Raw genomic sequence first — 54,496 nt, forward strand, 5'->3', positions numbered from 1 at the left:
AGTCGGACCGGCGTGGGTGGAATGCGTTGTTGTCATCATGGTTGTGTGCGGTGTGGTGCCATGGTTGGTTGGGGTCCGACCGTTGGTATTTGCGCTATTCCGCCTGCTCTGCTGTTGAGCTATCGAAGCTGGATATGAATAATGGTCCAACCGTTTCCGGCTGAACCATTCTACGAACATACGACAGTATAGCATTTCAACGGTGACAGTCAAGTAGTGCGGCCAGCTCGCCTAGGTTGAACATGTACTGCCGCTTGTGTTCCGTCGGCGTGGCGTGGAGTTTGCCGCGTTTGAGCCATTGGCTGATGAGGTTGCGTGATATGGTCAGGCCGTATCGTTTCAACTCCTTGGCTGCATCGCTGGGTGTGCCGGTGATTTGCACTTGCCATAGTCTTTCGTCTCGGGCTGCTTTGATTGCTGGTGCCGCCCATTCGCTGTGGCAGTCTGGGCATGTGGCTGATTCGGCTTCTGGCGTGCCGGTGAGCATGCTGTGGCAGTTTGGGCAGGTGCCGAGGATTATGAGCTCGTCTTCCGGTGTCAGGGCTTGTTCGTTGCGTCTGGTGATGTGTTCCAGGGCGGCGTAGTCGTCTGCTGCGGTGTTCATCGTCAATATGGTGTGTTTGTTGCTGATGATGGCGAACCATGCTTTCCGCCAGTCGTATCCAGCGTATGCCGCTCTGATTTTGCCTGCTTGTTCGGCGAGCCATGCTTCCGATTCTTCGATGAGGTCTTGTGCGCGGGTGTCGATCGGGAGTGGCGCGTTTCCTCGGTTTGGCGTGTGTTCCGGGGTTCCGATGTGGGCTTGTCGGAGCATGATGCTTCGCAGGGTTGGTAGTTGGGTGTGTCCGAGTTGGTGGATGAGCTGCCAGTAGTCTTCGCGGCAGTGCTGGCAGAGTGGATTGTCCGCCTGCTTCGTGGGCTTGTGGCAGTGCTGGCAGTCGGTCAAAGTCTGGTCTCCTTGTCGTGCTGGTGGATGATGGCCGCGATTGCGGCTTTGGGCACTTGCGGCACGAGTGGCGCGATCTCGTCGAGCGTGTATCCGGCTCGATGCCATTTGATGATCATGTTTTCGAGTATTTTCTTCATTTGCTTTTCCTTGGTTTGAAGGTCTTGATGATTCGCTGCGAAGTATCGCAGGTTACGCGCACCTCGTATGGCCTGTGGCGGGAGTCGGCGCGCTCCTGCGCCACATCCGATGCCTCTTGGAGCGTTTCGTACACTCGGCATGTATACAGTCTCATATCACCCTTCGGGCGGACGATGTAGCCGGACCAGATGCTTGTGTCCAACGTGCCAATGCCGTCCATCATTCACCGTCCTTTTCGATGACAGCGCCCATGGCTTCCCGATATTTCTTCGTTCGTTGGAACCGGTCGGCGAGCATGTTCGCGGCCTTGTCGATGATCTCGTCCTTGCGTTCTTCGAGGAAGCTTTGCAAAGCGGCCCCCAGCAATCCATTCCACATGTTTTCCCGCGAATACGCGTTGGTGTGCGCGAAAACACTGTCCACGGCGTTTTTGGTGAGCTTGTCGAGCACGTCACTGTAGGCGTGTTCCTCGATGCGGTTCTGAATGGCCTTGTCGTCGATGCCGATGGCGAACTGCACGATGTGTTCCATGATTACTTTCCTTCCTTTTCGATTTTGACGGTCTCCTTGTATGGGTTTTCGCTTGTATATTGCGGGAAGTCGCATTCCTGGTCTTTCCAACCGGCGGCATAGCCTTCGCTCCATGCCTTGCGGCGCTCGTGTTCCAATCGTTCATGGCTGTACATGGTTTTCGGTTCGTCGTTTCTCATTTCGTGTCCTTGCTTTGGTTCGGTGTCTCGTCCGGCATGGTGTCGGGATGGTCGAGCATGTGCTGGCAATGGCGTATGACCATCGCCAGTGTGTCTGCCTTTATGAGGTTGGCGTTGATGTTGGCGTAGAAGTCGCCGTCCGGTGCGTCGCAAAGCTCGTTGGCGAGGTCGGTGCACCAGTCGATGATTTCGTGCAGGGTTTTGTTTTTCTGGGTTATGTTCGTGGGCATGGTTTTTCCTTCCGGTTGAGTTCGGCGGCGAGCGTGCATGCTGTTTCGTCTGGTTGGGCGGTTTCCTTGTCGCGTCCGAGCGCTTGCAGGACGTGTTCGCATTGCCACGTGTGTATGTGGCGTTTCGAGGGTGGGATGCCGCTCATGTTGGCGCGGCGTTGGCACCAGCCTTTCCATTGGCGTGTCCAGTCGTTAATGGTGCGTGTTTCGTGTTGGTGGCGGCCTGCGAATGCGAGCCATGCGGATTCGAGGTCGAGGTTCGGATATTCCACGGCCAGTGTCTTGTCGGTTTCGACGCACTCCCGCGATTCGCCGAAATCCTTCACGCCGGTTTCTTTGGAGAAAGAAGAAGAATATTCTTCTTTCTCTTTCTTTGGTGTTCTGGTGTTCTGGTGTTCTGGTGTTTGTCCCGATTCTGTTTCGATTCTGCCGGCAGTCTGCGCACTTTCTGCCGGCAGACTTTCGGCAGAATACCGTTCGCGCTCACGCTTGCGTTTGGCCATGACCTGCTGACGGCTCCGGTTGTGCTCAAGATAATCGTGGATGACATAGCCGCCATCCACGCTCTCGATCAATCCGACCTGCTGCAATGCGTCAAGCTCCTGCACGGTGATGTCGAGCACGAACTCGGCGGTGTCCTCGTCCACATAACCGTCCGTGAGATTGTCACCGCAGTAGGAAAGCATGACGACGAATGCGCTGATGGCAGAGGGCATGGTGCGGCGTAGACGGCGCACCTTCCGGTTCAGGTAGAAGCCGTTCGACAATTGCACGTACCCGCGCCTAGCCATTTATCTCTCTCCTTCCTTCATCTTTCTCCGGTGCGCATTACGACGATCATGCTGGGGAATGGCGCCGGGCCGCCCGGTATGCCGTTCGTCTCGAACCGGAGTCGGCCTTTGAGGAACCTGACCTCCGCACGGTTGAGAATGAATTGTTGGAACCAGCGTGTGTCGGTGCGAGCGGGCAGGAGCATGACGACGAGGGTGTCTTTGCGGCTGGCTTCTGCGCTGCATTTGCGCACCCATTCCGCGATTGCCTTGCCGTATGGAGGATTGCAGAATACCGTCTCCCCCCCCCACTCATGATCAAATGCGCTGTCTTCGGCTGTATAGTATTTCTGGCACTTGTGGTTCGTTGCGCTGCTAGCCGCGTCTAACGTGAAGTGAAACTCCGCGTCGAGCTGGTCAAACAATTCCTGTGGAGTCTCCCAATTCATGCGGTTTGACATGTAAGCTGCGCCACCGGCACCAGTGAAATCGCTCATTTTTAGTCTCGTTTCCTTCCTTGTTCGGCCATCACATGCTCCCGAGCCCTCGGTAGAATTCGTCGTCGGTCATGCCATACAGCGGGTCCATGCCAGTTGTCGGCCTGCGCATGGCCAGCTTGTACCCGCAGTAGGGGCATGTCACGTAATATGTGCCGACGGTCTCGCCGCAGTGGGCGCATTCCACATACTTGATCGTCTTGCTCATTCGTTTACCGCCTTCCGTGCGGTTTCGAGCAGGTCTCGTGCCTTGTCAAGCCATTCGTCTTGCGCGTCGCACATGCCCATGTTCCGCCATAGGTTCTTCTCTTGTTCGGCTGGCGGCTCGGTCGGGAACCAGAGTGGCGGTTGTGAGAGGTAGCACAGTCTTTTCGCCACGGCCTCTATCTCGGCATTCGTGGGTGGCGCGTTGCGACCGCGCAGGTATGCTTCCTGCAAATCGTCCGTGTCGCAGCAAAACTGTTCCTTGACATGCGTTCCATCCCAGTGGCGGGTCGGATACGCCTTCTCAGCTTCATCATCCGCGATACTCATTCCCACATCTCCGTTTCGTCGTTCCTGTAGTTCTTGCATTGGAATATGCGTGCTAACGTGTCAGCATCATCCAACGTTTGTTGCGGTATCGGTTCGAGCATTCCGGTCGGATAGTCGCGTGCCGCTACAGCTATCCGGGCTTTTTCCTGCATTTCCCAGAGGATCAGCTTGTACCCCTTGAGCATGTCGGTATGCGCGTCGTAGATTCTCCTGATGCTGACTGCATAGTGCGTATCAGTCATAGGCAGTGTTTTTTCATCGGTTTCCGCTGCGCTCATTTCGTGTCCTTCCAATGTTTTTCACGCCAGTCGGCGATTCTCTGACGGTCTTCGTCTGTTAATCCCTCATGGCACTTGAACATGACAAGGCTGAGCGCGAACTCGTAGCCTTCGCTCCACTTGTCAGGCACGCCATGCACATGGTTCTCGTCGAAGAGGTAACGGCAGTAATCATGCAGTTCGTCAATCGTCATTTCGCGTCCTCGCTTTGCTTGGTGGTTTCGGTTTCATGTTCATCGAATGGGACTGCCAGCTTCACGTGGCTGTTCATGATCGCGATGCGAGCCGGATCTTTAAACCACGTAATGCCTTCGGCATAATGCACGTATCCGCAAGCAAGCCCATAAATCCCGTCACAGCGTTCCGCCCACCCGCTTTTCAGGTAGTATGTTTCGTTCGTATCAAGTTCCACGCGCAGACCCATGTCATGCGGGAGGAGTTCTGACACACTGCTCTTTTTCGTGTCCTCGCTTTGATTCGGCACCTCGGACGGCATGGAGCCGGAATAGCCAAGCAGGTGACGGCAGTAATTGATTACATGCTCGTAAGCCGTCGTCATTCCGTCGTAAAAGTTGTACTTCAGCACTCCTTTGTCTGGATTATCAGAAGCGTTATTAGCTGCGTCCCACTCTTTTTCCAGAAAGTCGATGACTTCCTGCAGGGCCTTGTCTTTCTCGGTGACGTTCGTGGCCATGGCTAGTGTTCCTTTTCTTCGATTCTTATGGTGATGTGGTAGACGCCCTTCTGCGTGCTGGGCTGGCCGAGCCGGTAGTCGGGGCCTGTCACGTATATGGCGTTGTCGTCGGGCCAGTAGCCTGACTGGGTGATGCCGTCGAGTATCGCCTTGACCATGGGGGCCGCGTTCTCGGGGTCGAACCGTCCGTGTGTCAATGGGTGGATGATGGCTGTCACGTGCACCGGCCAGTATGTCGGGCGCGTGAGTCTGCCGGCGTTGATGAGACTGCGGAAGGTGATGTGGGCGGCGTCCTTGACCCGCTTCTTCTTGGCGTATGGCACCGCCCAGCTGCGGCTTCGAAGGTTCTGCGTCCACCACAGTTGCCTGCTGATCGCGATGTCAATCTCGCTCATAATGGTCGGCCTCCTCTTCCTCGGCTTCGATCTCGCATTCGGGGCATGGGATGGGGCGCGCCGGATACAACGCGCACCCATGCCTCGGACAGACCGGTTCCACGTCAGGTGGTTCGATCCATTCGCGCATCAGAATTCACCGTCCGCGTCCGCCCACGGGTCAGTCGCTGTCGCGCCACCACCGGCGGCGCGGTCGGCGGCCCACGGGTCGGTCGCTGGCGAGTCGGCCCGTTGTCCCGTGGGTTGGGGGCGCGTGGCCCGTTGGCTGTCGGCGCGCGTGACCTGCGCGGTCGCGTACCGCAGGGACGGGCCGATCTCGTCCACCTGCATCTCGATCACGATGCGGTTGGAGCCATCCTGAGCTTGATAGGAGTGTTGCCGCAACCGTCCCTGCGCGATCACGCGCATGCCCTTCGACAGGCTCTGCGCGCAATGCGCGGCGAGGTCACGCCAAGCGGCGCAGCGGAGGAACAACGCTGGACCGTCCTCCCACTGGCCGGACTGGCTGTTGTATTGGCGTGGCGTGCTGGCGATGGTGAAATTGCAGACCGTGCCACCATTCTGAGTCGTGCGGGTTTCCGGGTCGGCGGTCAGATTGCCGACGATCGTGATAACGGTCTCTCCGGCCATCACTCACCATCCTTCACGTCGAAGATGTGTATGAATTCACCTTTTGCCCTGCCGTAAGCGTCCCCACGCCCATCGTCGTAAGAGAAGTCCAGGCACAATTCCTTAGCTCTTTCAGCTTCGGCGCACTTACTGTCCAGCCATTGCAGGTACTTGCGAATCTTCTCGTCCATCACTCACCGTCCTTTGCTTCCGTCTCAGGCTCGGCGCCGGTGTCCGACATGTCCGGCTCCAGGACTTCGGCGGTCACGTCGTCGGCTTCATCGGTGCCGTCATCCTCAAGCACCGGCTGGAACACATCGCCGTAATCGGGCGTGGTGTCGTCATTGGCGGCGGCGGTCTGCGCCTGCACGGTCAAAGGCAGGTACGGTGCCGCGCGACGGATGGCGGTCTTCTTCGCCATGGCCTCGTAATCGGTCTTCCACGGGCCGAAATTACCGCTCTTGCTGCGCGCCCTCGCCTGCTCGATCTCCTGACGGTTCAGAACGAGGAAGTAGTGGCCACCGTCCTTGAAATGCGCGACCATGTACACGTGGGTCAGTTCGCCGGGGTTGGCGCATGGCACGTGGCGCAAATCCTCGTTGAGACCATAACTGTAGGAGAATTCGTCTCCCTGGTGTACGGCTCGGGCGCTGATGTCCACGAGCTGGCCGCTGCGGCGCGCCAGGTCGATCATGCCGCGATAGCCCATGATGAACGTGGCCTCCATGCCTCCGGTCTTCTTGTTGCGGAAGGGCAGCACGTAGGCGCGGCCCAGTCCGTCCACGTTGGACGGTTCCAATCCGAGCGCGCTGCAGGTCATGAAGCAGGAGAGCACGCTTTGCGGCGAGCATTCCGCGAGTTTTGGCGTTTTGTTGATCGCGGACACGCACATCTGGTAGAGGCGGTCGGGGCTGATGTTGTTGCCGACGACGCTGGCGATGCGCGGCCAGCTTTTCTTCATCATCATTTTCAGATTTTGTTTCGGCGTCATTTCGACCATCTGCTGTCCCTGCGCCTGCTGTGCGATTGCTCCCATGATTATTGCTCCTTTTCTTCGGTGGATTTGAATGCGAATTTGCGGTATGTGGTGGCTTTGACGACGTATTCCTTGCGGGTCGTCGGCTTGTAGGTGGCTTGGAGGTTGCCGCAACGCACGCCCGTATGCGAGCCGATGCGCACGATGATCTGCTCCTGCAATGCCTTCTGCTCGTTTTTCAGTTCCTTCGCGCGGTTGGACGTGCTCTCGTATCTTGCGAGCAGGTCGTAGAGGTCATCGTCGTCGCTTTCGTCCACGATGTCCGGAGCGGGTTCCGGGAACGCCTTCTGCACGTCGCCGCCGGTCAATTGCGGTGGCGTGCCGGTGGTGACGAAACGCCAGAAGTCGGCTGCGGCCTTGTCGATCGCGCCCATATCCTCCACGTCGGCCTTGAACGGAATCTCTACCGGCTCGTCGTCTCCGATGGCCGCGTACACGACTCCCCACGTCCATCCCGTTACAAGCGCGTAGAACTCGACTTGGGCGAGATAATAAGGTGGGATTCGGAGGCTGCCGTCCTCGTCATGCCAGTCCCCCGCTCGACGGTTGCTCGCCGTTTTGATTTCAAGGATTCCAAAACTTCCGTCCTCACCTTGCAGGATGCCGTCAAGGGAAGCGCGCAGGTATGGCTTCCCGCGCATGATGAACTGCTTGTCGGTGCCGTCCGTGACGAGCATTTCCGGATGATTGGCGCGGAAACGCTTCCTGAGCTCGTTCTCCAAGGCATTGCCCTTGACGATCGCCCACTTGTCCGAGATGTCCTCCGGTTCCACGCGGCCGGTCTTCTCAAGCCACAATTCGTACGGTGTCTTGAAGGAATTCAGGCCGAGGATCGTGCTCATGTCGGAACCGCCCACACCCGCCTTACGGCTTTTCAACCACGCGAGATGACGTTCCGTCTTCTTGCACTGCCGGAACCGTTCAATCGTGTAGCGTTCCGTGTCCTTGAGTGGGATACGTTTCATTCCTTCGTCGCCTTCATTTCTTGGACTTCAGCGTCGAAAAAATCGATGATGAGATTGCAGATGGCGGGTGCCGACGTTTTGAGTTGGGCTTTTTCCTCTTCGCTTTCGGCTTTGATGGCGAAAACGCCATCCTTGCTATTGAAATTGAGTCTCATTTCGCCACGTCCTTCGAGTAGTTGGCTTTCAGGTCCATGAGTTCGCCGTTGAGGAGTTTCGTGGCGAATCCGTAGACGACCTTGTCGTTGGCTTGGAATGCGGTTCGTTGCAATGCGCTTACTGCGTCGAAAATGCCGGTCAATGCGTTGGAGATGATGGCGCGTGGATCGGCTGTGGCTTGTGGCCTGACGCTGATGGTTCCGGTGGTGATGCCGGTCGGTGTGAGTTTCTCTGCGGTGATGCTGGTCGCTGTGAGTTTCTGTGTGGTGGTCATGGTTTCTTTCTTCTTTCCGGTTGTGGTGGTTTCCCGTGCTTTGCTGCGTGGTGAATGCTTGTCGAAGGCCGGCAATAGTCCTTCCTTGCGGAGTTGGCCGAGAATGTTGCCGACCGTTTTCTGGCTTAGGTTGAGCGCTTCGGCGGTTTCCTTGCCGTCGAACGGTTGGCCTTGGTCAATGCGTTTCTTGCAGTGCGCGAGGATGAGGTCTCGTTTCGACGGCGCTTCCGGTTTCGCCGGAAGGCCATTCGTGAGTAGTCCGGACTTGCGTAACGCCCGCATTTCCGTGATGTCGAGACCGGCCTCGCCCAACTCGTCGTAGATTTTCTTCAGTTCGGCGAGTTCGCCGTCCGTGTATTCGTGTTTCAACGTGTTCCTTTTCTTAAGTTTTCGATGAGCGCGTGGTTTTCGCGGATGAACCCGTCCACGTCGATTCCCTGCTGCGTGAGGGTCGGCTTGCCGGTGTCGACGCGTGCTTTCCCGTCGTTTTGACGTCTGGACTGCTTTTAATCCGTGTCACCGGAACGAACACTCCGTTTTTCATCTCGCCACCGTCCTCTGGTACTTGTGTGCCAAAGCCCACTTTTCCGCGATTTGACGCTGGTAGCGGACCTTACGCCTGTCCTGATGGCCTTCCGGCGGTTCCACGCCGATTTTCAAGTACGGCGGGCCCTTGCCGGTACTCCGCCAGTTGGCGAGGGTGCGTGGGCTCATGCCGAGCATGGCGGCAAGGTCGGCTGGCGTGAGCAGATCGTCACTCATGGTCGGCGCGTGGGCAGTAGCGGCTGATGAAGTACGTCTGGCCTTTGCCGGTGACCTTCGCGGTGCGGTTGATGGTCACGTGACCGTCCGAATGGGTGATGGCGGTTTCCTTGATTCGGAACAGTCCCAAGTCCATGGCCTTCTGTGTTGGCACGTTGCGGTTCGAGCCGGTCTTGCCGAGATACCCGTCCTGTCGAAGAATCTCGAAAAGTCGGTTCTGGCCGATGTCCAAACCGTTCTGACGCAGCATCTTCGCCAGTTCCCCGATCAGGCACGTGCCGTCCGACGCGGCCACGGCGTCCGCGAACCGTGCCTTGGGTTCCAGTTCTTTGATGTGTGATTCCTGCGCGGCGATGCGTCGCTTCTGTTCCTCCATGGTGCGTTGGCCGATCATCACGGCCTTCGCGAGGATGGTCATGTCATCATCCGCGTCTGTGGTTGGAATGTAGCCGCCGGTCTTGCGAATCTGGGGCAGTACCTCATGCGTCACCCAACGCTTAAACTCCTTGGCTTCCGGCTTCCGCGACTTCATCACAAGACAGTAAAGGCCAGGCTCGCTGATGATCGTCTTATTCGGATTACCAGCAATACCGTCACTAATAGTTACGGTATTCTTTTCGTCCGAATCAAGTTCCGCAGTTGCCTTGCGGCTATTCTCAAGACCGAGCACGTCGCATACGTCCTTGGCGATGAACCATGGTTCGCCATTCTCGTCGGTCAGCGCGCGCAGTGCCGCGCCTTTGAAATCGAATCGCTGGATTTCAGTGTTCATCGGGTTTCCTTCTTGAAAAGTTCCTTGTTGTCTTCGACGAGTTGAATTCCTTCGCCGATCCATCTCATGACCGGAACGGCCATTGAATTCCCCAACGCCTTGTAGCGTGGACTGTCCGGCGAATGCTTTTTGCCTTTCCACGAGATATCCGTCCACCCGTCCGGGAATCCCTGGAGCCGTTCGCATTCCAGTGGAGTTAACCTGCGAACCGTCATGCGTTCATCGTTTGTCGGAAAGACGATTGGCGTATCTTTGGCGGCATGGGCCGTCAATGTTGATGACATGTCCACCTCTCTGGCGCTGTTCGCCTGCGTCCCGTCATAGCAGTAGATGGCTGGATTATGTTCGGTGCTGAGAGTGGGACTCACTTCACTAATCGCCAAGCTTCGGCTTTCCACACCTTGATTCCATTTGAACGCTTTTATCACCGGCGTACTGCATCCGTCGTTTGCATCTGCGTTTTCAGCAACTCCAGCAATTCCGCCGGCAATGCTTTTCCTCTTTTCTCGGCTCGACGGATGATCCCAGCACAGGCTTTCGCGCTCAAAAAGAACCGGGGCGGCACGTCGCCAGTCTCTAGTGTTGACGACAAGGAACACACGCTCGCGTCGTTGGGCCACACCGAAGAACTGAGCGTCCAGCACTCTCCATGCCGCCCCCCCCATCAGGCCAGAGTTCGGCCACGGCTTCAAGGAGCGACTGGAAAGCCCGTCCGTGTTCAGCCGACAGTACTCCGGGCACGTTCTCCCAGACGATCCATTCCGGATCAATCTCTGCGCAAGCTCGGAAATATTCGAGCATGAGCTGGCCGCGTGGATCGTCCAAAGCCTTCCTGAGTCCGGCGATCGAGAAGGCTTGGCAGGGGCTTCCTCCCACAACGACATCTGCTGCATGGTGGTATTCCTTCCAGTTGACTTTGGTCATGTCTCTCAGGTCGGGGACGTTTGGGTAATGGTGTTTGAGCACGGCTTTTGGGAATGGTTCGACCTCCGCGTATGCGATTGGCTCCCATCCGAGTGGCTGCCAGGCGACCGATGCCGCTTCGATGCCACTGAACAGGCTGATGTAACGTATCGTGCTCATTGGCTTTTCCTTTGCTTGTTGACGTTGTGCGCCCGTCCTGACGAGTGGATGGGGCTGAGTGTCTGGCATCGGAGTCGGACCGATGCCGTCCTTGGAATCCGTGGACGGGCGAACCGTCGCCCAGCCAATGCGCCGACTAGTGAACGCGGATGTCCGCGAAACGTCCCTAACTGGTTTGTTTTGTTGGACTGCCGGCTGGCGTGGAGTCTTAGTCGCGTGGGGCGAACCGTATGGTCAGCCACAGGCCGGTCAGCAGGTAGATGATGCCGGCGAGGATGGTGGCGGTCTGCGAGTCCGCCGTCCGCCACGTGACCAGCAGGGTCGCCGACACGGTGAAGGCGATGATGGCGATCAGGGTCTTGATGCGGCGGAGCGTGTAGTTCGGTTTCGTGTTGCTAAAATCAGATTCTTCGGTCATTGCGTCTCCTTCATGAAAACAATCCAATGTGTTCCGGTGCGGTTCGGCTGTTTGTTGCCGAAAAGCGGCTTGCACGTGGCGAGCTTGAGAATCTGAGAGACGGGTATCTGGGTCTCATTCCATTTGAAGATCAACACGCCATGCTCTTTCAGGACGCGGAAACACTCGCCGAACATGGTCTTGATGTCTGTTTGCCATGTCTCTTGATCGAGGCATCCGTATTTCTGCGCCATGTAGCTCTTCTCTCCCGCATTGCGCAAGTGCGGTGGGTCGAGCACGACCATGCGGAACGTCTCGTCAGGGAACTGCAGATCGCGGTAGTCCATCAGCATGTCCGGCTTGACATCGAATCTGCGTCCGTCACATAGTTCCCAACTTTCGTCGCGCACGTCACCGAAGAGCACACGGCTGTCTGACTTGTCGAACCAGAACATTCGCCCGCCGCAAGCAGGGTCAAGAACTGGCTGATATGCGTTCATTTGTCTGCCTCCAGTTCCTTTCATCTGGTGGCTCCTATGGCGTCTTGGAGGTGGTATGCGAAGGTTTCCGACTGCGATGGTTTGAGTGTGGCGAGCGTGGTGTGGCCGGTGGCGTTGAGTTGTATGAGTTCGGTTCCTCCGTCCGGTGTGAGTCGCAGGGCGTATGGGGTGTCGCCGTAGGGGATGATGATCGGTGGTCTGGGTGGGTTCGGTGTCGTGTTCATTGGTTGTTTTCCGTGTTTGTTGGCGTGTATGGCGACGAGGAGGAGAACCGGGCCATGTTGTTCGCGGTGATGAGGCCGGTTTCGTCCGTTTTGGTGTCAGACGTGGAATTTGGTGATGCTGTCGATCGGCTGGATGAGGAGCATTAGGAGTTGCGTTGAGTCCATATCGAGCACCGGAGCGGCTTCTTCGATTTCCTTGATTGTCAGCGGAATGCTGCCGTCAAGCCGCTTATCGACGGTGTTGAGCGCGCAACCCCACGCCTTCGCCAAGTCTCCGCGCGTCTTGCGGTGTCTGACCAGCTCCGCTTTGAGGTTCCTGCTTGACGTGTCTATCAGACCGGCCATTCATCCTCCTCGATGCCTTGGTGGGTGAGACAGGCGCGCCAGTCGTGCCAGCCGGGGTCGCGCATGCGGCCGCACGGGTAGTGGTCGTGGGTCTTGGTCTTCTTGGTACTCAACATCTCGGTTTTCCTTTCGACACTTCAAAGTGTATTTAATTAACTACACTCATGTCTTCAATTGTATACATCTTCACAGTTCGCGCACAAGTTGGTATTTAATTGGCTATACTGGAGGCATGGGAAGCAAAGCAAACGAAATGACACCACTCGCAACACAGATCATGCGCGAGTGCATCAGACTCCAAAAAGCCAGCGGTATGACTGTCGCCGATTTCGCCAAGGCCTGCGGCTTCAGCCGCGACTACTGGTACAAGCACGCGAACCTCAGCCGACCGCTGAATATCGGAGATCTGGAACGCATCAGCCAAGTGACAGGAATCTCTCCTGGCGATATCGTGATGAACTCTCAGCGCCATGCGGTCGAAGCCACCGAGAGGAAAGCGCAGGCAGGCGGTTATGGTCTTGCCGCGTACAGGGAAGACGGCAAGCAGGAGGCTATTAATGGAGAGGCTGGGCCGGATTACGACGAGCCTGCCTGACCTGCCGATAGACCGCCGTATGACCTATGGCGCGATGCGCCGCGCGATCGTCGGCCTGCCCGTCACCATTTCAAGCGCCCTGCTGCCGAATGGATTGTGGGGCTGCTACGACAATGAAAACCGCGTCATACTGATTGATCGACGGCTCACGTACACGGCCAAAAGGTGCGTGCTCACGCATGAGCTGTTGCACTGGCGGCATGGCGACGCCGGTTGTTCGAACGATCGTTCGAAGCGGGAACGACGGACGAGATGGCAGACCGCGCGCCTGCTCATCGACCCGGCAGAACTAGCATTGGCGGAACGCATGTACGACGATGACCTATGGTCGATAGCCGATGAACTCAACGTGACCACGCAGGTGCTCACGGACTACCGAGCCACGCTCAACACATCGCCAAACAGAATCAAAGAAAGGTTTTTCAATGCGTAAGAAAATCATTGCCATCACAGCGGCGACGCTTCTCCTGGCGACGGCCTGTGGCTGCGGAAGCCAGCAGGAGCCGGCCCCCACGACGGCCAAGACGCCGGACGTCAGCGCACAGCAGGAGAAGCCACAACAACAGGCAGCCGAGAAGACGGCGCAGAGCTTTGTGGATGAGTTCAACGCGAACTCCTCGACACCGATAACCGACGTCGAGAAATTCACGCCGAGTGATGCGAACGGCCCCTATTATCGGACGGAGTATCGCACCGGCGCTTTCTCCGACGCGGACGCGCTCCACGGAAAGCTAGGTCAATTGTCGGTGGACGTATTGGTCTATGGCGCAGTGCTTGGATACGGGGAGAACGATATGATCCGCGTCTACGTCGATGGGCCGCATGATGAGATCGACGGCGTATTCCCCATCATGGCGAAGACGCTTGATCCGTCGCTCTCCGATCAGGACATCCAAAGTCAGCTGGCGAAGGAGTATCCGTCCAATGATCTTGTTTACGCCGAGACGCATAAGTTGATCGAGAGCGCTTATATCGATGGCGATCATGCGTTTCTTGATGCGAAAATCAACTAGCGGCACCTTATAAGAAGAATGTTAAAACTTGTAGAGTCTTATATATGTGTAATTGAGATTACATCATTCTTAGGGATTCTATTACTTCAAATTCTCTCCGTTGTGTAATTTGACTTCCCCGCTGGAATGTGCTTATAATTCCGGCAACAAAAGAAAAGGCCCTTGGGACTGTTCCAGAGTCCCAAGGGCAGACGGAAAACCAGCTAGATTCTCCATGCACCAGCATACTGCAAGGCGTGGAGGGAAAGACGTTGGAAGAGATGGGATACCAGAACGCGCAAGCCGTATACGACATCAGCCGCACCGGAAGACTGGCGAAAAAACGCGGAGAAAACCTCACCGTGTACGCCATGGCGCAACTTGTGCTCGGCTACATGGCGATCAACACCTACGACTGGGACCGCGAACACAACCAGCCACCGGAGAAACTGCGCAAGGTCAACGCGCCGTGCCGCTACTACACGCTCGGCTGGCGCGCAATAGCCGACGCATACGGCATGATTCTGCTCACCCCGGAACAAGCCATGAGTGATAATGCCGACGGGGAAATGGAGAAACGCGAGAACACCATCCGAAAGAACATCAGCAACGCATGGGTGTTCCTTCAGGAGCGTGGCGTGATCAAGAAGCTGGAACCCGCTTCGCTCGGCAAGAACGCGGGCTTCCTCCTGCTGCTTGGCGACGACGAGGAGAACCGGGCGGTGGAACGGTGGGCACGCCAATGCCTCGGACTACCAATGATCTGGTGAGCAGTGCCCATCCGTGCCCACATTTTGCCCACGTCCTTGCGGTAATTGCAGTGATTTGGAGTGAATTGCAGTGAATTGGGAAGTGGCGGGAACCGTTGGAAATAAAGGAAAAGCCGCCATTTCCGGCGGCTTTTGAATCGTGGAGTCGCGGGGAATCGAACCCCGGTCCGATGACCGAGCCCACAGTCTTCTACGTGCGTAGTCTGCTGGCCAAGTTGGCGGTTTTTCTGCCCCCATCGCTGTCGCAGACAACTGATGGCGAGCATATCCGCAGTAAAAGTCCTGATGGAGCCCTGAGGCTCAACTCCATCAGCAAGTCTTCTTAACGACGCTCAGCATCCTCCCAAAGACGAAGAGGAGTGAACGGAGCGGCTGCTCACTGGTTAATCCTGACTAAAAATCAGGCAGCGAGAGCGAACTCAGTGCGGTTAGATTTAGCACTTATTCTTTTGCCGGGGTCATCCACGAGCGGACCCGGCGTTCTCGGCACGCTTCCCTGCAGCGAACAGGTCACCGTCGAAACCGATCGACCCCAATCTTGAATTATCAAGCTTCCAGCCTTTCGGCCGGACGTTTCACCATACACCTGTATCTATGCATTTGCAAATCAGCTCACAGCAGACCACGAACAAGCCCGCTCACGTCAGTCAGCCCAAACGACCAGGAACATCACTTCATGATAGGTTTCAACGGCGCGGATACATCGACCTGATGACGGTCGCCAATCACATTGGAGTCATTGATAATCTTATCGACAACTGCCATTTTCAGCTTGAGCTGAGAGGAATTGCCCCACACAATCACACGGTCGCCGTCATTGAGTGTGGTGGTCACGGAATCCTGCGTTTCCGCAGTGACCTGGGTGATTGCCGAACGCATTGATTCCGGTAGCGCACCCAGAATGGTCAGGGCTTCCTTGATCGAACGATTCTTCAGGCTCTTATCGACATCCTTGACTTCAATAACGGGAATGCCGTCCACATTCGCGTCCGTCACCGAATTCAATACGCGAGCCTGTGAATCGACCGCAGTCAACGTATCCCCGTTTTTCAGCATGGCGGCGGGCCGTTGCGCTTTGACCTCAACGCTCATCGATTTCGGGAATTGCTTGGAGACGTTGGCCTCACTCACGCCGGGAATATCCCCGAGCTGTTTGGACACGTCGTTCGTGGATACCAAAAACAGCGATTTACCCGCCTGCTTATCGGCAATAGAGCGAATGGTCTGCTCACTGACCCATTCGTTGGCTCCAGATACGCTGATCGCACCCACTTCCAGGCGGAACACCGAAGAGAAGAACAGCAACCATACCAGCCCAATCAGCACCGCCACACTGGTTACCATGGCTACCACTCGCAGCGCGATGACGCGCATGCCCGCACGCTTGCGCTCCTTGGCTCGTTCGGTGAAATCCACCACTTTCGGACGGGAAATCACTCCCAGCGTACCGGTGGTCTGATGCAGCGTCTCAGCAACATAATCCTCACTATGCAGCTCGCGCGCGTCTACAAACGCACCTTCCCGCCCGATGGCACGCGTCACTTCCCGAGGCCGAGACTCGTCCACGATTTCCGGACGGGAGGCCACGGAACGGGCTTTACGCGACTTTCCAGCCTTGCCCGGACCTCGCTGGTGCGATTCCACCGAACGGGGTTTGCGACGCTCTCCTTTCGCGCCGCCAGAACTGACGGTACGACCTGCCATTACTCACAACTTTCGCGATGGGCCTCGAGCGCGGTGAGCAGCACCTGATCCATATCAGTGATGTCGCCGGCGCCCACGGTAAAGATCACATCCCCATGGTGGGCTCGCATGGCCATCATCCTGGCGGCAAGACCCATGTCTTCAACCGGTTGAATCCACTCGCCGGCAGCCGCATCCTTGATGCCAGCAGCAGCATCCACGATGGTGGCCGCGGTAATCTCCGGGAAGTCCTCCTGCTTTTCACGGGCAGGGAAAATGCCGGTGACGATGACATCATCGGCCTTGGCCAGCGCCTCGGCGAATTCGTGCGCAAAAAACTTGGTACGAGAGAACAGATGAGGCTGGAAAATCACGCGAACGGTCGACTGCGGATAACGGCGCCGTGCTGCATCCAGCAGAGCCGCGATCTCCGTAGGGTGGTGCGCGTAATCGTCCACCACCGTGACCTGCTTAACGGTTCCGTGCACCTGAAAACGGCGTGCAGCTCCCAGGAACGTACCGACAGCCTGTGCGGCGTCGGCGGGAGAGACTCCCAACAGCACAGCGGCGGTGATTGCCGCGGCGGCATTACGCGCATTATGGATGCCGGGAACCTTGAGTTCCACACGCTGGGCCACAGCATCTGCAGAGGTCACCGCGGCGGGAAGGTGCAAGGTAAGCCGTTCAACGCCGGTGCCGGCGGTCTCCTGTTCAGAGGAAATCCACACATGCGCGGCACCCCCTAAATCAGGCAGCTGCTCAATGGGCGTGGTGCCATAGACGACGGTATGGGCCTTGACGTCGGCAGGCAGCGCCTGGAACACGGCCAGCGCGTCCGGATCATCAGCGCAGATCACCACATGGCCGGTTGCATGGCCGGCATGATTCACGAATGCGGCACGGTAATGCGCTTCATCGCCGTAATGGTCAAGATGGTCGGCCTCGGCATTGGTAATGATGGCGATGGTGGGGTGGTATTTGGCGAAGCTGCCGTCGGACTCATCGGCCTCAGCCACCAACACGTCACCTTGACCGGCATGGCCACCGTCCAAGGTGGTACCGTCCGGCCCTTGGATGGAACCGCCGATGGCATAGCTGGGATCAGCTCCGGTATGCACCAAAATGTGCGCAAGCATAGAACTGGTAGTGGTTTTGCCGTGCGCACCGGCCACGGTCACGGCTCGCTTGCCGTTCATCAGTAAAGCGAGAATATCGCTGCGATGCACGATGTACAGGCCAGCCTCGTTCGCGGCAACGATTTCCGGATTGCTGGGCTTGATGGCACTGGAATAAACAACGGTCGAAGCCGAAGCCACATTTTCCGCCCGTTGCCCGAATTCAACGGTGATACCCAATGATTCCAGTCGGTCAGTTTTTGCACTGCGCTCACGGTCGGAGCCGTCCACCGACACGCCCTCGGCGTTCAGCATCTCGGCCAGGACGCTCATACCGGCACCCCCGATACCGATGAAATGCGTAGGGCCAAGATCTGCGGGACGGGCCGCAGCATCGAACGAAGCATGGGTAGGGTCAAGCACAATGGGCTGATTCTGGGACAATTGACGCTCCTTGAGGGATTTCCAGCACCTCTATTATGGCTGTACCCCGTGCCAACGCAACGAGGTATGGCCGATTCTGATCAAACGTGAATTTACCGGTTCCTATTGAGCAAGCTGCAGGACACGGCGCGCCATGATGCGCGCGGCATCACGTATGCCGTATTCCCATGCTTTGCGTCCAAATTCAGCAAGCATTTCGTGGTCGGCAAGCATGCCCGGCACATGATCATGCACCCATGCCGGCGTCAGGTCCTTATCCGCTACCAGCAGACCGCCACCAGCGTTCACCACCGGCTCCGCATTAAAGCGCTGTTCGCCGTTGCCAATGGGCAGAGGCACATAAATGGCCGGCAATCCCAGCGCCGCCAGCTCCGATACCGAACCGGCTCCAGCACGGCATATCACCAGATCGGCGCAGGCAAAGGCCAAGTCAATCCGCTCCAGATATTCAGCCACGTGATAATCGCCTTGACCTGCCGAATCGGGGCCGATTCCAGTAAGCACATCAGCCTTCACCGACTTGCTGACCATACTGCGCACCTCATCGCTTTTGCCACGTCCGGTCAGATGAATGATCTGAGCATGGGCCAGCAAATCAGCGGCGGACGAGGCAATGGCTCGATTCAGGCTCTGCGCGCCCAGGGAACCTCCGGTGACCACAACCACAGGACGGTTTGGATCGATGCCGAGCTCAGCGGCCGATTCCTTTCTCACACCCTCGCGGTCGACTTCCAGTCGCTGGGAAAGCGCGGCAATGGCCGGACGCAACGGCAGACCGACACGCTCGAGTGCAGCGCCTTTTCTGGGTTTCAGACCGGTTTCGTCATACACCGTACCGATGAAGTCGGCCCATCGCGCTCCCAACTTGTTGGCCATGCCGGCACGCGCATTTTGCTCGTGTATGGCGATGGGGATGTCCATCTTATGCGCCGTGGCATACACGGGGGCCGATGCATAACCGCCAAAGCCAGCGACCACGTCGGCATGCCTGCTCTCCAAAATGGTGCGCACTTTGGCCGTTTCGCGCTTCCACTTGGCCGGGAATTGCAGCAAATACGCATTGGGGCGGCGTGGGAACGGCACTTTCTCAATGGTGTCGAGTTCGTATCCCGCTTGAGGCACCAAATCTTTTTCCAGGCCGACCGCAGTGCCGATAACAGTGACCTGCGCCGCGGGTTCAAGTTCGCGAATCGCCCCGGCGACGGCGAGTAATGGATTGACGTGTCCAGCGGTTCCGCCGCCGGCAAGAACGATATGAGGTGCTCCTTGGGTCATGACTACCGAGTGTACTCTACACGCTCTGGCGAGACTGCTTAATCTGCGGTTGACATCGCATAAGTCCCACAACTAGTCCTGCGGCCGCCAAACACATCACCATTGAGGAGCCGCCTGCCGACACGAATGGCATAGGCACGCCAAGCACCGGGAACACTCCTACGACCACGCCGATATTGACCATGGCCTGTCCCACAATCCAGATGGTCACACACATCAGCACCATTGATACGTACCGATCAGCGACCTGCAGCGCAACGACGATCATGCACCATCCCAGAATCGCGAAGAACAGGAGCACTATGGCACATCCCACGAAGCCGGTTTCCTCTCCGATGATAGCGAAGATGAAATCGTTATGCGCCGCTGGAAGATAATTCCACTTCTCACGCGAATTGCCAATGCCCACACCAAGGAAGCCACCCGAAGCAATGGCGTACTTCGCATGCATGGACTGATAGCACACCGTCTGTGCGTCGGCCGCAGAACAATCCCCGTACGTGGCGAGAATACGCCGCATACGGTTCGGGCTGGAAATCGCCAGCACCGCCACCATCGCCGCCATCACCAGCACGCCTATGCCCATCCATTTGCCCGGAAAACCCGCAATCAGGAAAGCCACAATGCCGATGAAAATCAGAATCATGGCAGTGCCAAGATCCTTACCGCCAATAACGGTCAACAATCCGACCGCAGAAACGCCAAGAGGAACTGTATAGGCTTTCATGCCTTGTTTGCGATAGAGCTTTTTGGCGGCCCTCAGCGCGGTGGGAAGCCACACGCACAGCGCGAATTTCATGAACTCGGCCGGCTGTATGGTGGTGAATCCCAGATTCAACCATCCTCGGTTGCCGTACACGTCAATACCCAACGGTGTGAAGGTCAACGCCTGTACGAGTATCGAGCAGAGCATCAGCGGCAAACCGATGCGTTTCCAGAACCCGACCGGCATCACCATGGCAAAAAAACCCACAATCAGGCCAAGGATGCAGAACACTCCCTGATTGAGCAATTGAACAAATGGCGATTTGCCTTGCGCCGCCATGGTGACCGTGGAACTGGAGAACACCATAATCAGGCCAAAGCAGGTCAGTCCCACCACCGCCATGCGGAAACCGTTATAGCACCACAGCGGATTGAGCAGGCTTCGCCAGCCGGTGTAATCGGTAATGACCAGAGCCGGCTTATTTGCATTCCCGTGCGCTTTGCGAACCGAAGAATTATCGGAGACCATGCACCTCGCTCCATGCCTTGGCTGCGGCTGCAAAACGATTGCCTCGATCGGCATAAGACACGAATTGATCCATGGACGCGCACGCAGGCGCCATCAGCACCACGTCTCCGGCTGCCGCATAGTCTCCGCAGGCAGCCACCGCACGATCCATCACCGTATCGTTGTCCTGCGGATCGATGACGGTCACCGGAATGTCCGGTGCTTGGCTGCGGAAGGCTTCAATCATCGGCTGCTGATCTTTGCCGATAATGACGGCGGCCTTAATGGTATGAGCCTGATTGCTGACCAAATCCTCAAAACGGCTGCCCTTGGCCAAGCCTCCGGCAATCCAGACCACGGACTTGGCCGAGAAGCTGGACAACGAAGCGTTGGCGGCATGGCCATTGGTGGCCTTGGAATCGTCCACGAATCGAATAACGCCGCCGTTCACACGTGCTTCGGCCACGGTTTCGATACGATGCCCGCCCGGTTTGAATGTCTGCAACGCCTCAAGAGCGGTTTCCCGGTCGGCGCCAAGGCCCAAAACCAACACCAGCGCGGTCAGGGCGTCGGCAACCAGGTGTGGGTACAACGAGCCATCCGGCTCCATCAAATGGGTGAAATCGGCGATGGCGGCGAGCTTGATAGGCTCCCCCACTTTGCCGCCGGCAACGCCGCTGCGATCCACAATCCAGCCGTCCGCGATGCCAATCTGGCCGGCTTCAGGCTCGTTCAACGTAAATCCTACTTTGCGGCATCCTGCGGCAACGGGTGCGGCTTGAGCCAGTTCGCTAACTTTGGCGTCCTGCGCGTTATAGGCGATGACGCGCCGGGCGGCGCGGAATACCTTGGATTTATCGGCCGCGTAGTTCTCGCGCCCGCCATGCCAGTCAAGATGATCGTCGGCGATATTGGTGATGGCTGCACAGTCAAGTTCCAAGGAATCGGTGAAATGCAGCTGGAAGGAGCTCAACTCCACGCAGAGCACATCATGCTTGGGGTTGGTGGCGCAGCGGGACAGGCTCATGCTCATGTCTCCAGAGGCAATGTTGCCGGCGGTGGGTGCATCCAGACCACACGCGGTAAGCATCTCCGAGGTCATTTCGGTGGTGGAGGTCTTGCCGTTGGTTCCAGTGATGCCGATCCAAGGCGCAGGCTTGCCGGTCCTCGCATTATCCGCGCGCAGACACCACGCAAATTCCACCTCGCTCATCACGGGAATACCACGACGCTGCGCTTCGAGAATGAACGGAGTACGCGGATTGAACACCGGCGAGGCCATCACATAATCGACCTGATCCCAATCCACCTCGTCGAAGGAATGCAAATCAGCATCGCTTTTTCGTTCGTCTACACCAATGACATGGGCGCCGCGCTCCCGCAGCACCTCGGCCAACGAAGTGCCGGACACTCCCAGTCCGGCAATCACCACTGTCTTATCCGCTACTTGCATGATTCCTCCCAAATTTAGGAATACCGTGGGCGAGCTTAGGCCCTTCAGATTTCCGCTAGCTGAACAGCAGTCCGGATCGGGTGACCCAGTCACAGTAGAAAATGGTCAGGGCGAGCAGCACGAAGATGAGTTCAATCATCCAGAAACGCACTACCACCTTGGTCTCCGTCCAGCCTTCAAGTTCAAAATGATGGTGAATCGGCGCCATCTTGAATACACGCTTATGCGTCATTTTGAAGTATCCCACTTGAATGACGTCGCTCATGGCCTCCATGACGTATAGGCCGCCGAGGATCACAGTCAGGAACTCGGTGTGCGTGGCAATGGACAGAGCCGCGAACAGGCCGCCAAGTGCCAGGGAACCGGTATCGCCCATGAAGATGGACGCAGGGTTCGAGTTGTACCACAGGAAGCCGAAGCACGCCACCGCAGCGCAAATCGCGATGATGGTCAGATCCAGCGGATCGGACACGGCATAGGAATAGCCGCCATGATCGCCACCCTTGATGTGGTAGCTTTCCCAAAACGCGATGACGGCGAATCCCACGAAGGAGATCATCGACGATCCGGCGGCCAGCCCGTCCAGACCGTCGGTGAGGTTCACTGCGTTGGTCCATGCGGTCATCAGGAAGTTCACCCAGATAACGAACAGGATGATGGCCACCGCACGGCCCGCAAAATCAAAGCTGAAAAACGGCTGTTCAATGAAGCTCATACCAGGCTGTGCGCTGGGGAACCCGGATTTGGTGGGGATAATCAGCGCCAGCACCGCATAGATAGTGGAAAGAATGAATTGGCCGATGAACTTACCGCCCACCGTCAGGCCTTCATTCTGCTTCTTGCGGACTTTGGCAAAATCGTCGATGAATCCCAACACGCCCATGGACAGCATGGCGAACAGCACCAGCACCGCAGACCATGAGGGCACATCACCCGATCGCAGGTATCGATACAACGCCGAGGCGCCCCATCCCAGCACAATCGCAAAATTGATAACCACACCGCCAAGCGTGGGAGTACCGCGCTTGACCAGATGCGATTGAGGACCGTCCTGACGGATGTACTGGCCATAGTGCAGCTTGTGCACCAGACGTATCAGCAACGGCGTGCCGACCAAGGTGACAATCAGCGACACCAGCATTCCAATAATCAGAGCAATCACGTGTGGCTTCTCTCCTCTTGTCGGTCTTCTTGTCGGTTCAGCGTCAGGCCCACCGCTCAGCCAATGCGCTGAGTCCGGAGGCGTGCGAGCCCTTGAGCAGTACCACGGTATCCGTATGATTCTTGGCCAAGTCAAAGACTATGCGCTCGGCCTCATCAATGGTCTGCACACAGTCTACCGAAGCCGCACGCCCACGTGTTGCGCCTTCGGCCAAAGATTCGGCCAACACGTTCAGATGCGCGTCTGAGGGCGATCCGACCGTGATGATGGCATCCAGTCCCAGACCGGCCGCATATTCGCCGACCGAAGCGTGCAATTCACGCTCATCCGCACCAAGCTCGAGCATCGCGCCCAGCAATGCCACACGGAATGGCTGGCGACCATCATTCGCATTCCATGCTCGCAGGCCGTCCAATCCGGCTTTCATGGAATCCGGGTTCGCGTTGAAGGAATCATCAATCAGCTCGAACGAAGCTCCTTGACGGCTCACCGTGGATAGAGCCATACGATGCGGGCTGATGGTGTGCTGCGCGGCCAACGTCTGTGCAATAGCAGTCAGCGGCATGCCATATCGCAATGCGACGGTTGCCGCGGCAAGCGCGTTCATCACATTATGACGGCCTGGAATACCCAGATGTACGGCAACCTGCTCGCCGTGCGCGTCGGTCATGGTGAATTCGGCGTGATCAGCGGCATCTGCAGCAATATGATCGGCATGCACCTCGGAGTCACGGGTGTGCCCCTGACCAAACCACAGTACGTCGCCGGAAGCAAACTGTGCCATGGGCACGACGTAATCGTCATCGGCATTCAGCACGGCGGTGCCGCCGGGCAGCAGCCCCTGCACGATCTCGCTTTTCGCCTGGGCAATGCGCTCCCTGGAACCGAATTCGCCGAGATGCGCGACTCCGACCCTGAGCACAATAACCGTATTCGGCGGTGCGATACGGGTCAGCCGCGCGATCTCACCGATATGGTTGGCGCCCATTTCCGCTACGAAAAAACGGGTGTCGGCATTGACTCGCAATGCGGTCAACGGCAAGCCGATCTCATTATTGAAAGAACCGATCGGTGCCACGGTGGGACCCAACGTGCTCAGCAGCGCGGAGAGCAAATCTTTGGTGGTGGTTTTGCCCACCGAACCGGTCAATCCGATCAGGTCAAAGGCACCGGGCAGCTGGCGCCGACGATCGATATTATGCTTGGCCAGCAATCCCAATGCTGCGACGGTGTCTTCGACCACGATCTGCGGCATCGTTGTGCACGCTACTTCATGGTCGACAATGGCGGCTGCGGCTCCTTGGTCAGCGACCTTATCCACGAAGCCATGGCCATCGACCCGCTCGCCCTTAATGGCCACGAACACTGCTCCGGAGCCAGCCTGACGAGAATCAGTCACCGTTTCGGTGGCTTCAATGGCGGGACCGTCGCCTGCTACCAACCGACCATCAACGGCCTTGGCGATTTCCTCCACGCTCATCGGGACCATGGTGTCTTGAACTCCTTCAGTGTGTCGTATATTGCTGTATTGTATTGCATCCGCCGCACGTCATCTGAGATTATTGGCCACTCGCAGAGCACTACGCACGTTGTTCCTGCGCACGCCTGCCGCGAGCACCATGGCAACAGCAAGAGACATATGGCCGAGCCTATCCTGGTCAAACATGGCGGGCGATTCGGCCGCCAGTTCGTCAGACTCCCCAGTAGGTACGGTCAGAGCCAGGGCACGGTCGGATACAAACGCATATCGGGTTTTTAAGGAGGCCACATCCTCCCCTTGCGCGACTCGCTCGGAGCCCAGCACGTCCACGTTCACTGATTCCAACGCTTCACGTTGCAGTGTGGCGTTATTCATCGCGATGATAACGGCGGCAACGCCGTCCTCCGCGCAGACCGCGAGGGTGCGCTGCACATCGAGGATGCCCAACGGATACGAAAGGTTCAAAGAACGCGTCATCGACGTGGAACCAGTGGAATCGATCACGGCAACGGGGTTGCCCAGCATGTGCAGGAAATCGGCAAGATGCTTCACACCGGCATGGATGATGTCATCATCATCGCCGGCCACGGCAAATACCGCCATAGCATTGGATGGGGTTCCTGCCAGAGAACTGGCCAAATCACCGAGCATATGGTTGCCGCAATCGCCGAACACCAGCGGGATGCCAGACTGGATATCCCGGCCACGGCACGTTCTGGGCAGCAGAGCCGCATAGGCACCGGATTGCTCGGCACGGGGCAGATCGGCAAGATGATTGCTGTCGCAGATATACATCGCGCCAGGCGAAATGGTATCTACAGCATCGCTGAGCGATGTGATGGTGACATTGGATGCAAATTCCGGATCAATATCGAAGCCATACCGCTCGGCCAGCATGCCCAAAGTCATTCGCTGGGCGATGGATTCGCTCACTGCGCTCATGGGTCAACGCCTTTCTTTTCGATATATCACCAAGTGACCGGAATAGCATCTTTACGCGGCGTCGAGATAGGCACCTCGTATTTCTGCATAAGGAACGCACAAATCTGCGCGGATACCGGGCCTGCGGTCAGGCCACCGAAACCAGTCGGGTCCTTGAGCACCACAGTCACGACGAAACGCGGATTGTCGGCGGGAATGGCCACCGAGTAATCGGAGATGATGGAGGACAGCTTGCCATCGGCGCCCTGTACCTCGGCGGTACCGGACTTCGCGGCCATGCGGTAGCCATCAACCTTGACGAAGGCGCTGTAGCTATCCGAAACGGACTCCATGGCATCCATCATCTGAGCGGCCACCTGCTCATCGACCACGCGAGTGGCCTTGCTCTTGTTTTCGGTGTTGCCGTCATCCGACTTGATGATGGACTGCTGCTGCTTCACTCCCTTATTGGCAATGGTGGCCACGATGTTGCTCAGCTGCAAGGCATTGACCGTGTATCCCTGACCGAACAGCACGGTGTTGCGAGTTCGCGCATCCCATGCCGAGGGAGAGGTCAGCACGCCACTGGACTCGCCAGGCAGATCCAATCCCGTGGACTGTCCGATGCCGAACTTGGTCAGGTATTCGTACCGCTGCTCATCCGTGTAGCCATCGCCGGCCATGACCATGCCGATATTCGATGATTTCTGGAGAATGCCAGCCAGAGTCCAATGCTCATCACCATGCTCGAAGGCGTCCTTATAGGTCTGGCCATCCACAGTGAGCTGGCCTGGCACGGTGTACTGATCCGTCGGTTTGCGCAACCCGGTCTGCAAATAACCGGACATGGAAATAACCTTGCCGATCGAGCCCGGTTCAAAGGTCTGGGACACGGCTCGCGAAACGTTCATCTTCGCTTCGTCACTGCCGGCCGCTATCTCATCGCTGTCCGCCAGAGCCAGTATTTCGCCGTTCTGCACGTTCTGCACCACGGCGATACCCCACTGGGCGCTGTACTGGGCTGTCGCTTCCTTCATGATCTTCTTGGCATACCACTGCACATCACGATCAATGGTCAGCGTAACGTCTTTGCCGTCCTTGGCGGCCACGGCTTCGGTCATGGTGCCGGGAATCTCTTCGCCACCGTAGTTGCCACGCTGGTAAATCTGGTGTCCATCGGTGCCGGTGAGCGTTTTGTTCTCCATTTGCTCGAATCCGGCCACGCCTACGCCTTCGTCGTTGACTCCGCCGAGCAGCGATCCCATCAGTTCTCCATCAGGGTACAGGCGTTCGCTGCTGAGTTCGCCCCAGACGATGCCGCCAAGGTTCAAATCGTCGATGGTGCGCTTGACCTGTGGCGTGACATCCTTCTTCAGCACGACGTATTGGCCGCTGATCGACAGATCCGCGCCCAGCTCCATCGCATTCATGTCAAGAGCCTTGGCCAGCAGACGGCCCACTGCGGCAGCGCCCGTGGCACCCACCGGCTTGCCGTCGATCTCGTCGCAGTAGTCTTTGGTCTTCTCGTTGCAATCGGTGGGAACGAATTCCTGGGCAGCCTCGGGGTTGGCCACAATGGTATAGCGTTCCACGCTCTGGGCGAGCACAGTGCCGTTGGTGTCAAGGATGCGTCCGCGCTTGGCGCTGAGCGTCACGCGCGAAGTACGGCTGGCCGTCGCGGCCTGTGCGGTTTGACGTCCGCCAATCAATTGGGTGGAGGCCAGCTGGGCAAGGCACATTGTTGCCACGATGCCCAATGCCACGCCCACGGCGATGCATTTGAAGGCAAAGGTCTTCACCTTGTACAAGTGAACGATACGTGCGATGGTGGCTTTCACTGTGCTCCACTTTCTCCGGACTGCTGGTATCCGTTCAAATCAATAGTCACCGATCCGCCTTGCGACACCATGCCCATTTCATCGGCCTTATCCGGCAGCGATGCGACCAACTGGTCAAGCTTGGCCTGATCGTCTTCGATGTCCTGGGTCAGCGTGCTGATATGCTGCTTGACTTCTGCCGCCTCAAACGAGTTTTGCACCATTTGGGTGCGCAGTACCAGCGCACCGAGCAACGTGGACATGAGGAACACGATGGCAATCACCACATGCATCAGCGGGGCGCTGCGTGTACGGGTCCATTCAATAACCCGTTCAATCATGTTTCCTTCTGCTTGAACCCGCTGACCGGAAATCACCTTCAGTTCAGGGCGCGAAGGAGCCTGAGGCCTGGACTGCGGCCTGGACTGCGTTGAAGCACTGGATCGAATGCTGCGTGCCGTTGCTGCCATGGTCAGCCCCTCCTTCCGTGTTTGCCATTGTTACGTGTGGTGTTCGATTCCTTTGGGTTTGCCGCTGTTTGTGCGAAGCGTTCTCGCCACCTCTCAGGAATCCGTCTGCTCAACTCAACCGCCCTGAGCCTCACTGAAGCGGATCGCGGGTTGCGTTGCCGCTCCTCATCATCGGCCTTGATTGCGCCTCGGGTCAGTTCCCGGAAGAACGGCTGGGCATCATCCGGCACGATTGGCAGGTTTGCCGGCGCATCAATCTTCAGGCCCTGTGCCATAAAGGATTTGACTGTCTTGTCTTCCAACGAGTGGTAGGACTCCACCACCAAACGGCCTCCGACCTGAAGACGATTCGCGGCCTGAGGCAGAATGGATGACAGTTTGTCCAACTCGCCGTTGACTTCAATGCGCAGCGCCTGGAACACACGCTTTGCCGGATTGCCGGCCGGACGGTGAGCTTTGGGCACCACATCTTCGACTAGAGCGTTGAGCTGGCCGGTTGTGGTAAATGGCGTCTGCGTGCGGCGCGACACGATCTCACGCGCGATCTGACGAGCGAACCGCTCCTCACCATATTCCCGGAAGACGCGAATCAGCGATGCCATATCATAATCAGCGAGAATCCGCTCGGCCGTGAGATTCTGGCTCACGTCCATGCGCATATCCAACGGGGCATCATGGGAGTACGAGAATCCACGATCCGTTTCATCAATCTGCAAACTCGACAGACCCAAATCCATGAACACGGCATCCACTCGTTCCACGCCTTGATCGGCAAGCACCTGATCAAGCTGATCAAAGGCCGCATGAACCGGCGTGAATCGGTCGGAAAGCCCCTCCTGAACCATACGCTCAGTCGCCAAGGCCAACGCCTCACTATCACGGTCAATACCGATAAGACGAGCTTGCGGCGCCGCTTTCAGGAAAGCGGTGGAATGACCGGCAAGACCCAGCGTGCAGTCCACGGCCACGGCACCTTCGTGTTGTAATGCCGGCGCCACAAGATTCACACAGTCATCAAGCAGCACTGGCTGGTGGATATTCGTCACATCAATCATCAGAACTCCACCTCAGGCAGTACATCATCGGCGATATCGGAGTATCCCTCTTCCTTTTGTGCGAGGTAGGACTCCCATGCATCCTTGTTCCACAGTTCGGCGCGCGTACCCACACCGATCACCACAATGTCGGACCCGAGATTGGCGTAGTCACGCAGCATTTGCGGCACCACAACTCGCCCCTGCTTGTCGGGTTCCTGATCGACTGCGCCAGACAGGAACACACGCAAGTATTCGCGGGCGGCTTTGTTGCCCACCGAAGTGCGCTGAATCTGGGAGGCAATACGACGAAATTCGTCAAACGGCAACAGGTACACGCAACGTTCCTGGCCTCGGGCCATTACCAGCCCCTGGCCAAGCTGGGAACGAAATTTCGCGGGAAGTGCCACACGACCCTTGGCATCGATTTTCGGCGTGTACGTGCCCAGCAGCAGCGGAGGCAGGCCGGCCATGAGGCCGTCGATTCCGGCGGAGCCTTGCTGATCAGCATCGGTTTCACGCGAGTGCTTGCTCTCGACCATGGCTCCACCTCCTTTGTACTCGCCGGGTATACTTCGGCCAACTGATTCACCACTTTACCCCACCATTCACCATTTTTCCCCACTACAACACGTTTTACTCACCTTTTTGGAAAAACCGTCACGATTGCACACGGCCGCGAAGCGGAACTCACCGACCATCGCAAAACGCAAAAAAGCCGTCACCGATTTGGAAACGCATCGCGCGCGGCGTGGGCAGGCACATCACCAGAGCAGCCGCACCACTGCCCTTCCCCGACGTAGGGGGTGTGCGGTAAATTTGAATGCCTTAAAGTTTGTGACCATTACGAGCGGAGACGAAGAGAAGCATGTCGAGTTACGCCTCACAGCTGCACGAGGAGCAGCAGGCCGTCGATCGCGCCTATGGACGTCTGGATGACCTGCGCGCCGAAATGTGGCAGCGACTGAGCACCGTACGAGCAGCCGGTTCGCACGGCTCCCCCACCCAACGCACCGAGCGCGATTCTTTTGCCACCATGTACGAAGATCGCCTCACTCAGCTGCGCAGCGTGGAAGACCGGCTCGTGTTCGGACGACTTGACTCGCAAGACGGCACTCGTCATTACATCGGTCGCATCGGTCTGTCGAGCACCGACCATGAACCCATTCTGACCGATTGGCGAGCCGAAGCGGCCCGCCCCTTCTACGAGGCGACGCCCTCCAACCATGGCGACATCGTGATGCGCCGCCATATCACGTTGAGTTTCCGCGAAGTGGTAGGCGTCGAAGACGAAGTACTGGACGTGCATTCTGACCAAGTGGGCCAAGCCTCCACTGCCGGCACCCTGACCGGCGAAGGTGCACTGCTCGCTTCGCTCAGCTCGCGTCGCACAGGCAAAATGACCGACATCGTGGCCACCATCCAAGCCGAGCAGGACCGCATTATCCGCTCTGACATGAACCGTGCCGTGGTGGTACAGGGCGGCCCAGGCACCGGCAAAACCGCTGTGGCCTTGCACCGTGCCGCTTACTTGCTCTACACGCATCGACGCACACTGGAACGTTCCGGCGTACTGGTGGTGGGCCCCAGCTCCGCGTTCCTGCATTACATCGATCAGGTGCTTCCCTCGTTGGGCGAGACCGGTGTCGTCTCCCGTACAATCAGTGACCTGATTCCGGGAATCACCGCATCGGCAATCGACACTCCGCAAGCCGCCAAACTCAAGGGCGACCGTCGCATGGCACAGGTGATCGCCAACGCCATCGCCTCCCGCATCCGCGTGCCCGGCAATCTGCCAACCGTCACCATCAGCGGCATTCAGATACCGATGCTTGCCGTCGATATCGAACAGGCGCAGTCCGACGCCAAACGCACAAGGCAACCGCATAACAAGGCCCGAGAGACCTTTATCCGCTCCATGCTGCGCAGCATGCAGACCCGGTATGCAGAGCAACTCGACTACACCCCCGATCAGGCGGAGCTCAATCGCGCCATGTCGCTGCTGCGCATGAACGAACAGGTGCGCAAAACGTTGAATCTGTGCTGGCTGCCGATGACCGCCCCCTGGCTTATCGACCAGCTCTTCGCTCACCCGGAACGCCTGAAGTCCTTGGCCGGATGGATGACCGATGACGATCTGGCCACTCTCGCACGGCCGAAAGGTTCACCTCTGACCCGGTCGGATATTCCGCTGCTTGACGAGGCGATGGATCTGCTGGGACCCGATCCCAAAACCGTGGCCAAGCAGTCCGCCGCCAATGCCAGACGCGCCGCCGAAGAGCAGTACGCCAAAGACACGTTGGCCGCAACCGGCCTCGGTCAGGGCATCGTATCGAGCCAGATGCTGCTCGATCAGATGAACGGCGACGACGGCGAGCTCACCGCCCAGCGCGCAGCAGCCGATCGAGAATGGACCTATGGTCACATCGTGGTGGATGAGGCGCAGGAATTGACCGCAATGGATTGGCGAATGCTCATTCGTCGCTGTCCGTCACGATCGTTCACCATTGTGGGCGATGTGGCACAGACCTCGGCACTGGCCGGCACCCGCCGTTGGGACAAGACGATGAACCGACTGTTCGGCGAAGGCCATTGGGACCTCAATGAGCTGACCATCAATTACCGCAATCCGCAGGAGGTCTCCGACCTCGCCTCCCGTTTTGCGCAGAACGAAGGACTCTATATTTCCACGGTGAACGCGGTCCGCGCCTTGCCGGATTCCGTGTCTCGACACGTGGTAGACGACATGAAGGCTCTGCTTACCGTTACTTCCAACCAGGCGGCACAGCTGGCCAATCATTTTGTTTCGGCGGACGGCACTGGACGCATCGCCATCATTTGCCCGAACGACCTCATTAAGCCGGTGCGCGAAGCAGTAAGGCATCGCCTATCCAGTCTGATGGCCCCATCCGAATATCAGCGTCTTATCGACCAGCCCGAATGGGATGAGCAGATCAGCGTATGCGGCACCGAAATGGTCAAAGGCCTGGAATTCGACGCTGTTATCGTCATTGAACCCGGACGCATCGAAGATGACGCCCCAAGCCGTTTGGTCGCCGCATCCGACCTCTACGTGGCAACGACCAGACCAACACAGAAACTGGTTATAGTTCGGACAAAAGAGGACGAGCGTTCCCTGAACATCTAAGGTGAAAGATATGCCTAAAGCACTGTTACTGGAAAACATCCATCCTGACGCAGCCAAATCGCTGCGAGATCACGGCTTCGAAGTCGAAACCATGAAGGGAGCCCTGAACGAGGACGAGCTCATCGACGCGTTAGAGGGCGTGGATCTCGTCGGAGTGCGATCCAAGACCAATGTCACTGCACGCGTACTGAATGCCCGCCCGACCCTCAGCGCCATCGGATGCTTCTGCATCGGCACCAACCAAGTGGATCTTGATTATGCCGGCAAGCACGGCATCGCCGTGTTCAATGCACCGTATTCAAACACCCGTTCCGTTGTGGAACTGGTGATTTGCGACATCATCTGCCTGATGCGTCGCATCCCTGCGCATACGCATCACATCAAGCACGGCTTGTGGGACAAGTCGGCCTCCGGTTCTCATGAGGTGCGCGGCAAGACGCTGGGCATCATCGGATACGGCAACATCGGTTCCCAACTGTCTGTACTGGCGGAAGCGCTGGGCATGCGCGTGGTGTTCTACGACATCGAGGAGAAGCTCGCACTGGGCAACGCCCATCGTTGCTCGACGCTGAACGAACTACTTGAACAGTCTGATGCAGTGACTTTGCACGTAGACGGGCGCAAGTCGAACACTGGCTTCTTCGGCGAGGATCAGTTCGCGCACATGAAGCAGGACGCCATCTTCATCAATCTGTCTCGTGGATTCGTTGCTGATTTGGGCGCGCTGAAGCAGCATCTCGACTCCGGCCATCTGTCCGGTGCCGCCGTTGACGTGTTCCCGGTCGAGCCTAAGAAGAGCGGCGACCCGTTTGAGACGGCGCTTGCCAACGAAGATAATATGATTCTGACCCCGCACATCGGCGGTTCGACGCTGGAAGCGCAGGAGTCCATCGGTCACTTTGTCTCCCAACGCCTGGAGGATTACTGGTCGAAGGGTTCGACGTCACTGTCGGTGAACTTGCCACAAATCAATCTCACCGATTGCAAGGGTGTATGCCGCATCGCGCATTTGCATGACAATCTGCCCGGTGTACTCGCCCGTGTGAACCGCGTGCTTGGCGAGGAGAACATCAATATCTCCTTCCAGTCATTGGCCACTGAAGGTGAGTTGGGATATGTGGTCACCGACGTGGCTCAAAAGCCCAGCCCCGCCACACTGGAGGCATTGCGTAGCATCGAAGGCACCATCCGCATGCGTGTCATCGGCTGATACCGCATCGACATAAACTGCATCAGCACGACAGAAGGCCCGTCATCAGACGGGCCTTTTTCTTGGTATCGAACCATTATTCGCGCAATTCATCGATGGCGCTCTGGAAATCTTCCAGGCCGGAGAAATTCTGATACACGCTCGCAAAACGTAGGTACGCGACCACATCAAGATCACGCAGTGGCTTGAGGATTGCCTTGCCGACCTCGCCGGAAGTCACTTCGGCCAGTCCTCGAGAGCGAAGATCCTCCTCGACCTTCTGCCCCAGCAGCTTCAGATCCTCCTCCTTGACAGGTCTGCCTTGACAAGCCTTACGCACACCGGAGATAACCTTATCCCGGCTGAACGGTTCAGCGCCGCCGGAACGTTTGGTGACCAGCAACATGCTGGTTTCCACGGTGGTGAAACGCTTATTGCATTTCGGGCAAACACGACGTCTACGAATGGAATAGCCGTCGTCACTAATACGGGTATCAATGACTTTGGTGTCAGGATTCTGGCAAAAAGGGCAATGCATGTCCCCCAGAATAACGTGAACACACGGAAAAACAATACTTATCGAGTGTTCCTTTACTCAGCAGGAACAATTAGACGCTGTCCCGCACGAAGAGCCCCTGACTCCAGATTGTTCAACGAGATCAACTCATCCACCGTCTCCGAGACATCTTGCCCGGCGGGCGTGATGGAGGATGCATACGACCACAGTGTGTCCCCCGGACGCACTATATAGCTGATCACCTGCGTGGCACCGGTATCGGAGCGCGCCGGCTCAGCCGTCAGCATGGCGAATCCGCCCCACGCCAGGGCTGCCGCCAACACGACCGCCATCACCTTACCGCGACGATCGCTTCGCACGGCGTTGGTTCTACGCACCGCACCACGACGCGCAGCACGATATGCGTTGCTGCGCTTCCCCGCCATACGACCCATTGCCATCACCATCGAACCAGTCATCACGACCACCTCTCTCGAACAAGTGTTCTATCGAACATCTGTTCTTAGAGTGGCACAAATGTTCGAACTCGTCAAGTCAATACTCGAACAGATGTTTGATTTCACACGAATATCACGTTATGCTGGTGAGGTAACGAAAGGAGCCCCGACGTGAGCAGCATTCCCGCCCCCCCTCAGCAGGAGCCGGACGAATCCACTTTGACCGAGCGCCAGCGCAAAGTTTTGGATGCCATTCGACTCCACATCGACGAACAGGGCTTTGCGCCATCATTCCGAGAAATAGGTGAAGCTGCCGGGCTCAAAAGCCCTTCCTCAGTCAAACATCAACTGCAAGTGCTGGAGGACAAGGGCTTTATTCGCATGAACGCCAATAAAGGTCGCGCCATCGAGGTGGTCGCTCCACCACCGGAAAACACTGCAGCAGTCACCGCGAACACCGTAGAAGAGCACACCGCCGGTATCTACGCATTCCCCAGTGAGTCAATCGCCGAATCACAGGATGTTCCGCTGGTCGGACGTATAGCCGCCGGCGTACCCATCACCGCCGAACAGCACGTCGACGATGTCATGCGTCTACCGGAACGACTGACCGGCTCCGGCAATCTGTTCATGTTGGAAGTACACGGCGATTCCATGGTTGATGCCGCCATCTGCGACGGTGACTTCGTGGTGGTGCGCGAACAGAACTCCGCCGTGAACGGAGATATCGTGGCCGCACTGCTGGATGACGAGGCCACTGTCAAGACCTTCCGCAAGGAAAACGGCCACATCTGGCTTATGCCACACAATCCCGCATACTCCCCCATCGACGGCACTTACGCCACGATTATGGGCAAGGTCGTCACCGTATTGCGCAAGCTATGAATTTCCCTCGCAGCCGATTCGCTCATATCGTGCTATAGTCGCTCTCAGTTCATGAAACCCCGGCCTCGCGCCGGGGTTTCGTCGTATTTGCACCATAACGGAAATGGAAATGAGAAGCGGTTTCAACACCGTGAATAAGGAGGAACAGACATGGCTCACAATCATGCACCGGCACCATCACCATCATCCGGCGTCGACGCGGCCGCTCACCAGCGCCGCCTCATCGCCACGCTGGCCGTCACCGGCTCCGTTTTCCTTATCGAAGTAATATCCGCCGTGCTTACCGGATCCCTGGCCCTGCTCGTGGATGCCGGACATATGCTCACCGACATGTCAGTATTGGTTGCCTCGACCATCACCGCGGCACTGATGCGCCGCAAACCAAGCAATACGCGCACCTGGGGCTGGGCACGGCTCGAAGTAATCACTGCGGCCGCCGGCGCTGTTGTGCTGCTCATCGTAGGTATCTACGCACTGATCGAAGCCGGCATGCGTTTGTTCGGTGGATCCAAAGCGGAGATCGACGATATCGGACTGCTGCTGTTCGTCGGTATTCTCGGCCTCGCGGCAAACATCATCTCAATCTTCATACTCGCCTCGCAACGCAAAGACAATATGAATATGAAGGCCGCATTCCTCGAAGTGATGAACGACGCACTCGGATCGGTTGCCGTGGTGGCCTCCGCATTGGTCATGATTTCCACCGGCTGGAACGGCTTCGACGCCGTGGCCGGCGCGGTCATCGCATTGATGATGATTCCCCGTGCCATCAAGTTGCTGTCCAACGCGGTCAAGGTACTGTTGGAAGAAACTCCTGAAGGACTTGACCTCGACAAGGTTCGCGAGCATCTGGAGAACGTTCCCCATGTTGTCGCCGTTCACGATCTGCATGCCAGCACGGTTTCCACCGGCATGCCGATTCTCATGGCGCACGTGGTGGTGGAACGGGGACTCACCATGGAACAGGCAGCGGGCATCCTCACCCAACTTCAGGATTGCCTGCGCGAACACTTCCCCGTCTCAGTCCCCCACACCACGTTCCAACTGGAGCCCGAAGGTTACAGCTCCCCCTCCTCCAACGAACTCCACGAATGATGCTCTGTGGAGCGTCCCCGTCGTTGCCCCTCGGTCGACGTACCCTCGTACGCCTTCCCTCGGTGCGCCTAGAGGCCGCACGCGCAGACCATTATTCGCGCAAATAAATAATCCTCGACTCAATCGAGTCGAGGATTCCCGTTCGATATAAAAATCGTTCTGCGCGTGCGGCCTCTAGGCGCGGCAGGCGAAGGCGCACGAAGGTACGTCGAGCCTGCCGTAACGACGAGGACGTCCGCAGAACGATTTTTTATCAGAAGCCGAACTGGGCGGCGGTTTCCTTCAGCGTCTCGGCGGAGCGCTTCAGAGCGGCGAGCTCCTTGTCAGACACCGGGGTGTTGATGGCGGTGTTGACGCCCTGACGGTTGAGGAGGGTCGGCACGGACATGCAGATGTCGGAGATGCCGTGGAAGTCCTTGAGCATGGAGCTCACAGGCAGGATGCGGTTGGTGTCGTGCATGACGGCCTCGATGATGTCAACGCCGGACATACCGATGGCGTAGTTGGTGGCACCCTTACCGTTGATGATCTTGTAGGCAGCGTTCTTGACTTCCTGGTGAATCTCCTCGCGCTTGGCAGCATCGAGCGGTTCGTGACCGGGCAGCGGGGTCCAGTCGCACATGGGGACGCCACCGATGGTGGCGGAAGCCCACAGCGGAACCTCGGAGTCGCCGTGCTCGCCAGCGATGTAGGCGTGCACGTTCTTGACGTTGACGCCGGTCTGCTGGGCGATCAGGAAGCGCAGACGAGCGGAGTCCAGGTTGGTGCCAGAGCCGAAGACCTGGTTCTCAGGCAGACCGGTGATCTTCTGAGCCACATGGGTGGCGATGTCGACCGGGTTGGTGATGAGCATGTAGATAGCGTTCGGAGCCACCTTGACAAGGTTCGGCATAATGGCCTTGAGAATGTTGACAGTGGCGCCAACGAGCTCAAGACGAGACTGGCCCGGCTTCTGGCGAGGGCCAGCGGTGATGACGACCATGTCGGCGTCGCGGCAGATCTCAGGATCGTCGGAACCGGCGATGGACACAGTCGGGTAGAAGCTGGAGCCGTGCTGCATGTCGAGCACCTCGGCCTCCACGCGCTCCTTGGCGATGTCCTCGAGCACGATCTCGCGAGCGACGCCACGCTGTGCAGCGGCAAAGGCAAGAGTAGAGCCAACGGCACCGGCACCAATAACAGCAAGCTTCGTGGGCTTAACGGTAGTTTCCGCCATGATGGATAAACCTCTCTTCAAAGGCGGTCTGCTGATGAATGGCAGGCCTTGTAACTAACGGTTTCACTTTATAAACCCGCTAAGACGTTTCGCGGGCCACAATGCATATCCAATGATGCCATAACCCTAATGTTTTCAGCAGTTGTTAGCGCTCACAGCCATTATGTGATTTTCGTCACGTTATTTATGCGATTGATTGCTCCATGATTTGCGCAGCCAAGTGCGAATCGACATCCGCTTCGAGCGCCACTCCGTCATCGCGATATTCCACGGAATCCACCTTACCGTATTCACGTACACGGGAAAGCAGAGACCCCGCCGTGTACGGCAGCAACGCATTGATATGCACATGCGGCACGGGCAACAGCTCTTCGACCGCATCGCGCAACGCATCCAATCCCTTACCGCTGTATGCCGACACGATGAACGCATCTGGCTGCAAGGCGGCCAGACGTTCTCGCTTGGCGTCATCAATCTGATCGGCCTTATTGAACACGAGAATACGGGGGATGGAGACGGTGCCTTCAATATCCGCCAGCACATCGTTCACCGCATCAATCTGGGAGAACGGATCCGGGTGGGAGCCATCAACCACATGCACAATCACATCGGCCTCTCCCACTTCCTCCAGTGTGGATTTGAATGCCTCGACCAGCTGCGTGGGCAGTCGACGCACGAACCCGACCGTATCCACGTAAGCGAATGCACGCCCGTCATGGGTTTTGGCACGGCGCACCGCCGTGTCCAGCGTGGCGAACAGCGCGTTCTCCACCAATTCCGCAGACCCCGTCAGCCGGTTGGTCAACGACGATTTACCTGCATTCGTATACCCCACCACAGCCACGGTAGGCAGCCCGAATCTCCTACGGGAGCCACGCTTGATCTCGCGCGCCGGTGCCATTTCGCGAATCTGCCGACGCAAGCGGGCGATACGCGCACGAATCACACGGCGATCCATCTCGATCTTGGTCTCGCCAGGACCACGCGATCCGATGCCCGCATCCGCACCAGCCGCACGACCACCGGCCTGACGGGATAGAGATCCACCCCAGCCGCGCAGTCGTGGCAACATGTATTCAAGCTGCGCAAGCTCCACCTGGGCCTTGCCCTCACGTGAAGTGGCATGCTGGGCAAAAATATCGAGAATCACCGCAGTGCGATCCACCACTTTGACTTTGGCGGCATCCTCAAGTGCACGACGTTGAGACGGTGCCAGATCATCATCCACGACAATCGTATCGGCCTCTTCACGGGCCACGATATCCGCGATTTCCCGTGCTTTGCCGGAACCGACATATGTAGCGGCATCCGGCTTGGACCGATGCTGCAATAAGCCATCGCACACCACGGCACCTGCCGTTTCGGCGAGAGCCGCCAACTCCCTGAGCGACTCCTCCGCCTTGGCCTGGGTGGTCACCGCCGATGACCAGACACCGACCAACACCACACGCTCAAGACGCACCTTACGGTATTCGACCTCAGTAACATCCTGAAGCTCCCCCAAGCCGGCCACATGTTTCAGCTCGTTACGGGCCTCACGCTCCTCCCATTCCTGGTTGGAGTCTTCATGCCATCCCGCGGCTCGTTGGGTATCGTCGAGCAGCACATTGGATTGGCCGGACAACACTCCCGATGGGGCTTCATCAGCGTCGCTGCGATCAAGGTCGGTGTACTGGGTGTTGTCGGTCAAAGGCACCTCGGTGTCAGTCAAGTGTTCACGATTCTTCTATGCCTCCTTATTATCATCGAGTGAGGTGACATGCCAGCATTGGCATATGCAAGAAGCGGGAAACCCGCGGGAATGGAGCGAAACATGGCCGAACAGTATTTCTCCGCGGAGCCATCGTCAAAGGACGTGCGCCGCACGCTCAATGTGACGTTGCAAGGTCATGATGCCCAAGTACAGGTATCGAACGGAGTGTTTTCCGGCTCCCGCGTCGACTTGGGCACTTCCGTGTTGCTCAAGCACGCTCCGGAACCGCCGGTATCCGGCAATGTGCTGGATCTGGGTTGCGGCTGGGGGCCAATCGCCCTCGCTCTGGCGTTCGCATCGCCCGAAGCGAACGTATGGGCCGTGGACGTCAACGAACGCGCCCTGGAACTCACCCATGTCAACGCCGAGGCCAATGGCTGCCGCAATATTCACACCACACAGGTGGATGAAACCAGCACCCCACTGCCAGCCGACCGCCAGAGCGCACATTGCGAGCCGATTCCCGGCGACCTCACATTCGATGCGATATGGTCGAACCCCCCGATTCGCATCGGCAAGGAGGCCTTGCATACGCTGCTCATGGCCTGGCTGCCCAAACTCAAGGTGGGAGGAGCGGCTTATCTGGTGGTGCAAAAGAACCTTGGCTCCGACTCGCTGATCCCCTGGCTGGACGAATCGCTGGGCGAAGGGTTCACTGCAAGCAAATACGCGAGCTCCAAGGGCTTCCGTATCATTGAAGTTCGTCATGAAATATGAGTATCCTGCCGAACTTCCCGTATCCGCCGCACGTGATGAGATAGCCGACGCTGTCCGTCGTTCACAAGTCGTCATTGTTTCCGGTCAGACCGGTTCCGGCAAAACCACGCAGCTGCCGAAGATTCTGTTGGAACTCGGCCGGGGCACACACGGCAAGCAGATCGTGCATACCCAGCCCCGCCGTATCGCCGCACGCACGGTGGCCGAACGCATCGCCTCCGAAATGGGCGTACGTCTGGGCGATGAAGTCGGCTATCAGGTGCGCTTCACCGACGAAAGCTCCCCGAATACGCGTCTGCGCGTGGTGACCGACGGTATTCTGCTCGCCCAGATTCAACGCGATCCGAAGCTCAGCCAGTATGACACGATCATCATCGACGAGGCCCACGAGCGCAGCCTGAACATCGACTTTCTGCTCGGATATCTAACGGCCCTGCTCCCCCAGCGTCGCGACCTGAAGCTCATCATCACCTCCGCAACCATCGATTCGGTGAAGTTCCAAGAACATTTCGCGCACGCATTGCACGAGAAAGTACCAGTGATCGAGGTGTCCGGACGCACCTTCCCTGTGCAGGTGGTGTACGAACCGCTCGGCACCGCACCCGCACTGATGCGTGAGGTGCCGGGCTTTGCGACCGGCGCCCGCCCCGGAGACGCCGACTATGACGAGCTGGCGAGCGCCATCGCCGAATCCGATGCCGATCATTCCCGCAGACGCGGCAATGCCGATTACGCCGACGACGGCATCACCGACATGCCCACAGCGGTGGCCCGAGCCTGTGCCGAGCTGGTCATCCATTCCTCCCATGAGCGCGGCCCGCGTGACATTCTGGTCTTCGCTTCCGGCGAGCGCGACATTCACGAGTTCGAGGCAGCTCTGCGTCACCATTACGGCCCGCGAGCCGATGATATGCACCGCCCCGACGCCATTGAGATCATGCCGTTGTTCGCGCGCCTGTCGGCCGCCGACCAGCACAAGGTGTTCGAGTCTCACACCCATCAGCGCATCGTCATCGCCACCAACGTGGCCGAGACCTCGCTGACCGTGCCCGGTATCCGTTATGTGGTGGATCCCGGCACCGCGCGCATCTCCCGTTATTCGAAGACCGCTAAGGTGCAGCGTCTGCCCATCGAGCCGATCAGCCAGGCCAGCGCCGATCAGCGGTCCGGCCGATGCGGACGTGTGGCCGACGGCATTGCCATCCGGTTGTATTCGCGTGAGGATTACGAGACCCGTCCCCGTTTCACCGAGCCGGAGATCCTGCGAACCTCGCTAGGCGCGGTGGTGCTGCACATGCTCTCCGTGGGCGTGGCCCGTACGGCGGAAGACGTCACGAACTTCGGTTTCATCGACCCACCGGACATGAAGGCTGTGTCCGACGGATTCAACGAGCTGACCGAGCTGAAGGCCATAGGCCGCAAGCGTGGCGAGGTGACGCTCACCCATACCGGTCGTCAGCTGGCGCGTATTCCCATCGACGTGCGTCTGGGCCGCATGGTCATCGAAGCGGCCAAGGCCGGTTCACCGAATCTTCTGGCTTCGGTGCTCGTGGTGGTGGCGTTCCTCAGCTTGCAGGACCCCCGCGAGCGCCCGGATGACAAGCGTGAGGAAGCCGACCGCATTCATAACCGGTATGCGGATGAAACCAGTGATTTTCTTACGGCGTTGAATATCTGGGATCGCGTATTCCAGGCGGATGGCGATCCGAGCAACAATGCGTTGCGCCGTATCTGCAAAACCGAATATTTCAGCTGGCTCAGGATGCGCCAGTGGAAGGATCTGGTCTCTCAGCTCAGGCAGATGTGCAAGGAGCTGAAGTTCAAGGTCGGCGACCCGTTGCCGTCTTCCCGCCCCGGTTTGGAGATTCGTCAGCTGCCATTGAATCAGCAGGCCGCGCATTCGCTGTGCTGTTCGTGGGATACGGACGGCATTCATAAATCGATGCTTGCCGGCTTGCTGTCCATGATGGGCATGCAAGTGATCCGAGAGCCCAAGGCTTCCGACTTTGCGGGACTCAGTGGAGCGGCTCGTGCCCGCGCGATGAAACGCGCCCAGAAGATGTCGAAGAATGACTATCAAGGTGCGCGCGGCACTCGTTTCGCCTTGTTCCCGGCCTCCGCCGTAGCCAAGAAGACCCCTTCATGGGTGATGAGCACCGAACTGGTGGAGACCTCTCGTCTGTGGGCCCGGTATTCGGCCGCCATTGACCCGGCATGGGCCGAACCGCTGGCCGGCCAGCTAACCCGCACCACGTATGCAGAACCGCATTGGTCCGGCTCGCGCGGCTCCGCCGTGGCCACCGCACGCGTCTTGCTCTATGGTCTGCCGATTGTGCGGGATCGTGCCGTGCAGTGGGGGCGCATCAATCCGCTTGAGGCCCGTGATTTCCTGATTCGTCAAGGCTTGGTGGAAGGTGACATTCAGCAGCGCTTCAGCTACGACGAATTCGTGGGCAGGAATCGCGACATTCTTGAGGATGCCGCCGATGATGCCAGCCGCACCCGTCAGCTGGCGGACACCGTGTCCGACGAGGATCTGTTCGATTTTTATAATGCCGTCATTCCCAATGATGTGACCTGTGTGGCCGATTTGGCGAAATGGTGGAAGATCGACCACGATAAGCAGCCGGATTTGCTGGATTTCGACCCGGCCAAGGTGGAACGCCTGGCATCCAGCGATTCGGTCAGTTTGGATGATTACCCCGACCATTGGCATACCACGGGTTCCGATGGCCAGCCTATCGACCTGCGCCTGAGCTACGTGTACGACCCAACCGACCCGGCCGATGGCGTCACCGTGCATGTGCCGCTCAAGGCACTCTCGCGCATTACGCCCGACCAGTTCACATGGAATGTGCCGGGTTTGCTGGATGAGCTGATTCTGGCAATGATTAAGGCACTGCCCAAGCAGCTGCGCGTCCAGTTCGTACCGGCTCCGGATGCCGCACGCACGATTCGCGATTGGATTAACGAACATTACCCCGATTTGCCGGGTTCCGGCTCGCAGCAGAAACCGAATCTGCCACCGGTGGACGAGGAAGGCACCACTGTTGGCTGGCCCGATCTGGCGCACGTGTTCACCAAGGCCGCCATCGCTACCGTGGGAGCGCAGATTCATCCTGAGGTGTTGGGACCGGAATTGGTCGAGCGTCTGTCCCCGTATTTGCGGGTTACGTTCTCAGTGGAGCAGCAGTTGCCGGCCGGCAAACATCCGCGTGGCCGCCGTCACGCACGCGGGCCGGTTAAAGTGCTGGGCACCGCCAAAGATCTGAAGGCATTGCAACGCGAATTCGCCGCGCAGGCGGAGGCTTCGGCCCGTCAGATGGTCAAGAAACAGGCCGAACAGGCCGGCGAGCAAGGCAAGCTGGTGCAACAGGCGAATCTGCTGCATAAGGCGGGTGCCACTACCGAGTCGAGGGCCACGATGCTATGGCGTGGCGCATTGGATGCGTTGCGCTTGCCGGGCGAACGCATTTCGTCTCGTTGGCTGGGCACCGAAGCGTTGATGCTGGCTGCCGCCCCCTACAAGTCCACCAAGGAATTGGTTGAGGATTTGCAGCTGGCCACGGTCAAGCGTCTGCTGCCGAACGTCGACAAGCTCGCAGATGATGAAGCTCTGGCCAACGCAGTGCTCGACATACGCGAAGTGTATGAGGATACCGTGTACCAGGTGGCGCATGATGTCATCGGCATCATGAAGTCTTATGCCGACGTGGATAAGGCCACTTCCGGCAAGGCCGATCTGCCCATGCTTTCGGTGTTGCAGTCTATCCGTGACCATATCGCCACGCTTGTCTACCCAGGTTTTATCGGCCGCACTCCCCCGGATGCGCTGAAATCATTGAGCCGTTATCTGAAGGCGGATGTGAGCCGTCTGAACAAGGCGAAAACTGATAAGAACCGTGACGTCAAGTGGGCATGGCAGGCCGACGAGGCCAAGCAATTGGTCGATAAAGCATTGGCACGGGCAAAAGCCGAACCGGCTGGCCCGAAGCATGAAGCACTGACGCAGCAGGCCGAGCAGGCGCGTTGGATGCTTGAAGAATTCTATGTGTCTCTCTGGGCTCAGGAACTCGGTACCAAGGGGCCGGCATCGCTCAACCGCATCAAGAAAGCGCTGTCCTAGCCCTTAAATCACCGCTGAATATACGGACGCAGCAGTGTAGCGATGCCAGCAGCGAATAATGCGAATATCGCACCGACCGGCCCCAGCCAGGCGAGTCCAAGGAGATCGTTGACCAGACCGCCGACCGCCGAACCGATGGCGATGCCGATGTTGAAAGACATGGAGTTCAGGGATGCGGCCAAGTTCACCGAGCCTGGATGGGACTGGTAAGCCACGTCCATGTATAGCACCTGAGACGCGGAATTCTGCAGGTACATGAGCATGCCGAGCGCCACCAGCAGCAACGCGCCGGCCGCCGGCACCAGCGAGGCAAAGGCCAGCAGGCACAGGCAGACCGCCTGCACACAGTAAATCGGGCGAATGTGCGTCAGCGGCTCCACACCGCGCCCTTTGTCGGCCAATTTGCCGCCGTACAGGTTGCTCCACAAACAGGCGCAGCCATAAATCACCAGGCCAATGCTGAGGTACTGTTCGGGCACACCGATTTCGTCTCGCATGATGGGAGACAGGTATGTGTAGAAGACATAGGAAGCCGCTGCGCCGCACACCACATCAAGCACGCCGAGCTGAATACGGCGGTCGAAGAACAAGCGGAACTGCCGCAGGAAGCCGATTTTCGCCGGGTGTGAGTTGCGCGGCAATACCAAGGCCATCGAAATCATCAGTACCGCAGTAAGCACGGAAACCAAATAAAACGTGACACGCCAGCCGAAAGTATTGGCCACCCATGTACCAATCGGCACGCCCACCACGGAGGCGATGGAGAACCCGGAGAACACCCAGGCGATGAATTTGGTGCGGTACTTATCCGTGGTCACATCCGGCGCAAAAGTCATGGAAATGGCCACCAGCGTGCCGGAGACGGAGGCAATCAGCAGTCTGGCGATCAACAACACCGGATAGTTCGGAGCAAGGGCACACAGGATGTTGCCGACCAAGAACACACCCATCAATATCAGATAGGTGGCAAAACGAGGGAATCGTGCGGACAGTGCCGAGCCAATCGGCGTACATGGTGCATATACGAAGGCGAACAGCGCCACCAGATTGCCCACGGTCACTTCGGATATCTTGAGACCCGAGGCGATATCCGGCAGAATACCCACCACCACGAATTCGCTCATGCCCAGCATAAAACTGGCGAAAATCAGGATAGTGACCGGAAAGTTGAAGAAGCGGTCGGTACGCGCATTGGTCACAGGTGCGTTCGTCATATGTCTCTCTCGCATGCTCTCGGCTATGTGGGTTCAGTCTGTGTGCTCAGTCGACGTGATTGTTTCATCTCTGCTCGTCAAACGATTACTATCAGCTCCGCGACAACACTATTCCCACCTCTGCCCGCTATCAGTCGTCACCACACGCTATGAAAACCCCGCCGATGAACCACGCATCGACGGGGTGCAACAGATGTGCAACGCCTGTAATCACAGCTTCGGCAGGTACTTCTTCAACTCGTAAGGAGTGACCTGCTGGTTGTATTCCGCCCATTCCTGACGCTTATTGTCCAGGAAGTAGCCGAACGCATGCTCACCCAAGACATCCGCCACGAAGTCAGACCGCTCCATGATCTTCAGCGCTTCGTCCAGCGAGCTCGGCAACGGCTGAATGCCCATGGCCTGACGTTCACCGTCGGTAAGCTCCCAGACGTCGTCACTGGTGGGCTCGCCCAGCTGCATCTGCTTGTCGATGCCGTCGAGGCCAGCAGCCAGCAGCACCGAGTAGGCCAGATACGGGTTGGCCACCGGGTCGAGCGCGCGGAACTCCATGCGCGCGGAGTTGCCCTTGCCGGGCTTGTACTGCGGGATGCGCAGCAGTGCGGAACGGTTGTTGTGGCCCCAGCAAATGTAGCTCGGAGCCTCGTTGCCGCCCCACAGGCGCTTGTACGAGTTGACGTATTGGTCGGTGACCGCGCAGATTTCGGCCGCATGGTACAGGATGCCAGCGGCGAACTGGCGGGCGGTCAGGGACATGTTGAATTCCTGACCGGCCTCGTAGAAGGCGTTGGAGTCGCCCTCGAACAAGCTCAGGTGAGTGTGCATGCCGGAACCAGGCGCGTCGGCCAAAGGCTTGGGCATGAAGCTGGCATGGATGCCGCGCTCCAGCGAAATCTCCTTGACCACCGTACGGAACGTCATGATGTTGTCGGCAGTGGTGAGCGCATCCGCATAACGCAAATCGATCTCGTTCTGGCCAGGACCCGCCTCATGGTGCGAGTATTCCACCGAGATGCCCATCTGTTCGAGCATGTTCACGGTGGCGCGGCGGAAGTCCATGCCCGGGCTGCGCGGCACGTGATCGAAGTAGCCGCCTTCATCAATCGGGGTCGGCGCCTTGGACCAATCATCCTGGCTTTCGAACAGATAAAACTCAATCTCAGGGTGCACGTAGAACGTGAAACCCTTATCCTTGGCCTTGGCAAGCGCACGCTTCAACACGTGGCGAGGATCGCCGAGCGACGGCTCGCCGTCCGGGGTCAGAATGTCACAGAACATGCGAGCGGTACCTTGCGGGCCGCCGCGCCATGGCAGAATCTGGAAGGTTGAGGGGTCGGGTTGAACGATCATGTCGTCTTCGGACACACGGGTCATGCCCTCGATGGCGGAACCGTCGAAGCCAAGACCCTCCTCAAATGCGGCTTCCAGTTCGGCCGGAGCAATCGCCACGGATTTCAGTGTTCCCAACACATCCGTGAACCAGAGACGAATGAAGCGCACGTCGCGTTCTTCGACCGTGCGCAGCGCAAACTCCTGCTGTCTATCCATAATCGCTTATCGTTCCATATCCGTGTTACGAGGGGCGTTAACATCTCACCGGTGTGCCGTGTTACATGATTCGGCGGCGAAGCCGCGCTAAGGTGTGGTTTATGAGCGAAGACCACCTCACCCCATCCGCCAATCCACCTGTCGATGTAACCAGCTGGAAGCAGGCCACCGATCCGCGCGACCGGTCACGTGCCGGCATATCCACTCGAGCCAAGGCGCCATTGGATTCCCATGCCATTTGGCAGGCGCAGGAGGGCCGGAGAGAGGCGATCAGCCTTTTGGAGGAGCAGTCCGCCATCCGCGTGCCCGAACTGGTTCCGTTGCGATACAAGCGTATGAGCGCCAGCCCGTTCACGTTCTATCGCGGCACAGTGCTCATCATGACCAACGATCTGGCGACCACGCCGGTAACCGGGATACCGGTGCAGTGTGTAGGCGACGCGCATATCGGTAATTTTGGTATCTTCCGCTCCCCTTCCGCACGACTGGTATTCGACATCAACGATTTCGACGAAACCGCGGTGGGTCCCTGGGAATGGGATTTGAAGCGACTTGCGGCCTCGGTGGAAATATGTGGCCGCGCCAACAAAATCAAGGAGAAGGATCGCCGCGCCGCCGTGGTGCAATGCGTGCGCACCTACCGTACCCGCATGAAGTGGTTCTCCGAGATGGATTATCTCGATGCTTGGTACGAGCACCTCGATGTGGAGGAAACGCTGGATCGTTTTGAAACCACCGGTTCCAAGCGCAGTCGTGTACTGCGCGAAGCAGCTATGAAGGCGTTGCTGAAAGACAACGACGCGGCAGCAGCCAAGCTCTGCAAATTCGAGAACGGCAAGCTGCGGTTCAAATTGAATCCTCCCGAATTGGTGCCCATCAATCAGCTTGACGATTACGCCGATTTGGATGCCTTGCAGGCACGTCTCGATACATTGATCGAAAGCTATCGTCATTCCCTCTACGATGATCGACGCTGGGTGTTCGACCATCTGCGCTATCAGGATGCCGCCCGCAAAGTGGTGGGCGTCGGCTCGGTCGGACAACGTGCATGGGCCTCGGTATGGATCGCACGCGACGCTGATGATCCGATGATGCTGCAGATGAAGGAAGCCACATATTCCGTGCTGGAGCACTATTGCGGAGCCTCGCCCTATGCCACGCACGGCGAGCGCGTGGTGCAGGGTCAGAAGCTGATTCAGAATACGGCGGACGTGCTGCTGGGTTGGTCAAGCTTTATGGCCGAGGATGGACGCAAGCGCGATTATTACGTGCGTCAGCTGTGGAACGGCAAGGGCTCCATCGACATCGACAATCTCAATGCCTCAGGTTTAAGCGATCTCTCACGCATGTGTGCATGGTCATTGGCGCACGCTCATGCCCGCACCGGCGATTCGATCGCCATTGCCAACTACATGGGCGGTACCGACGAATTCGACCAGTCCATTGCCTCGTTTGCTGTAAGTTACGCCGAGCAGAACGATGAGGATTACGCCATATTCAAGAAACTCATCAAGTCCGGCGAACTCCCCTGCGCCTGATACAAAGTAACGGTTGTTGCTGGGCTCGTTGCAGTCATCTTTGACGCCAATGGGCTCGCCGTCCGTTCGGTATATTCTCTAGCGCAAATAATTCTCGAAATAAGCATTTTGTTCGAGAAATCTTTGCGCTGAGAAAACACCAACGTTTGTCAGTGCCAAATCACACATCATCGAGCGACTTCGAGCGCTTCCTGAAGCGTGAAGGCACGCGCGTAGAGGGACTTGCCGAGGATGGCGGAATCTACGCCAATCTCGGCCAGAGTCTTGATGGCACGCAGGTCATCAAGCTTGGAAATACCGCCGGAAGCGGTGACCTTGGCATCGGTGCGTTCAGCCACTTCACGCAGCAGTCCGATGTTCGGCCCGGACATCATGCCGTCCTTGGCCACATCAGTGACCACGTATCGCGAGCAGCCGACCGAGTCGAGGAACTTCATGGTCTCGAACAGGTCACCGCCCTCCTTGGTCCAGCCACGAGCCGCAAGCGTATGCCCACGCACGTCAAGACCAACGGCCACCCGATCGCCATACTTCTTGATGACCGAAGTGGTCCAATCAGGGTTCTCCAAGGCCGCGGTGCCGATGTTCACACGCGCAGCACCGGCCTCCAATGCAGCATCCAGCGAATCATCATCACGAACGCCACCGGACAATTCGATATTGACCCGGTCACCAAGTTCGTGAACGATTTCACGCAACTGATCGCGGTTGTTGCCCGTGCCAAATGCGGCATCGAGATCCACCAGATGAATCCATTCGGCACCGGCCTCGGCCCAAGTGCGTGCCGCCTCGAACGGCGAACCGTAATCCGTTTCAGAACCGGATTCACCCTGGCGCAGGCGCACGGCCTTGCCATCGCGCACATCAACAGCGGGGAGAAGAGTCAACGACATCAGAGAACAACCTTTCTTATGAACTACAGCGTGGCAATCCAGTTTTTCAGCAACTGAGCACCGGCATCACCGGACTTTTCAGGATGGAATTGCGTGGCAGATAGCGGACCACGCTCATAAGCCGCCACAAAACGCGAACGTCCGTATGTGCACCAGCTCACTCGTTCAGTGGAAGTCTGCAGATCAATGTCAAAACGCGCGGTGTCGGCGGGCTTGACCTCCATTGCGGCATAGGAATGCACGAAATAGAAGCGCTCGTTTTCCACACCGTTGAGCAGCACGGAATCGGGAGCGGCCTCAATGGTGTCCCAGCCCATATGCGGCACCACATCGGCATCCAGCAGATTCACCGAGCCACCGATCAGACCAATACCGGAGGCATGAGCACCATGTTCCAGACCACGTTCAAACATAATCTGTTCGCCCACACACACGCCCAATACCGGACGGCCAGCACGGATACGGTCATAGATCACGCGGTCGCCATCGACTTTTTTGAGACCGTCCATGCAGGCGGCAAACGCGCCCACACCCGGAACGACCAGACCGTCGGCTTCCAAAGCCTGACGGTAATCGGAGGTAAGTGTGGTATCGACGCCAAGGTCGGCAAGAGCACGCACCATGGATCGTACGTTGCCAAAGCCATAATCGAAAACAACCGCTGTGGTCATAGTCTGTCCTAACCTGTTCTATTCCTACGCCTATTCGATATGCGATCCGCGGCCACCACGCCCACGCTTGGTGTGGTCGGCGAGAATCTGCATGGCCTGGTCATGATCGAGGTCGGCCGACTCCACCACTTCAAAACCTTGGGTTCTGAGCTGATTCAACGAGACGATGCCGAGCATAAGATCCTCCACAAATCGCGGAGTGGACGAAAACAGCACCGGCGGAGCAAAGGTCTGGCCAACCTGCCCCTGCATGATCATGGACACTTCGAGCTTGTCCGCACGATTGACCGCCAAAATCACCACCATGCCGGAAACCACGGTGGTCAGATCTTTGGCGGCCGCCTCCGGAGCGTCCCCATCAAGATTCTTCAGCACTGCCACCGCACCCTGATTGGCACCGATGCATGCAGCGGAGATGTCCGAAAGCTGGCAGAATGCGGCCAGAAGATCCGCCGAAGCAATACGGGTAACGATTAACGCCATCTTGGCCTTGTCACCAAGAAGGCCAGCCAGCTCATTATCGAATCCGGCCGAGGGATCCACCACATCGGCCATGGCTTCGTTGACGGCATCCGCCACAGAACTAGAGATATCATCTGCGGCTTGTGTATCAGCGCCGTTATCAATCGACTTGGCATCCGCCGCAGAATCGGCTTGATCGTCGTCCCCCGTATCCGTGTCGTTCTCGAATTCCTTCTCGAATCCGGCCAGTGCAGCCTCCAGCTCCTCGTCGGAGAAATGCGTATCGTCCGGATTGAAATCCTTATCGTCGGACATCACAGGGCTCCCTTGGTGCTGGGCACACCATCCACACGGGGATCAATTTCCATGGCAAAGCGAAGCGCACGGGCCAAGGCCTTGAATTCAGCTTCAGCGACATGGTGCGGATCGCGGCCGGCGAGTACCTGCATGTGCAGGCAAATGCCAGCGTGAAACGCGATGGATTCCATGACGTGACGAACCAGCGAGCCAGTGAAGTGGCCACCGATCATGCAGAATTCGTAGCCTTCGGGCTCGCCACTGCACACGCAGTACGGGCGGCCGGAGATATCGACCACGGCTTTGGCCAAGGCCTCGTCCAACGGCACGGTGGCATCGGCAAAACGACGAATGCCCTTCTTGTCTCCCAGCGCCTGCTTCAGGGCCTCACCGAACACGATGGCGGTGTCTTCCACAGTGTGGTGCACATCGATATCGGTATCGCCATGCGCATGGATGGTTAGGTCAATCAGCGAATGCTTGCCCAGCGCGGTCATCATATGGTTGTAGAACGGCACGGAGGTATCGATATCGGTTTTACCGGTACCGTCGAGATTCAGCTCGAGGTCGATGTGCGATTCGCTGGTCTCACGAACAATATGTGCGGTTCTTGCCATCATGTCTCCTGGTTGATAGGTGTCGCATCATGCCGCCGCAATCGATGATGGTCACGGCAGCATGATGTACGAGTCTCTTATGCTGCTTCTACTATACGAAGCACTTCGGCAAGGGCATTACGGAACGTTTCCATTTCCTCGTCAGTGCCCATGCATACGCGCAGCCAGCCGTCTGGCCCGACCACACGAATCAGTACACCACGCTTGAGCAATTCGTCAAAAATCGCCTCACGGTTGTCGAAATGCCCGCCGAAAAGCAGGAAGTTCGAGCCGGATTCGGCCACCTCAAGCGGCTGCCCCTTATAGGTCTGCTCTTTAAGCCAGGAAGCAGTTGCCTCGCGAGTCTCGCGCAGGTGTTCCACTCGGCTCAGCTGCTCGTCGGTGTGCTCAAACGCAGCCAGTGCGGCGGCCTGGGTCACGGCGGACAGATGGTATGGCATACGCACGATGCGCACGCAGTCGATAATGCCTTTGGACGCAGCCAAGTAACCGACTCGTGCACCGGCGAAAGCGAAAGCCTTGCTCATGGTGCGGCTGACGGCCAGATTCGGGTGGTTCTTGATAAGGCTTACCGCGCTCGGGGTGCCGGGCTTGCGGAATTCCACGTAGGCTTCGTCGATGACGAGGATCGGGTGGACGCCCTCACCCGCGCCAGCCACTTCAGCGGTTTCGCAGGCGGCAAGAACGCGCTCGATGTCTTCCATCGGCAGAGGGGTGCCGGTCGGGTTATTCGGGCTGGTGAGCAACACCATCGAAGGCTTGACCTCGTTGATGGCTTCAAGCACCTTGTCTACGTTCAACGTAAAGTCGGCGTTGCGGTGAGCCAGCTTCCAACCGGTGAAGGTGTCGCGGGCGTATTCCGGGTACATGGAGTACGTCGGGTCAGCGCCGAGAGCGGTCCTTCCCGGGCCGCCGAAGGCCTGGAACAGCTGCAGCATAATCTCGTTGGAACCATTCGCACCCCACAGCTCGTCCACATCCAGACGGGCGCCGGATTCACGGGCCAGATAATCGCTGAACGCCTGACGCAGCTCAATATGTTCACGATCCGGGTAACGGTTCAGCGTCGGCGCAATCTCACGTACACGCTTGGCAATGGTATCGCATACAGCCGGATCCGATGCATATGGATTCTCATTGACGTTAAGACATACCGGGACATCAAGCTGAGGAGCACCATACGGTTCCTCACCAATCAAATCATTGCGCAGCGGCAGGTTTGCGGGAATCGAGCTCATCGCAGACCGGCTTCTTTCTCCTGCTCGCGCAGGGTGGCCTTGTCATAGGGATCCTTGACGAAACGGCTCAGCACGCACTCACCGTGAGCCGGCAGGTCTTCGGAAACGGCAAAGGCATTGATACGGGCAGCCAGTGCTTTGAGGCCTTCCTCGTCATATTCGATGACTTCGACAGGCTTCATGAAGGTGTGCACGCCAAGGCCTGCAGCAAAGCGAGCGGTACCGCCGGTGGGCAGCACGTGGTTGGAGCCGGACATGTAATCGCCCAGCGGCACCGGAGAGTACGGGCCACGGAAAATGGCACCAGCGTTCTTGATACGCTTGACCACGGCATCGGCATCCTCGGTCTGAATCTCAAGGTGCTCGGCGGCATAAGCGTTGGCCGCATCGATGGACTGGTCGAGGTTGTCGGTCAGCACGATGGCGGACTGGGTGCCGCTCAGGGACGTGTGGACGCGCTCGGCGTGCTCGGTCTTCGGCACACGGTAGTTGAGGTTCTCCTGCACCTTCTCAGCAATATCGGTGGAGTCGGTGAACAGCACGGAACCGGCAAGCTCATCATGCTCGGCCTGTCCGATGAGGTCGGCGGCCAGCAGGCTCGGATTAGCGGTCTTATCAGCGATGATGCCGATTTCAGTCGGACCGGCAACCGCATCGATGCCTACGAATGCGGAAACAAGAGACTTGGCGGTGGCCACGAAGATGTTGCCCGGGCCGGTGATCTTGTCGACCGGGTCGCACAATACGTCGCCATCCTGAGGCTCGCTGCCCTTGGCGCCGTACGCGAACATGGCGATGGCCTGGGCGCCACCGACCGCGTATACCTCATCAACACCGAGGATGGCGCAGGTGGCAAGGATGGTCTTGTTCGGCAGGCCCTCCTCGTTATCGCGAGCGGGCGGAGTGGCAATGGCCAGCGATTCGACGCCAGCGGCCTGAGCCGGCACGGCATTCATGATCACGGAAGACGGGTAAACAGCCTTGCCACCAGGCACATACAGGCCGACGCGCTGAATCGGAATCCAACGTTCGGCAACACGAGCGCCCTCGGCCAAGTCGGTGTAGAAGTCCTTCGGCACCTGATTGGCAGCCACAGCACGGGCACGACGCACAGATTCCTCAATGGCGGCGCGCACTTCGGAATCAAGTGTGGCCAGGGCATCCTGAATCGCTTCGACCGGCACACGCAGGTGCTTCGGGCGCACATGGTCGAACTTCTCCTCGAAGTCACGAAGAGCGGCAGCTCCGCGCTCCTTCACATCGTCCAGAATCGGACGCACCAAGTCGGTGGCTTCGGAAGTGCCCATTGCGGCGCGCGGCATCGCAGCAAGCAGTTCGGCACGGGACAGTTTGCGACCACGAAGGTCAATAATGCGCATGATATTCTCACTCATAATGTCCCATCGTAGCAACGTACGGAGTCTAACCGCCGAGGAACGCCCATGTTCACCCGTATCGTGAGATTATCGGAACGCTATGAGCTACTCGAGAACGCGAAACGCGGACGGTGCATCGTCTTTGACCGGCACATCCTGTATGTCGATATGGCGTACATCGGACCACCGCGGGCCTAGTTTCAGCTGCTTCACCAGCGCCTGCACCGACTCCTGACTGCCTTGGGCCTCCACTTCAACTGATCCGTCGTATCGGTTACGCACCCAGCCGCTGACGCCAAGTTGACGGGCCTGTATGACCGTGAAATAACGAAAGCCCACACCTTGCACCAGTCCGGTAATCACCATGTGTTTGCGCACCACATCCGAGGCTTGCTCTTGCAACGAATGGTTCTTTGACCAATGATTCATCAGCTTCCCCGTTCAGTTCGATAACCGTTATGCCGGGCGTAGAATCTCAGCACAGCCACGCATTTCCTCATACAATAAAATATGGCAAAGCATAGCTATCGGCAAAGAGGAACTATGGCAATTCAATCGACAATCACACTGAACAACGGCACGGTTATTCCACAGGTGGGCTTGGGCGTATTCCAGACGCCGGATGGCGATACCACGGTGAATGCGGTGCAGACTGCATTGGAGAACGGTTATCGTCATATTGACACGGCGATGATCTATCGTAATGAGGCTTCAGTGGGCGAAGGCATCCGTCGTGCCGGATTGCCTCGTGGCGACTTCTTCGTGACTACCAAGCTCTGGAATGACGATATTCGCGCCCATCGCGGCAAGGATGCAT

The 54,496-nt window shown here is 57.9% G+C and carries 66 protein-coding genes and 1 other RNA gene (1 of these 67 only partly in view); 12 read left to right on the top strand and 55 right to left on the bottom strand.

What is annotated here, in order from left to right; translation table 11 throughout:
* Positions 1–196: 196 nt before the first annotated feature.
* The 29 genes from BBBR_RS06525 to BBBR_RS06640 form a co-directional block, all read right to left on the bottom strand.
* Positions 197–946, bottom strand: coding sequence for a MerR family transcriptional regulator (locus BBBR_RS06525; protein WP_003830528.1), 750 nt, complete (start codon positions 944–946; stop codon positions 197–199).
* Entirely contained in the window at positions 943–1,086 is a 144-nt protein-coding gene (locus tag BBBR_RS06530) for a hypothetical protein (RefSeq protein WP_003830527.1), read from the bottom strand. Before BBBR_RS06530 ends, BBBR_RS06525 begins: the two co-directional genes overlap by 4 nt.
* The gene (locus tag BBBR_RS06535; protein WP_003830526.1) at positions 1,083–1,310 is read right to left on the bottom strand and encodes a hypothetical protein; all 228 of its coding nucleotides are present in this window, start codon (positions 1,308–1,310) and stop codon (positions 1,083–1,085) included. The genes BBBR_RS06530 and BBBR_RS06535 overlap by 4 nt, the downstream gene beginning before the upstream one ends.
* Positions 1,307–1,618 (bottom strand): hypothetical protein, encoded by a 312-nt coding sequence (locus BBBR_RS06540; protein ID WP_003830524.1) that lies wholly within the window; start codon positions 1,616–1,618, stop codon positions 1,307–1,309. The genes BBBR_RS06535 and BBBR_RS06540 overlap by 4 nt, the downstream gene beginning before the upstream one ends.
* 2 nt (positions 1,619–1,620) lie before the next feature.
* Positions 1,621–1,797: a hypothetical protein gene (locus tag BBBR_RS06545; RefSeq protein WP_003830522.1), complete on the bottom strand. Its 177-nt coding sequence runs from the start codon at positions 1,795–1,797 to the stop codon at positions 1,621–1,623.
* The gene (locus BBBR_RS06550) at positions 1,794–2,027 is read right to left on the bottom strand and encodes a hypothetical protein (RefSeq protein WP_003830521.1); all 234 of its coding nucleotides are present in this window, start codon (positions 2,025–2,027) and stop codon (positions 1,794–1,796) included. Before BBBR_RS06550 ends, BBBR_RS06545 begins: the two co-directional genes overlap by 4 nt.
* Complete coding sequence (locus BBBR_RS06555; RefSeq protein ID WP_003830520.1) at positions 2,012–2,818, bottom strand: hypothetical protein; 807 nt, start codon at positions 2,816–2,818, stop codon at positions 2,012–2,014. The genes BBBR_RS06550 and BBBR_RS06555 overlap by 16 nt, the downstream gene beginning before the upstream one ends.
* Positions 2,819–2,835: 17 nt before the next feature.
* Positions 2,836–3,294 carry a phage N-6-adenine-methyltransferase gene (locus BBBR_RS06560; protein WP_019727445.1) on the bottom strand — a complete coding sequence of 153 codons (459 nt, stop codon included), beginning with the start codon at positions 3,292–3,294 and terminating at the stop codon, positions 2,836–2,838.
* Positions 3,295–3,325: 31 nt separating this feature from the next.
* Positions 3,326–3,502 (bottom strand): hypothetical protein, encoded by a 177-nt coding sequence (locus tag BBBR_RS10930; RefSeq protein WP_003830514.1) that lies wholly within the window; start codon positions 3,500–3,502, stop codon positions 3,326–3,328.
* Positions 3,499–3,828 (bottom strand): hypothetical protein, encoded by a 330-nt coding sequence (locus BBBR_RS06565; RefSeq protein WP_003830512.1) that lies wholly within the window; start codon positions 3,826–3,828, stop codon positions 3,499–3,501. The genes BBBR_RS10930 and BBBR_RS06565 overlap by 4 nt, the downstream gene beginning before the upstream one ends.
* Positions 3,825–4,106: a hypothetical protein gene (locus BBBR_RS06570; RefSeq protein ID WP_003830510.1), complete on the bottom strand. Its 282-nt coding sequence runs from the start codon at positions 4,104–4,106 to the stop codon at positions 3,825–3,827. Before BBBR_RS06570 ends, BBBR_RS06565 begins: the two co-directional genes overlap by 4 nt.
* Positions 4,103–4,300, bottom strand: a complete 198-nt coding sequence (locus tag BBBR_RS06575; RefSeq protein ID WP_003830508.1) for a hypothetical protein — start codon at positions 4,298–4,300, stop codon at positions 4,103–4,105. The genes BBBR_RS06570 and BBBR_RS06575 overlap by 4 nt, the downstream gene beginning before the upstream one ends.
* Positions 4,297–4,800, bottom strand: a complete 504-nt coding sequence (locus tag BBBR_RS06580) for a hypothetical protein (RefSeq protein ID WP_003830506.1) — start codon at positions 4,798–4,800, stop codon at positions 4,297–4,299. Before BBBR_RS06580 ends, BBBR_RS06575 begins: the two co-directional genes overlap by 4 nt.
* Positions 4,801–4,802: 2 nt before the next feature.
* Positions 4,803–5,195, bottom strand: coding sequence for a RusA family crossover junction endodeoxyribonuclease (locus tag BBBR_RS06585; protein WP_003830503.1), 393 nt, complete (start codon positions 5,193–5,195; stop codon positions 4,803–4,805).
* A gap of 129 nt (positions 5,196–5,324) precedes the next feature.
* The gene (locus tag BBBR_RS06590; RefSeq protein ID WP_003830498.1) at positions 5,325–5,825 is read right to left on the bottom strand and encodes a single-stranded DNA-binding protein; all 501 of its coding nucleotides are present in this window, start codon (positions 5,823–5,825) and stop codon (positions 5,325–5,327) included.
* Positions 5,825–5,995 (bottom strand): hypothetical protein, encoded by a 171-nt coding sequence (locus tag BBBR_RS10935; protein WP_003830496.1) that lies wholly within the window; start codon positions 5,993–5,995, stop codon positions 5,825–5,827. Before BBBR_RS10935 ends, BBBR_RS06590 begins: the two co-directional genes overlap by 1 nt.
* Entirely contained in the window at positions 5,995–6,840 is an 846-nt protein-coding gene (locus tag BBBR_RS06595; protein ID WP_003830494.1) for a recombinase RecT, read from the bottom strand. The genes BBBR_RS10935 and BBBR_RS06595 overlap by 1 nt, the downstream gene beginning before the upstream one ends.
* A 2-nt stretch (positions 6,841–6,842) precedes the next feature.
* Positions 6,843–7,805 (bottom strand): YqaJ viral recombinase family nuclease, encoded by a 963-nt coding sequence (locus tag BBBR_RS06600; RefSeq protein ID WP_003830492.1) that lies wholly within the window; start codon positions 7,803–7,805, stop codon positions 6,843–6,845.
* On the bottom strand, positions 7,802–7,960 hold the full coding sequence (locus BBBR_RS10940; protein WP_003830490.1) for a hypothetical protein: 159 nt from the start codon (positions 7,958–7,960) through the stop codon (positions 7,802–7,804). The genes BBBR_RS06600 and BBBR_RS10940 overlap by 4 nt, the downstream gene beginning before the upstream one ends.
* Positions 7,957–8,604 (bottom strand): hypothetical protein, encoded by a 648-nt coding sequence (locus BBBR_RS06605; RefSeq protein WP_003830489.1) that lies wholly within the window; start codon positions 8,602–8,604, stop codon positions 7,957–7,959. Before BBBR_RS06605 ends, BBBR_RS10940 begins: the two co-directional genes overlap by 4 nt.
* 171 nt (positions 8,605–8,775) lie before the next feature.
* Positions 8,776–8,997 (bottom strand): helix-turn-helix transcriptional regulator, encoded by a 222-nt coding sequence (locus tag BBBR_RS06610; protein ID WP_003830487.1) that lies wholly within the window; start codon positions 8,995–8,997, stop codon positions 8,776–8,778.
* The gene (locus BBBR_RS06615) at positions 8,990–9,769 is read right to left on the bottom strand and encodes a phage antirepressor Ant (protein WP_003830486.1); all 780 of its coding nucleotides are present in this window, start codon (positions 9,767–9,769) and stop codon (positions 8,990–8,992) included. The genes BBBR_RS06610 and BBBR_RS06615 overlap by 8 nt, the downstream gene beginning before the upstream one ends.
* A complete protein-coding gene (locus BBBR_RS11210; protein ID WP_157960032.1) occupies positions 9,766–10,413 on the bottom strand; it encodes a DNA cytosine methyltransferase in 648 nt (215 codons plus the stop codon). The genes BBBR_RS06615 and BBBR_RS11210 overlap by 4 nt, the downstream gene beginning before the upstream one ends.
* On the bottom strand, positions 10,346–10,852 hold the full coding sequence (locus BBBR_RS11215; RefSeq protein ID WP_170163973.1) for a DNA cytosine methyltransferase: 507 nt from the start codon (positions 10,850–10,852) through the stop codon (positions 10,346–10,348). The genes BBBR_RS11210 and BBBR_RS11215 overlap by 68 nt, the downstream gene beginning before the upstream one ends.
* Positions 10,853–11,060: 208 nt before the next feature.
* The gene (locus tag BBBR_RS06625) at positions 11,061–11,270 is read right to left on the bottom strand and encodes a hypothetical protein (RefSeq protein WP_003830479.1); all 210 of its coding nucleotides are present in this window, start codon (positions 11,268–11,270) and stop codon (positions 11,061–11,063) included.
* Positions 11,267–11,749, bottom strand: coding sequence for a class I SAM-dependent methyltransferase (locus BBBR_RS06630; protein ID WP_019727444.1), 483 nt, complete (start codon positions 11,747–11,749; stop codon positions 11,267–11,269). The genes BBBR_RS06625 and BBBR_RS06630 overlap by 4 nt, the downstream gene beginning before the upstream one ends.
* A gap of 20 nt (positions 11,750–11,769) precedes the next feature.
* A complete protein-coding gene (locus BBBR_RS10745; protein ID WP_003830475.1) occupies positions 11,770–11,973 on the bottom strand; it encodes a hypothetical protein in 204 nt (67 codons plus the stop codon).
* Between the two features lie 96 nt (positions 11,974–12,069).
* Positions 12,070–12,318, bottom strand: a complete 249-nt coding sequence (locus BBBR_RS06635) for a hypothetical protein (RefSeq protein WP_003830473.1) — start codon at positions 12,316–12,318, stop codon at positions 12,070–12,072.
* Positions 12,306–12,434 carry a hypothetical protein gene (locus tag BBBR_RS06640; protein WP_003830471.1) on the bottom strand — a complete coding sequence of 43 codons (129 nt, stop codon included), beginning with the start codon at positions 12,432–12,434 and terminating at the stop codon, positions 12,306–12,308. Before BBBR_RS06640 ends, BBBR_RS06635 begins: the two co-directional genes overlap by 13 nt.
* Before the next feature lie 116 nt (positions 12,435–12,550).
* Here BBBR_RS06640 and BBBR_RS06645 point away from each other — a divergent pair, with 116 nt between their 5' ends.
* From BBBR_RS06645 to BBBR_RS06660, 4 genes are all read left to right on the top strand, one after another.
* On the top strand, positions 12,551–12,913 hold the full coding sequence (locus BBBR_RS06645) for a helix-turn-helix domain-containing protein (RefSeq protein ID WP_003830469.1): 363 nt from the start codon (positions 12,551–12,553) through the stop codon (positions 12,911–12,913).
* Complete coding sequence (locus tag BBBR_RS06650) at positions 12,876–13,346, top strand: ImmA/IrrE family metallo-endopeptidase (RefSeq protein WP_225851438.1); 471 nt, start codon at positions 12,876–12,878, stop codon at positions 13,344–13,346. The genes BBBR_RS06645 and BBBR_RS06650 overlap by 38 nt, the downstream gene beginning before the upstream one ends.
* Positions 13,339–13,926 carry a hypothetical protein gene (locus BBBR_RS06655; RefSeq protein ID WP_003830466.1) on the top strand — a complete coding sequence of 196 codons (588 nt, stop codon included), beginning with the start codon at positions 13,339–13,341 and terminating at the stop codon, positions 13,924–13,926. Before BBBR_RS06650 ends, BBBR_RS06655 begins: the two co-directional genes overlap by 8 nt.
* Positions 13,927–14,162: 236 nt before the next feature.
* On the top strand, positions 14,163–14,675 hold the full coding sequence (locus BBBR_RS06660) for a 6TM ABC transporter family protein (protein WP_225851437.1): 513 nt from the start codon (positions 14,163–14,165) through the stop codon (positions 14,673–14,675).
* A 137-nt stretch (positions 14,676–14,812) separates the two neighbouring features.
* Here the strand turns inward: BBBR_RS06660 and ssrA are convergent.
* From ssrA to mraZ, 13 genes are all read right to left on the bottom strand, one after another.
* Positions 14,813–15,209, bottom strand: a transfer-messenger RNA (tmRNA) gene (gene ssrA / locus BBBR_RS09935).
* 135 nt (positions 15,210–15,344) lie between these two features.
* A complete protein-coding gene (locus BBBR_RS06665) occupies positions 15,345–16,379 on the bottom strand; it encodes a cell division protein FtsQ/DivIB (RefSeq protein ID WP_003830462.1) in 1,035 nt (344 codons plus the stop codon).
* Positions 16,379–17,917, bottom strand: coding sequence for a UDP-N-acetylmuramate--L-alanine ligase (gene murC / locus BBBR_RS06670; protein ID WP_003830460.1), 1,539 nt, complete (start codon positions 17,915–17,917; stop codon positions 16,379–16,381). The genes BBBR_RS06665 and murC overlap by 1 nt, the downstream gene beginning before the upstream one ends.
* Before the next feature lie 102 nt (positions 17,918–18,019).
* A complete protein-coding gene (locus BBBR_RS06675; RefSeq protein WP_003830459.1) occupies positions 18,020–19,192 on the bottom strand; it encodes a UDP-N-acetylglucosamine--N-acetylmuramyl-(pentapeptide) pyrophosphoryl-undecaprenol N-acetylglucosamine transferase in 1,173 nt (390 codons plus the stop codon).
* 16 nt (positions 19,193–19,208) lie between these two features.
* Positions 19,209–20,426, bottom strand: a complete 1,218-nt coding sequence (gene ftsW, locus BBBR_RS06680; RefSeq protein ID WP_003830458.1) for a putative lipid II flippase FtsW — start codon at positions 20,424–20,426, stop codon at positions 19,209–19,211.
* A complete protein-coding gene (gene murD, locus BBBR_RS06685) occupies positions 20,413–21,858 on the bottom strand; it encodes a UDP-N-acetylmuramoyl-L-alanine--D-glutamate ligase (protein ID WP_003830457.1) in 1,446 nt (481 codons plus the stop codon). Before murD ends, ftsW begins: the two co-directional genes overlap by 14 nt.
* A gap of 55 nt (positions 21,859–21,913) precedes the next feature.
* The gene (mraY, locus tag BBBR_RS06690; protein ID WP_014483592.1) at positions 21,914–23,020 is read right to left on the bottom strand and encodes a phospho-N-acetylmuramoyl-pentapeptide-transferase; all 1,107 of its coding nucleotides are present in this window, start codon (positions 23,018–23,020) and stop codon (positions 21,914–21,916) included.
* Positions 23,021–23,063: 43 nt separating this feature from the next.
* Positions 23,064–24,509, bottom strand: coding sequence for a UDP-N-acetylmuramoyl-tripeptide--D-alanyl-D-alanine ligase (locus BBBR_RS06695; RefSeq protein ID WP_003830453.1), 1,446 nt, complete (start codon positions 24,507–24,509; stop codon positions 23,064–23,066).
* A gap of 60 nt (positions 24,510–24,569) precedes the next feature.
* Complete coding sequence (locus tag BBBR_RS06700; RefSeq protein WP_003830451.1) at positions 24,570–25,442, bottom strand: hypothetical protein; 873 nt, start codon at positions 25,440–25,442, stop codon at positions 24,570–24,572.
* Between the two features lie 26 nt (positions 25,443–25,468).
* A complete protein-coding gene (locus BBBR_RS06705) occupies positions 25,469–27,259 on the bottom strand; it encodes a peptidoglycan D,D-transpeptidase FtsI family protein (protein ID WP_003830449.1) in 1,791 nt (596 codons plus the stop codon).
* Positions 27,256–27,708 carry a hypothetical protein gene (locus BBBR_RS06710; RefSeq protein ID WP_032738320.1) on the bottom strand — a complete coding sequence of 151 codons (453 nt, stop codon included), beginning with the start codon at positions 27,706–27,708 and terminating at the stop codon, positions 27,256–27,258. The genes BBBR_RS06705 and BBBR_RS06710 overlap by 4 nt, the downstream gene beginning before the upstream one ends.
* 2 nt (positions 27,709–27,710) lie before the next feature.
* Positions 27,711–28,763, bottom strand: a complete 1,053-nt coding sequence (gene rsmH / locus BBBR_RS06715) for a 16S rRNA (cytosine(1402)-N(4))-methyltransferase RsmH (RefSeq protein WP_003830446.1) — start codon at positions 28,761–28,763, stop codon at positions 27,711–27,713.
* Positions 28,763–29,284: a division/cell wall cluster transcriptional repressor MraZ gene (gene mraZ, locus BBBR_RS06720; RefSeq protein WP_003830445.1), complete on the bottom strand. Its 522-nt coding sequence runs from the start codon at positions 29,282–29,284 to the stop codon at positions 28,763–28,765. The genes rsmH and mraZ overlap by 1 nt, the downstream gene beginning before the upstream one ends.
* Positions 29,285–29,610: 326 nt before the next feature.
* Here mraZ and BBBR_RS06725 point away from each other — a divergent pair, with 326 nt between their 5' ends.
* Both BBBR_RS06725 and serA read left to right on the top strand, forming a co-directional pair.
* Positions 29,611–31,890 (top strand): HelD family protein, encoded by a 2,280-nt coding sequence (locus BBBR_RS06725; protein WP_019727436.1) that lies wholly within the window; start codon positions 29,611–29,613, stop codon positions 31,888–31,890.
* Positions 31,891–31,900: 10 nt separating this feature from the next.
* Complete coding sequence (serA, locus tag BBBR_RS06730; protein ID WP_003830440.1) at positions 31,901–33,100, top strand: phosphoglycerate dehydrogenase; 1,200 nt, start codon at positions 31,901–31,903, stop codon at positions 33,098–33,100.
* Between the two features lie 76 nt (positions 33,101–33,176).
* Here serA and nrdR read toward each other — a convergent pair whose 3' ends face one another.
* Both nrdR and BBBR_RS06740 read right to left on the bottom strand, forming a co-directional pair.
* Complete coding sequence (gene nrdR, locus BBBR_RS06735) at positions 33,177–33,617, bottom strand: transcriptional regulator NrdR (RefSeq protein ID WP_015438975.1); 441 nt, start codon at positions 33,615–33,617, stop codon at positions 33,177–33,179.
* 53 nt (positions 33,618–33,670) lie between these two features.
* The gene (locus BBBR_RS06740; RefSeq protein WP_003830436.1) at positions 33,671–34,054 is read right to left on the bottom strand and encodes a LysM peptidoglycan-binding domain-containing protein; all 384 of its coding nucleotides are present in this window, start codon (positions 34,052–34,054) and stop codon (positions 33,671–33,673) included.
* 150 nt (positions 34,055–34,204) lie between these two features.
* Between BBBR_RS06740 and lexA the strand changes: the two genes are divergently transcribed.
* Both lexA and BBBR_RS06750 read left to right on the top strand, forming a co-directional pair.
* Positions 34,205–34,918, top strand: coding sequence for a transcriptional repressor LexA (gene lexA / locus BBBR_RS06745; protein ID WP_003830434.1), 714 nt, complete (start codon positions 34,205–34,207; stop codon positions 34,916–34,918).
* A 150-nt stretch (positions 34,919–35,068) separates the two neighbouring features.
* Entirely contained in the window at positions 35,069–36,013 is a 945-nt protein-coding gene (locus BBBR_RS06750) for a cation diffusion facilitator family transporter (RefSeq protein ID WP_019727435.1), read from the top strand.
* A gap of 253 nt (positions 36,014–36,266) precedes the next feature.
* On the opposite strand, the gene BBBR_RS06755 is transcribed toward BBBR_RS06750, so the two are convergent.
* Together BBBR_RS06755 and hflX are read right to left on the bottom strand one after the other, a co-directional pair.
* A complete protein-coding gene (locus BBBR_RS06755) occupies positions 36,267–37,229 on the bottom strand; it encodes an L-lactate dehydrogenase (protein WP_003830428.1) in 963 nt (320 codons plus the stop codon).
* A gap of 184 nt (positions 37,230–37,413) precedes the next feature.
* Positions 37,414–38,919 (bottom strand): GTPase HflX, encoded by a 1,506-nt coding sequence (gene hflX / locus BBBR_RS06760; RefSeq protein ID WP_032738350.1) that lies wholly within the window; start codon positions 38,917–38,919, stop codon positions 37,414–37,416.
* 123 nt (positions 38,920–39,042) lie between these two features.
* Here hflX and BBBR_RS06765 point away from each other — a divergent pair, with 123 nt between their 5' ends.
* Positions 39,043–39,699, top strand: a complete 657-nt coding sequence (locus tag BBBR_RS06765; RefSeq protein WP_014483586.1) for a class I SAM-dependent methyltransferase — start codon at positions 39,043–39,045, stop codon at positions 39,697–39,699.
* Positions 39,689–43,825, top strand: a complete 4,137-nt coding sequence (locus BBBR_RS06770; protein WP_003830422.1) for a DUF3418 domain-containing protein — start codon at positions 39,689–39,691, stop codon at positions 43,823–43,825. Before BBBR_RS06765 ends, BBBR_RS06770 begins: the two co-directional genes overlap by 11 nt.
* A gap of 8 nt (positions 43,826–43,833) precedes the next feature.
* Here BBBR_RS06770 and BBBR_RS06775 read toward each other — a convergent pair whose 3' ends face one another.
* Entirely contained in the window at positions 43,834–45,039 is a 1,206-nt protein-coding gene (locus BBBR_RS06775; RefSeq protein ID WP_003830420.1) for an MFS transporter, read from the bottom strand.
* Positions 45,040–45,249: 210 nt separating this feature from the next.
* Positions 45,250–46,587, bottom strand: a complete 1,338-nt coding sequence (gene glnA, locus BBBR_RS06780) for a type I glutamate--ammonia ligase (protein WP_003830419.1) — start codon at positions 46,585–46,587, stop codon at positions 45,250–45,252.
* Between the two features lie 101 nt (positions 46,588–46,688).
* On the opposite strand from glnA, the gene BBBR_RS06785 reads away from it, so the two are divergent.
* Entirely contained in the window at positions 46,689–48,125 is a 1,437-nt protein-coding gene (locus tag BBBR_RS06785) for a DUF2252 domain-containing protein (RefSeq protein WP_014483584.1), read from the top strand.
* A 167-nt stretch (positions 48,126–48,292) separates the two neighbouring features.
* On the opposite strand, the gene priA is transcribed toward BBBR_RS06785, so the two are convergent.
* From priA to BBBR_RS06820, 7 genes are all read right to left on the bottom strand, one after another.
* On the bottom strand, positions 48,293–49,018 hold the full coding sequence (gene priA / locus BBBR_RS06790; RefSeq protein WP_003830416.1) for a bifunctional 1-(5-phosphoribosyl)-5-((5-phosphoribosylamino)methylideneamino)imidazole-4-carboxamide isomerase/phosphoribosylanthranilate isomerase PriA: 726 nt from the start codon (positions 49,016–49,018) through the stop codon (positions 48,293–48,295).
* Between the two features lie 23 nt (positions 49,019–49,041).
* Positions 49,042–49,689: an imidazole glycerol phosphate synthase subunit HisH gene (gene hisH, locus BBBR_RS06795; protein ID WP_003830414.1), complete on the bottom strand. Its 648-nt coding sequence runs from the start codon at positions 49,687–49,689 to the stop codon at positions 49,042–49,044.
* Positions 49,690–49,719: 30 nt separating this feature from the next.
* A complete protein-coding gene (locus BBBR_RS06800) occupies positions 49,720–50,466 on the bottom strand; it encodes a hypothetical protein (protein WP_003830413.1) in 747 nt (248 codons plus the stop codon).
* Positions 50,466–51,065: an imidazoleglycerol-phosphate dehydratase HisB gene (gene hisB, locus BBBR_RS06805; protein WP_014483581.1), complete on the bottom strand. Its 600-nt coding sequence runs from the start codon at positions 51,063–51,065 to the stop codon at positions 50,466–50,468. The genes BBBR_RS06800 and hisB overlap by 1 nt, the downstream gene beginning before the upstream one ends.
* A 77-nt stretch (positions 51,066–51,142) precedes the next feature.
* Positions 51,143–52,303, bottom strand: coding sequence for a histidinol-phosphate transaminase (locus tag BBBR_RS06810; RefSeq protein ID WP_003830410.1), 1,161 nt, complete (start codon positions 52,301–52,303; stop codon positions 51,143–51,145).
* Positions 52,300–53,697: a histidinol dehydrogenase gene (gene hisD / locus BBBR_RS06815; protein ID WP_003830409.1), complete on the bottom strand. Its 1,398-nt coding sequence runs from the start codon at positions 53,695–53,697 to the stop codon at positions 52,300–52,302. The genes BBBR_RS06810 and hisD overlap by 4 nt, the downstream gene beginning before the upstream one ends.
* A gap of 87 nt (positions 53,698–53,784) precedes the next feature.
* The gene (locus tag BBBR_RS06820; protein ID WP_003830407.1) at positions 53,785–54,108 is read right to left on the bottom strand and encodes an acylphosphatase; all 324 of its coding nucleotides are present in this window, start codon (positions 54,106–54,108) and stop codon (positions 53,785–53,787) included.
* A gap of 114 nt (positions 54,109–54,222) precedes the next feature.
* On the opposite strand from BBBR_RS06820, the gene BBBR_RS06825 reads away from it, so the two are divergent.
* Positions 54,223–54,496: the beginning of an aldo/keto reductase gene (locus tag BBBR_RS06825; RefSeq protein WP_003830406.1), read on the top strand. It continues 554 nt past the right edge of the window; only the first 274 of its 828 coding nucleotides appear in the window; the start codon lies at positions 54,223–54,225; its stop codon lies beyond the right edge, outside the window.

The sequence above is a fragment of the Bifidobacterium breve DSM 20213 = JCM 1192 genome (assembly GCF_001025175.1).
GTDB classification, from domain to species: Bacteria; Actinomycetota; Actinomycetes; order Actinomycetales; family Bifidobacteriaceae; genus Bifidobacterium; species Bifidobacterium breve.

What these genes read in the sequence shown, in the direction of transcription:
- BBBR_RS06530 (WP_003830527.1), bottom strand. Translation starts at nt 1,086, where the DNA reads ATGAAGAAAATACTCGAAAACATGATCATCAAATGGCATCGAGCCGGA.
- BBBR_RS06535 (WP_003830526.1), bottom strand. Translation starts at nt 1,310, where the DNA reads ATGATGGACGGCATTGGCACGTTGGACACAAGCATCTGGTCCGGCTAC.
- BBBR_RS06540 (WP_003830524.1), bottom strand. Translation starts at nt 1,618, where the DNA reads ATGGAACACATCGTGCAGTTCGCCATCGGCATCGACGACAAGGCCATT.
- BBBR_RS06545 (WP_003830522.1), bottom strand. Translation starts at nt 1,797, where the DNA reads ATGAGAAACGACGAACCGAAAACCATGTACAGCCATGAACGATTGGAA.
- BBBR_RS06550 (WP_003830521.1), bottom strand. Translation starts at nt 2,027, where the DNA reads ATGCCCACGAACATAACCCAGAAAAACAAAACCCTGCACGAAATCATC.
- BBBR_RS06555 (WP_003830520.1), bottom strand. Translation starts at nt 2,818, where the DNA reads ATGGCTAGGCGCGGGTACGTGCAATTGTCGAACGGCTTCTACCTGAAC.
- BBBR_RS06560 (WP_019727445.1), bottom strand. Translation starts at nt 3,294, where the DNA reads ATGAGCGATTTCACTGGTGCCGGTGGCGCAGCTTACATGTCAAACCGC.
- BBBR_RS10930 (WP_003830514.1), bottom strand. Translation starts at nt 3,502, where the DNA reads ATGAGCAAGACGATCAAGTATGTGGAATGCGCCCACTGCGGCGAGACC.
- BBBR_RS06565 (WP_003830512.1), bottom strand. Translation starts at nt 3,828, where the DNA reads ATGAGTATCGCGGATGATGAAGCTGAGAAGGCGTATCCGACCCGCCAC.
- BBBR_RS06570 (WP_003830510.1), bottom strand. Translation starts at nt 4,106, where the DNA reads ATGAGCGCAGCGGAAACCGATGAAAAAACACTGCCTATGACTGATACG.
- BBBR_RS06575 (WP_003830508.1), bottom strand. Translation starts at nt 4,300, where the DNA reads ATGACGATTGACGAACTGCATGATTACTGCCGTTACCTCTTCGACGAG.
- BBBR_RS06580 (WP_003830506.1), bottom strand. Translation starts at nt 4,800, where the DNA reads ATGGCCACGAACGTCACCGAGAAAGACAAGGCCCTGCAGGAAGTCATC.
- BBBR_RS06585 (WP_003830503.1), bottom strand. Translation starts at nt 5,195, where the DNA reads ATGAGCGAGATTGACATCGCGATCAGCAGGCAACTGTGGTGGACGCAG.
- BBBR_RS06590 (WP_003830498.1), bottom strand. Translation starts at nt 5,825, where the DNA reads ATGGCCGGAGAGACCGTTATCACGATCGTCGGCAATCTGACCGCCGAC.
- BBBR_RS10935 (WP_003830496.1), bottom strand. Translation starts at nt 5,995, where the DNA reads ATGGACGAGAAGATTCGCAAGTACCTGCAATGGCTGGACAGTAAGTGC.
- BBBR_RS06595 (WP_003830494.1), bottom strand. Translation starts at nt 6,840, where the DNA reads ATGGGAGCAATCGCACAGCAGGCGCAGGGACAGCAGATGGTCGAAATG.
- BBBR_RS06600 (WP_003830492.1), bottom strand. Translation starts at nt 7,805, where the DNA reads ATGAAACGTATCCCACTCAAGGACACGGAACGCTACACGATTGAACGG.
- BBBR_RS10940 (WP_003830490.1), bottom strand. Translation starts at nt 7,960, where the DNA reads ATGAGACTCAATTTCAATAGCAAGGATGGCGTTTTCGCCATCAAAGCC.
- BBBR_RS06610 (WP_003830487.1), bottom strand. Translation starts at nt 8,997, where the DNA reads ATGAGTGACGATCTGCTCACGCCAGCCGACCTTGCCGCCATGCTCGGC.
- BBBR_RS06615 (WP_003830486.1), bottom strand. Translation starts at nt 9,769, where the DNA reads ATGAACACTGAAATCCAGCGATTCGATTTCAAAGGCGCGGCACTGCGC.
- BBBR_RS11215 (WP_170163973.1), bottom strand. Translation starts at nt 10,852, where the DNA reads ATGAGCACGATACGTTACATCAGCCTGTTCAGTGGCATCGAAGCGGCA.
- BBBR_RS06625 (WP_003830479.1), bottom strand. Translation starts at nt 11,270, where the DNA reads ATGACCGAAGAATCTGATTTTAGCAACACGAAACCGAACTACACGCTC.
- BBBR_RS06630 (WP_019727444.1), bottom strand. Translation starts at nt 11,749, where the DNA reads ATGAACGCATATCAGCCAGTTCTTGACCCTGCTTGCGGCGGGCGAATG.
- BBBR_RS10745 (WP_003830475.1), bottom strand. Translation starts at nt 11,973, where the DNA reads ATGAACACGACACCGAACCCACCCAGACCACCGATCATCATCCCCTAC.
- BBBR_RS06635 (WP_003830473.1), bottom strand. Translation starts at nt 12,318, where the DNA reads ATGGCCGGTCTGATAGACACGTCAAGCAGGAACCTCAAAGCGGAGCTG.
- BBBR_RS06640 (WP_003830471.1), bottom strand. Translation starts at nt 12,434, where the DNA reads ATGTTGAGTACCAAGAAGACCAAGACCCACGACCACTACCCGTGCGGC.
- BBBR_RS06645 (WP_003830469.1), top strand. Translation starts at nt 12,551, where the DNA reads ATGGGAAGCAAAGCAAACGAAATGACACCACTCGCAACACAGATCATG.
- BBBR_RS06650 (WP_225851438.1), top strand. Translation starts at nt 12,876, where the DNA reads ATGGAGAGGCTGGGCCGGATTACGACGAGCCTGCCTGACCTGCCGATA.
- BBBR_RS06655 (WP_003830466.1), top strand. Translation starts at nt 13,339, where the DNA reads ATGCGTAAGAAAATCATTGCCATCACAGCGGCGACGCTTCTCCTGGCG.
- BBBR_RS06665 (WP_003830462.1), bottom strand. Translation starts at nt 16,379, where the DNA reads ATGGCAGGTCGTACCGTCAGTTCTGGCGGCGCGAAAGGAGAGCGTCGC.
- BBBR_RS06675 (WP_003830459.1), bottom strand. Translation starts at nt 19,192, where the DNA reads ATGACCCAAGGAGCACCTCATATCGTTCTTGCCGGCGGCGGAACCGCT.
- ftsW (WP_003830458.1), bottom strand. Translation starts at nt 20,426, where the DNA reads ATGGTCTCCGATAATTCTTCGGTTCGCAAAGCGCACGGGAATGCAAAT.
- murD (WP_003830457.1), bottom strand. Translation starts at nt 21,858, where the DNA reads ATGCAAGTAGCGGATAAGACAGTGGTGATTGCCGGACTGGGAGTGTCC.
- BBBR_RS06695 (WP_003830453.1), bottom strand. Translation starts at nt 24,509, where the DNA reads ATGGTCCCGATGAGCGTGGAGGAAATCGCCAAGGCCGTTGATGGTCGG.
- BBBR_RS06700 (WP_003830451.1), bottom strand. Translation starts at nt 25,442, where the DNA reads ATGAGCGCAGTGAGCGAATCCATCGCCCAGCGAATGACTTTGGGCATG.
- BBBR_RS06710 (WP_032738320.1), bottom strand. Translation starts at nt 27,708, where the DNA reads ATGGCAGCAACGGCACGCAGCATTCGATCCAGTGCTTCAACGCAGTCC.
- rsmH (WP_003830446.1), bottom strand. Translation starts at nt 28,763, where the DNA reads ATGATTGATGTGACGAATATCCACCAGCCAGTGCTGCTTGATGACTGT.
- mraZ (WP_003830445.1), bottom strand. Translation starts at nt 29,284, where the DNA reads ATGGTCGAGAGCAAGCACTCGCGTGAAACCGATGCTGATCAGCAAGGC.
- BBBR_RS06725 (WP_019727436.1), top strand. Translation starts at nt 29,611, where the DNA reads ATGTCGAGTTACGCCTCACAGCTGCACGAGGAGCAGCAGGCCGTCGAT.
- serA (WP_003830440.1), top strand. Translation starts at nt 31,901, where the DNA reads ATGCCTAAAGCACTGTTACTGGAAAACATCCATCCTGACGCAGCCAAA.
- nrdR (WP_015438975.1), bottom strand. Translation starts at nt 33,617, where the DNA reads ATGCATTGCCCTTTTTGCCAGAATCCTGACACCAAAGTCATTGATACC.
- BBBR_RS06740 (WP_003830436.1), bottom strand. Translation starts at nt 34,054, where the DNA reads ATGACTGGTTCGATGGTGATGGCAATGGGTCGTATGGCGGGGAAGCGC.
- BBBR_RS06750 (WP_019727435.1), top strand. Translation starts at nt 35,069, where the DNA reads ATGGCTCACAATCATGCACCGGCACCATCACCATCATCCGGCGTCGAC.
- BBBR_RS06755 (WP_003830428.1), bottom strand. Translation starts at nt 37,229, where the DNA reads ATGGCGGAAACTACCGTTAAGCCCACGAAGCTTGCTGTTATTGGTGCC.
- BBBR_RS06765 (WP_014483586.1), top strand. Translation starts at nt 39,043, where the DNA reads ATGGCCGAACAGTATTTCTCCGCGGAGCCATCGTCAAAGGACGTGCGC.
- BBBR_RS06770 (WP_003830422.1), top strand. Translation starts at nt 39,689, where the DNA reads ATGAAATATGAGTATCCTGCCGAACTTCCCGTATCCGCCGCACGTGAT.
- BBBR_RS06775 (WP_003830420.1), bottom strand. Translation starts at nt 45,039, where the DNA reads ATGACGAACGCACCTGTGACCAATGCGCGTACCGACCGCTTCTTCAAC.
- glnA (WP_003830419.1), bottom strand. Translation starts at nt 46,587, where the DNA reads ATGGATAGACAGCAGGAGTTTGCGCTGCGCACGGTCGAAGAACGCGAC.
- BBBR_RS06785 (WP_014483584.1), top strand. Translation starts at nt 46,689, where the DNA reads ATGAGCGAAGACCACCTCACCCCATCCGCCAATCCACCTGTCGATGTA.
- priA (WP_003830416.1), bottom strand. Translation starts at nt 49,018, where the DNA reads ATGTCGTTGACTCTTCTCCCCGCTGTTGATGTGCGCGATGGCAAGGCC.
- hisH (WP_003830414.1), bottom strand. Translation starts at nt 49,689, where the DNA reads ATGACCACAGCGGTTGTTTTCGATTATGGCTTTGGCAACGTACGATCC.
- BBBR_RS06800 (WP_003830413.1), bottom strand. Translation starts at nt 50,466, where the DNA reads ATGTCCGACGATAAGGATTTCAATCCGGACGATACGCATTTCTCCGAC.
- hisB (WP_014483581.1), bottom strand. Translation starts at nt 51,065, where the DNA reads ATGGCAAGAACCGCACATATTGTTCGTGAGACCAGCGAATCGCACATC.
- BBBR_RS06810 (WP_003830410.1), bottom strand. Translation starts at nt 52,303, where the DNA reads ATGAGCTCGATTCCCGCAAACCTGCCGCTGCGCAATGATTTGATTGGT.
- hisD (WP_003830409.1), bottom strand. Translation starts at nt 53,697, where the DNA reads ATGAGTGAGAATATCATGCGCATTATTGACCTTCGTGGTCGCAAACTG.
- BBBR_RS06820 (WP_003830407.1), bottom strand. Translation starts at nt 54,108, where the DNA reads ATGAATCATTGGTCAAAGAACCATTCGTTGCAAGAGCAAGCCTCGGAT.